Below are 56,651 nucleotides of genomic sequence, written 5' to 3'. Positions count from 1 at the left end.
ACGTCCGCCGTCACGGTGAAGGAGAATCCCGCGCCGACGCCGACGACCAGCAGCGCGGCGCCGAGCATCGGATAGCCGGTGTTCTCGGTCAGCAGGACGAGCGAGGCGGTCGCCAGACCGACACCGGCGAGGCCGCCGGCCACCACCAGCCGTACGGAGAACCGGCGGGCGGCCCGGCCGGCGAGCAGGCCCGCCGTCACGGCACCGATCGCGGCGGGCAGTTCGGCCACGCCCGCCTCCAACGGGCCGCGTCCCTGGACGAGTTGCAGATACTGCGACAGGAAGAAGACGAGCCCCGACAGACCGAGGATGGTCAGCAGATCGGCCAGTACGGCTCCGGAGAAGCCCCGGTTCCTGAACAGCCGCATGTCGAGCAGCGGGAAGCGGATCGTGAGCTGTCGGCGGACGAACCAGACCAGCGCCGCGACGCCGACCACCGCCGTGACGGCGATGTCCCACCGCATCCCGTGCGCGGCGGCTTCCTTGATGGCGTACACGACACCGACGATCCCGACGAGGGAGAGCAGCACGCTGGGCAGGTCCCAGGGGCCCGGCGCGGGGTTCTTCGACTCGGGCAGCAGCTTCACGCCGACGACGACGAGGACCGCCATGACGGGCAGGTTGATCAGGAAGACCGAGCCCCACCAGAAGTGTTCCAGCAGGAATCCGCCGACGACCGGGCCCACCGCCGCGCCCGCCGAGGCCGCGGCGCCCCAGATGCCGATGGCGACGCTGCGCTCCTTGGGGTCGTGGAAGATGTTGCGGATCAGGGCCAGCGTGGACGGCATCAGGGTCGCGCCCGCGACACCCAGCAGGGCGCGCGCGACGATCATCATCTCCGGGCTGGTCGCGTAGGCGTTGAGGACGGAGACGGCTCCGAAGGCGACGGCGCCGGTCAGCAGCAGCTTCTTGCGGCCGATGCGGTCGCCGAGGCTGCCCATGGACACGAGCAGACCGGCGATGACGAACGAGTAGATGTCGCCGATCCAGAGCAGTTGGGTGCCCGACGGATTCAGGTCCTCGCTGAGGAACGGCGTGGCGAGGCCGAGCACCGTGGCGTCGACCGCGACCAGCAGGACGGCCAGGACGAGTACGGCCAGGGCGAGCCAGCGCCCCGCGTGGTATCGGGGGTCCGTCTCTGTCGCCCGCCTGTCGGTGGTGATCATGGCTCCACGCTCCGTCGCGCTCCGCCGAGCAGCAACTCGGCGATCATGTACTGGAAGTCCTTCGTGGCGACCCGCCCCTCGCGTACGGCCCAGAAGGCGGAGCCGATGAGTCCGTAGAAGGCGTCGGTGAGCCAGGCGGGGCTCAGATCGATGCGGAACTCGCCCTGCTCCTGGCCGCGCCGGAAGAGCAGGGCGACGCGGGCGTCGAGCCGGTCCCAGCCTTCGTTCATCTCGCCCTCGAAGAGTTGGTTCTCGGTGACGAGGAAGGCGAGGAGCCCGGCGGAGGGCTCGATCTCGGTGATGAGCCTGCGCACGGCGTCGCTCGCGGACCCCTCGCCGGTCCTGGCCGCGTCGAGCGCCGCTTCGAACTCCCGGATACCGAACTCCTCCAGGGCCCTGACCAGCGCGTCGCGCCCCGAGAAGTGCCGGTGCAGGGTGGCGCGGCCGATGCCGGAGGCCCGCGCGACCTCGTCCATGGTGGCGGTGGCCTGGCGGGAGAGGAGGGCGGCGGCCGTACGCAGCACCTGGTCACGGTCGACTGTCATGAGACGACCATAGCCCAAATGAGACGTCAATGTCTCATTCGACACGAGCACTGCTCAGTTCGGGCCACTGTCGAGCAGGACCCGACCAAGGGATATCTTGATGTCGAGCAATGTTGCAGACGCTGAGCGGAGCACCCGGTGACAGACTCGACCATCATTTACACGCATACCGACGAGGCCCCGGCCTTGGCCACGTACTCATTCCTGCCTGTGGTCGAGGCCTATGCCTCGACGGCCGGGGTCACGGTGGAGCGCCGTGACATCTCCCTGGCCGGGCGGATCATCGCCGGTTTCGCCGACCGACTCGACGCGGGACAGCGGATCGACGACGCGCTCGCCGAGCTGGGCGCCCTGGCCAGGACGCCCGAGGCCAACATCATCAAGCTGCCGAACATCTCGGCGTCGATCCCGCAGCTCAAGGCGGCGATCGCGGAGCTCCAGCAGCAGGGTTACGCGCTGCCCGACTACCCGGACGACCCGAAGTCGGACGAGGACAAGGACGTACGGGCGCGCTACGACAAGGTCAAGGGCAGCGCCGTGAACCCGGTGCTGCGCGAGGGCAACTCGGACCGCCGCGCGCCCGCCTCGGTCAAGAACTACGCCAAGGCCCACCCACACCGGATGGGCGCCTGGACGGCCGAGTCGAAGACGAACGTCGCGCACATGGACGCCGACGACTTCCGCTCCACCGAGAAGTCCGCCGTGATCGCCGAGGACGGCGCGCTGCGGATCGAGCTGGTGGGCGACGACGGGAACACCACCGTCCTGCGCGAGTCGGTGCCCGTGCTGGCCGGCGAGGTCGTGGACGTGTCCGCGATGCGCGTGGCCGCGCTGCGTGAGTTCCTTACGGCGCAGATCGCCCGCGCCAAGGCCGAGGACGTGCTGTTCTCGGTGCACCTCAAGGCCACGATGATGAAGGTCTCCGACCCGATCATCTTCGGTCACACGGTGCGCGCCTTCTTCCCCAAGACGTTCGCGGAGCACGGCCACGCGCTGGCCGAGGCCGGTCTGAGCCCGAACGACGGTCTCGGCGGGATTCTCAAGGGCCTCGAGTCGCTGCCGGACGGATCGAAGATCGCGGAGTCCTTCACGGCCGAGCTGGCCGAGGGCCCGGCGCTGGCGATGGTCGACTCCGACAAGGGCATCACCAACCTGCACGTACCGAGCGATGTCATCGTCGACGCCTCGATGCCGGCCATGATCCGCACCTCCGGCCATATGTGGGGCCCGGACGGCGCCGAGGCCGACACGCTCGCCGTCATCCCCGACAGCAGCTACGCGGGCATCTACCAGGTCGTCATCGACGACTGCCGCGCCAACGGCGCCTACGACCCGTCGACCATGGGCTCGGTGTCCAACGTCGGTCTGATGGCGCAGGCGGCCGAGGAGTACGGCAGCCACGACAAGACCTTCGAGATCCCCGCCACCGGCACGGTGCGCGTCGTGGACACCTCGGGCGAGGTCGTCCTCGAGCAGACGGTCAGCGCCGGCGACGTCTTCCGGATGTGCCAGACCAAGGACGTGCCGATCCAGGACTGGGTCAAGCTCGCCGTCAGCCGTGCCCGCGCCACCGGAAACCCGGCCGTGTTCTGGCTGGACGAGGGCCGCGCGCACGACGCCAACCTGATCGCCAAGGTCAACGCGTACCTGCCGGAGCACGACACCGACGGGCTGCGGATCGAGATCATGACGCCGGTCGAGGCGATCGCTTTCTCGCTGGAGCGCATCCGGCGCGGCGAGGACACCATCTCGGTCACCGGCAACGTCCTGCGTGACTATCTGACCGACCTGTTCCCGATCCTGGAGCTCGGTACCAGCGCCAAGATGCTCTCGGTCGTGCCGCTCATCAACGGCGGCGGCCTCTTCGAGACCGGCGCCGGCGGCTCGGCGCCCAAGCATGTTCAGCAGCTCGTCAAGGAGAACTACCTGCGCTGGGACAGCCTGGGCGAGTTCCTGGCGCTGGCCGTCAGCTTCGAGCACCTGGCGACGACCACGGGCAACGCGCGGGCCCAGGTGCTCGCCGACACGCTCGACCGCGCCACCGGCTCGTTCCTGAGCGAGAACAAGTCGCCCAGCCGCAAGGTCGGCGGGATCGACAACCGCGGCAGCCACTTCTACCTGGCGCTCTACTGGGCGCAGGAGCTGGCGAAGCAGACCGAGGACACGCAGCTCGCCGGCGCGTTCGCGGCTCTCGCCGAGACGCTGGCCGAGCAGGAGGCGACGATCGTGGCCGAACTGCTCGCCGTGCAGGGGGCCCCGGCCGACATCGGCGGTTACTACCAGCCGGACCCGGCGAAGGCGGAGGCCGTGATGCGGCCGTCGAAGACGTTCAACCAGGCGATTTCCACGCTGGGTTGATCCAGCGCGGCATACGCGAAAGCGCCGGACGGGCTCAGAAAATGAGTCCGTCCGGCGTTCTGCTTCTTCCGGTTACTTCTTCGCCGTCGCCCACGCGTGCTGGAGCGCCAGGTCGGTCTTCACCTCGGCGAGCTGGACGGCGACCGCCGAAGGCGCCGTACCACCGCGCCCGTCACGGGACGCCAGCGCGCCGGAGACGTCGAGGACCGTACGGACCTCGGGTGTCAGATGCTCGGAGATCGCGGCGAACTGTTCGTCGGTCAGCTCGTCCAGCTCGATCCCCTGCTTCTCGCACACCTTCACGCACTCGCCCGCGACCTCGTGCGCAACGCGGAACGGCACACCCTGCCTGACCAGCCACTCGGCGATGTCCGTCGCGAGCGAGAACCCGGCGGGGGCCAGCTCAGCCATCCGCTCGCGGTTGACCGTGAGCGTCGCCATCATGCCGGTGAACGCGGGGAGCAGGACCTCCAGTTGGTCGCAGGAGTCGAAGACCGGCTCCTTGTCCTCCTGGAGATCGCGGTTGTACGCGAGCGGCAGCGCCTTCAGCGTGGCCAGCAGCCCCGTCAGATTGCCGATGAGCCGGCCCGACTTGCCGCGCGCCAGCTCGGCGATGTCCGGGTTCTTCTTCTGCGGCATGATCGACGAGCCGGTGGAGAACGCGTCGTGCAGGGTGACGAAGGAGAACTCCTTCGTGTTCCAGATGATGACCTCTTCGGCGATCCGCGAGAGATTCACACCGATCATCGCGGTGATGAAGGCGAACTCGGCGACGAAGTCCCGCGAGGCCGTGCCGTCGATCGAGTTGGCGGCCGAACCGTGCTCGAAGCCGAGGTCGGCGGCGACCGCCTCCGGGTCGAGACCGAGCGACGAGCCTGCCAGCGCACCGGAGCCGTACGGCGAGACCGCCGTCCGCTCGTCCCACTGCCGCAGCCGCTCCGCGTCGCGCGACAGGGCCTGCACATGCGCCAGCACATGGTGCGCGAAGAGGACCGGCTGGGCGTGCTGGAGATGCGTACGGCCCGGCATGGCCACGTCCGGGTGCGTCTCGGCGAGTGACACCAGCGCGTCCTGGAGCTCGGCGATCAGACCGCCGACGATCCGCGCGTGGTCGCGCAGATACATCTTGAAGAGGGTGGCGACCTGGTCGTTACGGGACCGGCCGGCGCGCAGCTTGCCGCCGAGGTCCGCGCCGAGCTGTTCGAGGAGGCCGCGTTCCAGGGCGGTGTGGACGTCCTCGTCGGCGATGGTCCCGGTGAACGAGCCGTCGGCGACGGACGTCTCAAGCCGGTCGAGCCCGGCGAGCATCCGGTCCAGCTCGTCCTCGGTAAGGAGGCCGGCTTTGTTGAGCACGCGCGCGTGCGCGCGGGAGCCCGCGATGTCGTACGGCGCGAGGCGCCAGTCGAAGTGCACGGAGGCCGACAGCTTGGCCAGGGCCTCGGCGGGGCCGTCGGCGAACCGGCCGCCCCAGAGCCTGACGTCACCGGTGTTGCTGCTCACTACGGGGTGCTCCTTGGACTGCGGACGGGACTGCGGACGGGCTCGCGATGAGCCCGTCCGGCGATTGATGACGTGAGCGACGTGGCTACACCAGGTCGCGCTTCGCGGCGATCTTGGCCGAGAGGCCGAACAGCTCGATGAAGCCCTGCGCCTTGGACTGGTCGAAGGTGTCGCCCGAGTCGTACGTCGCCAGGTTGAAGTCGTACAGCGACTCCTGCGACCGCCGGCCGGTGACGACGGCACGGCCGCCGTGCAGCGTCATCCGGATGTCGCCGGTGACATGCTGGTTGGCCTCGTTGATGAAGCCGTCCAGGGCCCGCTTGAGCGGGGAGAACCACAGGCCGTCGTAGACCATCTCGCCCCACCGCTGCTCGACCTGCCGCTTGTAGCGGGCCAGTTCGCGCTCGACGGTGACGTTCTCCAGCTCCTGGTGGGCGGTGATCAGCGCGATCGCGCCCGGGGCCTCGTACACCTCACGGGACTTGATGCCGACGAGCCGGTCCTCGACCATGTCGATCCGGCCGATGCCCTGGCCGCCGGCCCGCTCGTTGAGCTGCTGGATCGCCTGGAGGACGGAGACGGGCTTGCCGTCGATGGCGACCGGGACGCCCTCCTTGAAGGAGATGACGACCTCGTCGGCCTCGCGGGGCTCCGCCGGGTTGGAGGTGTACTCGTAGATGTCCTCGATCGGACCGTTCCAGATGTCCTCCAGGAAGCCCGTCTCGACGGCCCGTCCGAAGACGTTCTGGTCGATGGAGTACGGGGACTTCTTGGTGGTCGCGATCGGGAGGTTCTTCTCCTCGCAGAAGGCGATCGCCTTGTCACGGGTCATCGCGTAGTCGCGGACCGGGGCGATGCACTTCAGCTCGGGGGCGAGGGCGACGATGCCGGCCTCGAAACGGACCTGGTCGTTGCCCTTGCCGGTGCAGCCGTGGGCGACGGTGTCGGCGCCGTGCTTCTTGGCTGCGGCCACCAGGTGCTTGACGATCGTCGGCCGGGAGAGCGCCGAGACCAGCGGGTAGCGGTCCATGTAGAGCGCGTTGGCCTTGATCGCCGGGAGGCAGTACTCCTCGGCGAACTCGTCCTTGGCGTCGGCGACCTCGGCCTCGACGGCACCGCAGGCGAGCGCGCGCTTGCGGATGACGTCCAGGTCCTCGCCGCCCTGACCGACATCCACGGCGACGGCGATGACCTCGGCGCCCGTCTCCTCGGCGATCCAGCCGATGGCGACGGAGGTGTCCAGGCCCCCTGAGTAGGCGAGTACGACGCGCTCGGTCACGGGTTTCTCCTTACGGTGCATACGCTGATGGGTATAACTATGCAGTGCACCGTATGTTTTGTCAACGCGGCCCCTAGGCGGTTGGGCCGTCGCTCTCCGTGATCAACGCCGCCAGTACCCCGGGGTGGCCGTGCTCCAGGTCCTTGGTGGCCGTGAGCAGGGTGAGGGTGCCGCCGGCGGCCAGTTCGCGGAGCCGTTCGAGGGCCTTGGAGGCGGCCGATCCGGGGTCCGCCAGCTCCGCGCGGTAGCGGTCGGCGAACTCCGCGTACTTCTGCGGGTCGTGCCCGTACCACCTGCGCAGCTCGGGAGACGGGGCCGCCGTCTTCAGCCAGTCGTCGAACACGGCGTCGGTCTTGGCGAGTCCGCGCGGCCAGAGCCGGTCGACCAGCACGCGCGTCCCGTCGTCCGGCGCCACCGCCTCGTAGACCCGGCGGACCCGTACCTCGGGCACCTCGTGTGCCGGCTTCTTCTCACTCATACGTCGTCCCGTCCCATCCGGTCTCGTCCGGCCTCGTCCTGTCTCGTCCTGTCTCGTCCGGCCTCGTCCGGCCTCGTCCGTCCCATCTCAGGGATATGTCTCGACGCGCGGGATATGCGGCGCCGACAATAGATGCCATGGGAAAGCACTACGAACGGATCGACGGCCGCATTCGCACGTTCATCGAGGAACAGCCCCTCTTCTTCACCGCAACGGCCCCGCTCGCCGACGACGGTCACGTCAACCTCTCGCCCAAGGGCCGCTCGGGCAGTCTCGTCGTCCTGGACGAGTCGACGCTCGCGTATCTCGACTTCGGCGGCAGCGGCGCCGAGACCATCGCGCATCTGCGCGAGAACGGCCGCATCACGCTGATGTGGTGCGCGTTCGACGGCCCGCCGAAGATCCTGCGGGTGCACGGGCGCGGGGAGCCGGTGTTCCGGGACGATCCGCGCTGGGCGCAGTACATCACGCACTTCGCGGACGCGGACGGGCCGAGCGCGCGGGCGATCATCGTGGTCGGCGCGGTACGGATCAGCGACTCGTGCGGGTTCGCCGTCCCCTTCATGGAGTACCGGGAGGAGCGCACCCAGCACGCGCAGCACTTCGCCAGGAAGTCGGACGACGAGTTCGCGGCGTACTGCGAGAAGAAGGAGTACGTGGGCGTGAGCCTGGACGGGCTGCCCGCACTCCCGCTGCCGCTCCCCCCGCGTACCGACCTGCCCGCCGACGTCGCTCGTTCGGCGTAGCGGGGCGTCGACCTGAGAGGCCGTCACCCCGTGACCGGCATACGGTCCGAGCATGCGCGTCCTTCTCTCGCTCGGCTCCGTCCTGCTCGCCGTCGTCGCCACCGTCGCGGCGGGGCCGGTCGCGCCCGCCGACACCTCCGTGCCGCTGCCCGAGCGGATGGCCGACACCGGCGGCGGCCGCCAGTTGATCACCGCCGAGGCCGCCACCACGGGCGCGACCACGGGCCGCGTCACCTGGTGGGACCGGCGCGGGGGCCGCTGGGTGGCGGCGGGCTCGGCGGACGCGCGGTTCGGCTCGGGCGGACTGGTCCCAGGGACCGAACGCGTACAGGGCACCTCGACCACACCGACGGGGCTGTACGACCTGCCGTACGCGTTCGGCATCCGGCCCGCGCCGCGCGGGACCCGTTACGCGTACCGCCCGGTGACCGACCGGTCCTGGTGGTGCCAGGACAACGACTCGCGCGCGTACAACCGCTGGGTCGAGGGTCTGCCGGCCGACTGCCGCGCGGGTGAGGCCGAGAAGCTGACCGACTACGGCACCCAGTACGCCCACGCCCTGGTCATCGGCTTCAACTACCACCGGCCGGTGCGCGGCCGGGGCGCCGCGATCTTCCTGCACGTCAACGGCAAGGGCGCGACGGCCGGTTGTGTCTCCGTGCCGGCCGAGGCGATGCGCCGCATCCTGACGTGGGCCGACCCCGGCCGCTCACCGCATATCGCGGTGGGCACGGCGTCGGGGCGTACGGCGATCACGAACTACTGAGCCGCTGCCGATCCCGTGCCGGCGCCGCCCGGCGCTCAGCCGTCCTTCTGGGCCAGCCGCAGCAGATGGTCCGCGAGCGCCTGCCCGCCCGCCGGGTCGCGGCTGATCAGCAGCAGCGTGTCGTCGCCGGCGATGGTGCCGAGGATGGGCCGCAGCTCGGCCTGGTCGATGGCCGAGGCGAGGAACTGGGCGGCGCCCGGCGGCGTACGGAGCACCACGAGGTTGGCGGACGCCTCGGCGGAGATGAGCAGTTCGCCGGAGAGACGCCGCATGCGCTCCTCCTTCGCGGACTCGCCGAGCGGGGCGTGCGGGGTGCGGTAGCCGCCCTCGCTGGGGACCGCGTAGATCAGCTCGCCGCCGGTGTTGCGGATCTTCACGGCGCCCAGCTCGTCCAGGTCGCGCGACAGCGTCGCCTGGGTGACGTTCAGACCGTCGTCGGCGAGGAGCTTGGCGAGCTGGCTCTGGCTGCGGACCGGCTGGCGGTTGAGGATGTCCACGATCCGGCGGTGCCGCGCCGTGCGGGTCTGCGGGACGGACGGGCCGATGTGCTCGGCCGCGCCGCTGGTGCCGCCGTTCCCGCCGCCGGTGGCGCTCGTCCCGTTCCCGCCGTTCGTGTCGATCCCGTTGTGCTCGGGTGCCTGCGCCTCGGTCATCGTCGTCTCATTCCCCGGATCGTCCGTCCCCGTGTGTCCCCTGGGCGGTGTCGAGGATGCCCGGCAGGGCCCGGAGGAACGTGTCCACCTCGTCGTCGCCGATGATCAGCGGTGGCATGAGCCGTACGACATCGGGAGCTGGCGCGTTCACCAGGAGACCGGCATCCTGAGCCGCCCGCTGCGCCTGTGGCGCCAGCGGCTCGGTGAGCACGATACCCAGCAGCAGCCCCGCGCCACGGACATGGGAGACAAGCGGGTGTCCCAGCGCCTCGATCCCGTCGCGCAGCCTCTCCCCCAGCCGCTTCACCTGATCGAGCGCGCCGTCGGCGCCGAGGGTGTCGAGCACGGCGAGTCCGGCGGCGCAGGCGACGGGGTTGCCGCCGAAGGTCGTACCGTGCTGACCGGGCTTGAGCAGGTCAGCCGCCGGGCCGAACGCGAGCGTCGCGCCGAGCGGCAGTCCGCCGCCGAGACCCTTGGCGAGCGTGACGACATCGGGCTCGACGCTCTGGTGGGCCTGGTACTCGAACCAGTGCCCGGTCCGCCCGACCCCCGTCTGGACCTCGTCGAGCACCAGCAGGGTGCCGGTGGCGCGGGTGATCTCGCGGGCCGCCTCGAGGTATCCCCTGGGCGGGACGACGATGCCGTTCTCCCCCTGGATCGGCTCGATGATCACCAGCGCCGTCTCCTCGGTGACGGCGGCCCTGAGCGCGTCGGCGTCTCCGTACGGAACGTGCGTGACCTCGCCGGGCAGCGGCAGGAACGGCTCCCGCTTGCCCTGCTGCCCGGTGAGCGCGAGCGCGCCCATCGTGCGGCCGTGGAAGCCGCCGTCGGTGGCGACCATATGGCGGCGGCCGGTGAGCCGGCCGATCTTGAACGCGGCTTCGTTCGCCTCGGCGCCCGAGTTGCAGAAGAAGACCCGGCCGGGGCGGTCGGCGAGGTCGATGAGCCGTTCGGCGAGGGCGACGGGCGGGCCCGCGACGTACAGGTTCGACACATGCCCGAGGGACGCGATCTGCCGCGAGACGGCGTCGACCACGGCGGGGTGCGCGTGCCCGAGTGCGTTCACGGCGATACCGGCGACGAAGTCGATGTACGCGGTGCCGTCGGCGTCCCACACGGTGGCCCCGGCGCCGCGCACGAGGGAGAGCGGCGGGGTGCCGTAGTTGTCGGCCATGACGTGCTGCCAGCGCCGCGTCAGCTCCTGGTTGCTGTTGCTCTCGTCGGTCATGACGCTCCCCCTTCGGTGGTGTTCTCCTGGCCGTCGGGGACGACCATCGTGCCGATGCCCGAGTCGGTGAAGATCTCCAGCAGGATCGAGTGCTGTACGCGGCCGTCGAGCACGCGGGCGGTGTTGACCCCGTTGCGTACGGCGAACAGACAGCCCTCCATCTTCGGCACCATGCCGCTGGACAGCTCGGGCAGCAGCTTCTCCAGCTCGGTCGCCGTGAGCCTGCTGATCACGTCGTCGTTGTTCGGCCAGTCCTCGTACAGACCCTCGACGTCGGTGAGGACCATCAGTGTCTCGGCGCCGAGCGCGGCGGCGAGCGCGGCGGCGGCGGTGTCGGCGTTGACGTTGTAGACATGTCCGTCGTCGGCGCTGCGCGCGATGGAGGAGATGACCGGGATACGGCCGTCGGCCAGCAGCGCCTCGATGGCCCCCGGGTCGATGGCGGTGATCTCACCGACGCGGCCGATGTCGACCAACTCGCCGTCGATACGCGGCCGGTGCCGGGTCGCCGAGATGGTGTGCGCGTCCTCGCCCGTCATGCCGACGGCGAGCGGGCCGTGCTGGTTGAGCAGGCCGACGAGTTCGCGCTGGACCTGGCCGGCGAGCACCATCCGTACGACGTCCATCGCCTCGGGCGTGGTGACCCGCAGCCCGGCCTTGAACTCGCTGACCAGCCCGTGCCGGTCGAGCTGCGCGCTGATCTGGGGGCCGCCGCCGTGCACGACGACCGGCTTGAGTCCGGCCTGCCGCAGGAAGACGACGTCCTGGGCGAAGGCGGCCTTGAGGTCTTCGTCCACCATGGCGTTGCCGCCGAACTTGATGACGACGATCTTGCCGTTGTGGCGGGTGAGCCAGGGCAGCGCCTCGATGAGGATCTGTGCCTTGGGCAGCGCGGTGTGCTTGCGGGCCGTCATGAGCTGTACGCGCTGTTCTCGTGGACGTAGTCGGCGGTGAGGTCGTTGGTCCAGATGACCGCCGACTCGCTGCCTGCGGCGAGGTCGGCGGTGATCCGCACCTCCCGGAAGCGCATGTCGACCAGGTCGCGGTCCTCGCCCACGCAGCCCTTCTTGCAGACCCAGATGTCGTTGATGGCGACGTTCAGTTGGTCCGGGTCGAAAGCGGCGGAGGTCGTGCCGATGGCGGACAGCACCCGGCCCCAGTTGGGGTCCTCGCCGTGCAGCGCGCACTTGAGGAGGTTGTTACGGGCGATGGAGCGGCCCACTTCGACGGCGTCGTCCTCGGTCGCCGCGTTGATCACCTCGATACGGATGTCCTTGCTGGCGCCCTCGGCGTCGCCGATGAGCTGGCGGCCCAGGTCGTCGCAGACGGTGCGGACGGCTTCGGCGAACTCCTCGTATCCGGGAGTCACTTGGGAGGCGCCCGAGGCGAGCAGCAGCACCGTGTCGTTGGTGGACATGCAGCCGTCGGAGTCGACCCGGTCGAAGGTGGTCCGGGTGGCGGCGCGCAGGGCCGAGTCGAGCGCGGCGCTGTCGACGTCGGCGTCGGTGGTGAGCACGACGAGCATCGTGGCGAGGCCGGGGGCGAGCATGCCCGCGCCCTTGGCCATGCCGCCGACGGTCCAGTTGTCGCCGCCCGCGACGGCCGTCTTGTGGACGCTGTCGGTGGTCTTGATGGCGATGGCGGCCTTCTCGCCGCCGTGCGGGGAGAGTTCGGCGGCTGCCTTCTCGATGCCGGGCAGGAGCTTGTCCATCGGGAGGTTGATGCCGATGAGCCCGGTGGAGGCGACGGCGATCTCGCCGGAGCTGTGGGAGTCGGGGTCGGCCTCGTTCAGTACCTGGGCGACCTTCTCGGCGGTGGCGTGCGTGTCCTGGAAACCCTGCGGGCCCGTACAGGCGTTGGCGCCGCCGGAGTTGAGGACGACGGCGGAGATCTGACCGCCCTTGACGACCTGCTCCGACCACAGGACGGGGGCGGCCTTGACGCGGTTGGAGGTGAAGACGCCGGCGGCGGCGCGGCGCGGACCGGTGTTGACCACGAGGGCCAGGTCCGGGGTGCCGCTGTCCTTGATCCCGGCGGTGATGCCCGCCGCCGTGAATCCGCCTGCTGCCGTGACGCTCACTGCATCTCCTTGGTCGGGTGGGTGTCGTTGGTCGGTTGTCCGTGTTCGGGGGTCGGTTGTCTGTGCTCGGGCCCGTTCACGGTGCGACGCCGGTGGCCGGGAGGCCGGTCTCCTCGGGCAGCCCGAGCGCGATGTTCATGCTCTGGACCGCGCCGCCGGCCGTGCCCTTGGTGAGGTTGTCGATGGCGCTGATCGCGATGACGCGGCGGGCGTTGACGTCGAGGACGACCTGGACCTGTACGGAGTTGGAGCCGTACACGGACGCGGTCGCGGGCCACTGCCCCTCGGGCAGGAGCCGTACGAACGGCTCGTCGGCGAACGCCTTCTCGTACACGCTCCGTACGTCCGCCGCGGTGACGTCCGGCTTCGCCTTCGCGGAGCAGGTGGCGAGGATGCCGCGCGACATGGGCGCGAGGGTGGGCGTGAAGGAGACGCCGACGCGCTCCCCGGCCGCCGCGCTGAGGTTCTGGATCATCTCGGGGGTGTGCCGGTGTCCGCCGCCGACGCCGTACGGGCTCATCGAGCCCATGACCTCGGATCCGAGCAGATGCGGCTTGACCGCCTTGCCCGCGCCGGACGTACCGGTGGCGGCGGTGATCACGGCTTCGGGCTCGAGCAGCCCCGCCCCGTACGCGGGGTAGAGCGCGAGCGAGACGGCCGTCGGATAACAGCCGGGCACCGCGACGCGCCTGGACCCCTCCAACGCGGCGCGGGCGCCCGGCAGTTCGGGAAGGCCGTAGGGCCAGGTGCCGGCATGGGCGGAGCCGTAGAACGCCTCCCAGTCGGCGGCGTCCGCCAGCCGGAAGTCCGCGCCCATGTCGATGACGAGCACGTCGTCGCCCAACTGCTCGGCGACGGCGGCGGACTGCCCGTGCGGCAGCGCGAGAAAGACCACGTCATGCCCGGCGAGCACGTCGGGGGTGGTCGGCTCCAGGACGCGATCGGCCAGCGGCCCGAGATGCGGTTGGAGGGCACCGAGGGGCTGACCGGCGTTAGAGTTGCCGGTCAGGGCGCCGATCTCGACCCCGGGGTGCCCCAGGAGCAGCCGGAGCAATTCCCCGCCGGCGTATCCACTGGCTCCCGCCACCGCTGCACGTACTGCCATCGAAGCCCTCCTCGTCGATGGCATGACTATACGTAGCTTCGCAGCTTTATGCAATGACGCCCCCGACGGAGGACGCCCTAACGGAGGACCGAGGGCGCGAAACCGAAGCCGCCGTGGTCGCGCATCCGGTAGTTGTCCCCCTCGATGCTGATGATCTCGGAATGGTGGACGAGACGGTCGATCACGGCCGAGGCCACCGCGGAGTCGCTGAGGACCAGGTCCCAGCCGCTCAGGGGCTTGTCGCTGGTGACGATCAGCGAGCCGCGCTCGTAGCGGTGCGCGACGAGGCGGAAGACGAGCTGGGCCTCGTCGGCCTGTAGGGGGAAGTGGCCCAGTGCGTCGACGATCAGCAGGGGGTAGCGGTCCAGCAGGGCCAGTTCCTCGGTGAGGCGGCCTGCGGCTCTGGCGACGGCAAGGCGGGCGGCCCACTCGACAACGGTGGCGAACAGCACCTGGTGGCCGGCCTGGCAGGCGCGGGTGCCGATAGCGACGGCGAGATGGGTCTTGCCGGTGCCGGGTGGGCCGAGGAGGACCACATTCTCCTTGGCGGTGATGAAGTCCAGCTTGCCGAGCATCGCCACGGCCTCCCGGTCGAGCGACCGGGGGTAGTCGTGGTCGAAGTCCTCCAGCGCCTTGGGGGCGGGGAAGCCCGCGGCGCGGATACGGGACTCGGCGCCCGGACCTCCGGACGGCGAAGCGGAAGCCGACTTCACCGCCGAAGCCGAAGCCGAAACCGAGGACGATGCGGGGGCGGGAGGCGACGCCCGCCCCGCTGACGTGACGTCGTCGTGGCGCCCGGCGGACGGGTGCGGGATCAGTCGCAGCCTCCCTTCTGCGTGGCTGGCCTCATGGCCGCCGCCCTCATGTCCACCGGACCCGTGACCGCCCTTCCGCGACTCCAGCATGGGGCCCGACATATAGGCCAGAATCGCGGCGGACAGGATGAAGGCCATGTGGATCACGGTCCCCCACATCAGCGCGTGCCGTGAAGTGTGGTGCACGTCGACGAACATCTGCAGCAGATGGACGGACGAAATGCCCACGATGGCGGTGGCGAGCTTGACCTTGAGCACGTTCGAGTTGACGTGCGAGAGCCATTCCGGCTGATCGCGATGGCCCTGGAGGTTGATGCGCGAGACGAAGGTCTCGTAGCCGCCGACGATCGTCATGATCAGCAGATTGGCGATCATCACGACGTCGACCAGTTTGAGGACGGCGAGCATGACATAGGTCTCGTCGGCGTGACCGTTGATGACATGAACGATTAATTTCCACAGCTCGTTGAAGAACTTGTAGACGTAGACACCCTGCGCCGCGACCAGGCCGAAATAGAGCGGGGCCTGGAGCCAGCGAGTGGCGAAGAGGGCGTATCCGAGCGCCGCGGGCGCGAAACTCGCGACATCCCTCGGGTCGCGGAACGAGCCCGGGGCCGGAGCCGGGGATGAACAGAAGTGGTCGTGGGCGGACGTGTCATGACTGGGCAACGACATCTCCAACGACTGCGACGACGGGTGGCTCGATCATTCTGACGGGCCTCCGCCGACAATTTGAATTCGGTGCACTCGTTGGGATGAATAGAATTTCATTAGGACAAGATCCACTTCGTGCGGATGCACGTCACACGCACATCACGCGCTGATTTCAGCAGGGTGAACGGGAGCCCTTGGGCAATGGAAATGGGGGCCGCATTGCGAAATCGGTGAAGGGGAAGGGCACGGATAATTTGAGGGTGTCCGGCACGGGCGCAGGCCGATACGGACGACGACGGTCGCGTCGATCTCCTGGCGCGATGTCATCGTGTTGCTGCTCGGCAGACCCTGCACCCAGGACGCATGCGGGAGATCGCCGCGGCGGTGCTGCACCAATCCCCCCGCGGGAGGCAGCGGTGACGGGGGACGTACGAGTGCCCCTGATCCCTCGGGCGGTTGACACGCCGTTGCCGCCACTGGACGCAGTGGCGGCAACAGGTGGTGGGCTGGGCCCGTTCTGCGGAAATGAGTGAGGGCGGCGCGGTTATCCTCGCGCCGGGGATCTGGTGATGAGAAGCCGGGCGGACACAGCGGAGAGCGCGAGCAGTCCGAGCCCGGCTCCGACTGTGAAGCTCAGGACTGCCGAGGAGGAGCCCGCGAAGCCCGCGAACACCAGCACCGGCACGATGCGGCAGGCGATGGCCCAACCGCGTCGGCCTTCGGCCGCGAAGTGCCGGGCCACGATGAAGAACGCGGCGCACAGGGCGAGGTAGCCCACCATGCCCGCCACGAGGTGTACGGCGCCGTGCGGGCTGATCGAGCCGGCCGAGTCCTCCGGGGTGCCCGCCGGGAAGCCCTTGCCCGGGTCGGCGCTGAAGACCCCGGACACCAGGAACGAGACACCGAGCACGCCGATCAGCCGGGGAACCCAGACTCCGCCGGGGGTGTCGCGCATCGCCCGGTGCAGCCCGATCGCACCGGAGACGAGCAGGACTGCGGCCAGGAGGAAGGAGACCACCTGGATCCAGCCCGCCGAGCCCAGGCTGAGTTGGCTGATGGCGTTACGGGTGAAGTCGAAGCCGTCTCGCGTGAAGCCCTGGATCACGCCCGCGCCCAGGAACAGCGGGCCGGCCACGATCCCGGCGCCCAGCAGGGTCCGTGTCGACGGTCGGATCGAGGTCGCGGAGTTGATGGGGGCGTGCCTGTCGGTGCTCGTGACGCTCGTCGTGTGGGTCATGGAATTGGCCTCCGGGGTATTGGTCGTCAGCGCTGCGTTTCACATGGGTAGACCGGTCGCGACCCGTGTTCTCATCGGACGGAGCGGCCTCGGTATGCGCGGGGGCTCGTACGGTCCCCGGCCGGCCGGGGAGACTTTCCTAGCTACCGCCCACTTCGCCCATCCGCGCGAAGGTGTCGTGGACGATCGCGGCGCACGCGGCGGCGTCGGTGGCCAACCCCTGGTGGTCGCCCGGGAATTCGACCGTCTTGGTGCCGAGGCCGTCGGCCAGGGACCGGGCGCTGAGGAGGGGTACGCCCGCGGGTGAGGCGGTTCCGGCGCCGACGACGATGGGTACCGGGCCGGAGCGCAGAGCGGCGATGTCGGGTTCGTAGCGCAGTACCGGCAGCAGCACGTGTCCGAGGAAGAGATCCAGATTCCCCTGGATGCGGCCCATCATCTCCAGTGCCTCGGGAGGCAGCGAGGAGAAGTCGGGCATGCTCGGCGCGGCGGCGTCGTCGCCCTCGACGGTGGCCACGAACTTCTGCATGGCCGGCCCGGGGCCGTGCTCGCGGTAGGTGTCGTACACCTCTTGGAACTTCGCCCGCCAGTGCGCGCGCTCGGGCAGGATCTCGGGGATCGGCGGCTCGTGAACCAGCAGGCCACGGACCTGCCCGGGGTGGCGCGCCGCCAGCTCGAGGCCGGTGAGGGCGCCTCCGCTGTTGCCCAGGACGTACGCGGGTTCGTCGCCGAGGGCTCCCAGAAGCAGGTGTGCGTCGTCGGTGAACGTCGGGACGTCCTGGTCTCGCGGCGCTCCCGTCAGGGGGCTGCGGGAGAACCCGCGCTGGTCGTAGCTGACGACGGTGTACCGGTCGGCGAGCACTGCCGCGAGTGCGGCCAGAGCCCCGGCGTCCGCGGGCGCTCCGGGGATCATCAGCAGCAGCGGCCCCGAGCCCCGGACCTCGTAGTGCAGTTGTGCTCCGGGAACAGGCAGCGTGTTGATCTGGGTCTCGTGCATGGTGTGTCCGTTCTTGATGAGTGGTGAGATCAGGCGGTGCGGTACGTCAGGTCTACGACGCCCGTGGAGAAGGTGGCCGATCGGACGAGTTCGACGGGCATCGAGGTGGCGCCCTCGGGGAAGAGTCGTCGTCCCGAGCCCAGCACGATCGGATGGACCAGCAGCCGGAGTTCGTCCACGAGGCCCGCGTGCAGCAGTGCCCTGGTCAGCGTGAGGCTGCCCGAGAGATGGATGGCCTTTCCGGGCTGCCGCTTGAGCCCGGCCACCGCCTCGATGACGTCGCCGTCGATGAGGCTCGTATTGGTCCATTCGGTCTTGGCCAGGGTGGTCGAGGCGACCAGTTTGCGGATGTCGTTCAGCTTGTCGGCCAGCGCGCCGACCTGATCCGGCCAGACGGCGGCGAACGATTCGTACGTCGTACGCCCCAGCAGCAGGGTGTCCGCCGCGGCGTGCATCGACTCGACCGCCTCGCCCATCTCCTCGTCCACGTAGGGGAAGTGCCAGGTTTCGGGGGCCTCCACGACGCCGTCCAGCGACATGAACAGCCCGGCCACGATCTTGCGTGAAGCGGACAACGAAGCTCCTCGATGAAGGAAGGGGTCAGGGCTCCTCACCTGCGGCGGCGTTCCGTCCAGCAGGTGCGGTGCGATCAACGATGCCGTCCGGGACAGGGGGTATCAACGCCTGATCCCGCTACGATCGTTAAGTCGAACTAAAGGGGGAGCGTTGCTGGAACGGCATGAGGCAGAGGTGTTCCTGGCACTGGCCGAGGAACTGCATTTCGGGCGTACCGGTGAGCGGCTGGGAATCACCACCGGGCGGGTGAGCCAGACCGTCAAGAAGCTGGAGCGGATGGTCGGCGCGCCCTTGTTCGAGCGCACCAGCCGCCGGGTGCTCCTGACGCCGATCGGCCGGCAGCTCGCCGAGGACCTGGCACCTCACGTCGTCGGCATGGACGAGGCCGTACGCCGGGCCGTCGACGCCGGGCGCGGAATCACCGGCGACCTGCGCGTGGGATTCCTCAGCTCCGTCGCGGGCCAACTTCTGTTGAAGGCGGTCGCGTTGTTCGGTGAGCGTTACCCCGCCTGCGAGGTGCACATCCACGAGACCCAAGGGCATGACGCCGTCGTGCGTCTCAGGCGCGGCGACGTCGATGTGCTGATCACCGACGTTCTCATCGCCGCCCAGCCTGACGTGGTGGCCGGGCCGGTCCTGCTGGCGGAGCCCCGTCTGTTGGCCGTGGCGACGGGGAACCCGCTCGCCGGGCACGTGGCGGTGTCGCTGGAAGAACTGGCCGGCCACCCGATGATCCTGGTCCCGGCCGATATGCCCGACGCCTTCAGCGAGGACCGCAACCCCGCGCACACGCCGTCGGGCCTACCGATTCCGCGCGGCCCGCGGGCTGCCAGTTTCACCGAGACCCTCACCCTGGTCGCCGCCGGTCGCGGGGTGTTCCCGGTGGGCGAGAACGTCGCTCGGCTCTACCCCCGCCCCGACATCGCCTACGTTCCCTTCATCGACGCGCCACCGATCCGATGGGGCACGATGTGGCTGCGAAGCAACACCACGCATCGTGTCCGGGAGTTCGTCCGGGCGGCAGGTGACGCCGGCCGCGCCACGTAGCGGCGCACCGCCGCCCACCCACCGCTTACCCGCCGCTTCGGCCGGCCAGGGCGTCGCGCAGCCGTCGTGCCTCCTTCACCACGCGGGACTTCGGCGGCAGGGACGCCATCTCCGTCAGGGCGGGTATCTCCTCGCGGGCCCCGGCTCGGGCGGCGAGGTCCGTCGCGAGCACCAGCAGATCGCTCAGACCGTGGACGCGCGCGCCGGACGACCGCTGCCGGGGCAGCAGTTGGGGCAGCAGCCCCGACAGCACCGGCCACACCGCCCTCGCCCCTACGGCCGCCGAGGCGTCCCTCAGCCCGGACGTGAGGCGGGAGGCCACCGGCGCCGTCAGCTCGCCGAGGGCCGCGGCCAGTCGCGCCGGGTCCAGCTCCCCGCGCGAGACCAGGACGACCAGTGCGTCCACCGCCGCGGCCCGCTGCTCACGGCGGTCCTCGTTCAGCCCTTCGGCCAGTGCGCGGTGCATCGCCTCGCCCTTGACGCCGGGCATCGACGCGATCCGCACCAGGGTCAGGCAGTCCATACGCGCACCGGTGCGGCGCACGATGTACCAACCCCAGTCGGCGAGGATGTCCGGGTCGCACGGCAGGTCCTCCGGGCGGCAGGGGAACGCCGAGCTGACATGGACGGGGCTGCGCCCCTCGGTGGGGCCGGGTCCGGCCAGCAGGGTGGCGAACGGCTCGGGGTAGGCGGCCGGAGCCATGTCCCGTCCCCCCGTGCGCAGTTGGTCGGCGAGGCGGTGCCCGGCGGGCGAGGTCAGCACGGCGGCGGCGTCCCGTACGTCCGGATCGTCCTGCGGGGCGACCCGCAGCAGCGCCTGCGCCAGATCCACCGGGCCGGGCTCGACCCCCAGTCGCTCGTACTCGGCTATCCGTACGACGAGTTCGGCCGCCGCCACCGTACCGTCGTCGTGTGTCGCGGTGGCGAGAGGGAACGGCGTCGTGACGCCCTTCCGAAGCCTGCCGATCAGCTCCTGGCCCCGAAAGTCCACCATGGTGCCGTACATCGACCCGGTGCCCGGATACCGCACCTCGCACACGGCCGCCGCCACCGCCAGGGGGTTCCACGGTTGGTGTCCGGCGTGGGCGAACCAGTCGAGGTGGTCGGCGATCCCCGCCCGCAGCGCGGTCGCGAGCCCTTCGCGGTCCCGGTGGGCATGGCGAATCAGACGGTCCAGCAGGGCGTCCTCGAACGGGCCGTCGTGCTGGTGGCGGCGCCACCAGACGCGGAGGGTCGCGGCGACGTCCTGCGGGGTGTCGTCCTGCGGCACGTCCAGCCGCGCCGCCATCGGCGGTGGGGGCGGGGCGATGTCGGGCTCGGGCTCCGGGTCCGCGAACGGCGCGGGCGCCTCTGCGCCCTGCGGCAGATGACGGGCGATCAGCCGCTCGACGCGCTCCCGCAGCGCCGTGTCCTCCAGCGAGTCGCGTGCCTGTGCCAGGACGGCACCTGCGGCGCCCGCGGTCTCCGGCTCCTGCCGGAAAGCCCTTTCCAGCCAGGTGAGTTGGGCCCGGACCAGCTTCTTCTCCGGGCGCGCCAGCACATCGCCCGACACCTCCACGACCCGGGCCGGCGTCAGCACCGCGCCGAGCACCCGCCCCGCTCAGCCGGGGATCGTAGTACCGGGCAGCCGCCACGTCGGCCACGGCGAGCAGCGCCGCGGCGGACACCTCGGGTTCGGTGAGGACCCCGTCGAAGAAGCGGGGGACGCACCCCGGCCGGGGTGCGTCCCCCGCTGGTCTCCAGCGCGAGGGCGCCCCCGGCGGCGTCGAGGGCGGACGGGGCGCGATAGGTGTACGTCGTGGTGGTGGCTGTCGGCATGTGACGGAACATTAGACCGAGGGTCTGACACTCCCGTTCGCTCCCGGTCAGCGGGCGCGCTGGTCGATGAGTACGGCCAGACCGTCCAGGATGCATCGCAGGCCGAACTCCCATGCCTGGTCCTGCCCCCCGGACTGATCCGTCGACGCGAGGGCCGCTCCGAGGGCGGGGAAGCGCTCGCCGTGGGCCCGCATCAGGTCGCCGAGAACGGCGTTGAGCTGCGCCTCGGGACTGCCCTCGGGGCCCGCCGCCCGCGCCTGCTGGGTGATGCCGCGTACATGGCCGACCAACAGGACGACCGCGTCCATCCGCTCGGCACCGGTCAGCCCCGTACCGTCCAGCGCGGAGACGGCGCGCTCCGTCCAGGCCAGCTCCGCGGGCCCCATGATGCGCGGTCCGACGACGGCGTCCAGCGCCCAGGGGTGGCGGCGAAAGGCCGCGAGGAGACCGTGCGCCCAGTTCTCCAACTGCGCGCGCCAGTCGGCGGGCTGCTCGGCCACCGCCGGTGGTGGACCGATCGCGGCCTCGACCATCAGCGCGACCAGCTCGGCCTTTCCCGGCACGTACCGGTACAACGCCATTTTGGTGACGCCCAGTTGCGCGGCGACCCGCTGCATGGAGACGGCCGACAGCCCCTCGGGGTCGGCGATCTCGATTCCGGCCCGTGCGATGCGGTCCAGGTCGAGCGTCGGCCGGGGACCTCGCGTCGGCTTGGCGCGCGGGCCCCACAGCAGCCGCGCCGTCTCGGCGTGCCTGTCGCCCATCCCTGTCGTCCCTTCCGCCGTGGACTTGTCGAGCCGAGTAACTGTGTCTATCGTACTCAGTTATTAACCGTGTCCGTCGGACACAGTTATCGTTCCAAAAAATGTCCCATGACCGTTTCCACGAATGGAGAACCCATGAACAGGAACGTCCTCATCTCCGGCGCGAGCATCGCGGGCCCGGCGCTGGCCTACTGGCTGGGTCGCCACGGCTTCCACCCGACCGTGGTCGAGCTGGCCCCGGCCCTGCGCGGCGGCGGCCAGGCCGTCGACTTCCGCGGCGACACGCATCTGACCGTGCTGGAGCGCATGGACCTCCTGCCCGAGCTGCGCCGGATACAGACCGGCGGCTCCCCGATGCGCTTCGTCGACGAGAGCGGCCGGACGCTGTTGCGTCTGCCCGCCGAGTTCGCCGGCGGTGCCGTCGAGGTGCCGCGCGGCGACCTGGCACGGCTGCTGTACGAGCGCGGCCTCCCCCACACCGAGTACGTCTTCGGCGACTGTGTCACCGGCCTCACCGAGGGCCCCTCGGGCGTGCGGGTCGACTTCCGGCACGGCGCCTCCCGCGAGTTCGACCTGGTGATCGGCGCGGACGGGCTGCATTCCAACGTCCGTCGACTGGCCTTCGGCCCGGAGAAGGACTACGTGAGCCACCTCGGGTACTACGCCGCCACCTGGCAGTCGCCCAACGACCTTGAGGTGGAGACGGGTTCGGTCGGCTACAACACACCGGGGCGGCTCGCCTCCGTAGGAGCCGACCACCGGGACCCCTCCCGGGCGGGGGCTTTCTTCGTCTTCGCCGCACCCGAGCTGTCGTACGACCGCCACGACCCGGAGCAGCAGAAGCGGTTGATCGCCGACGCCTTCTCCGGTCTCGGCTGGGAGGTGCCCCGCCTGCTCGACTCACTGCGCCGAGCGCCCGACCTCTACTTCGACTCGATCAGCCGCGCGGACGTGCCCACCTGGTCCACCGGCCGGGTGGCCCTGGTGGGTGACGCCGCGTGCGGCGCCACGATCGGCGGGATGGGCACAGGCACCGCCGTCGTGGCCGCCTATGTGCTGGCCGGCGAACTCGCGCGGGCCGCGGACGACCACCGCGCGGCCTTCACCCGCTACGAGCACCGGCTGCGGCGGTACGCCGAGGGCTGCCAGACCGGCGGCGAACGCACGGGGAAGTTCCTCGCACCCGGCACCGCGACCGGCATACGCCTGCGCAACGGCGTGCTGTCCAAGCGCCTGTTCCTGAACTGGATGCTGAAGGTGGGCGAAAGGGTCAGCAGCGATGTGGCCCTGCCCGACTACGGCATAGCCTCGCTCTCCTGAAGAGGGAGCGGGGACATTGACGACGCACCACGCGGTGGCCGGACTGGCAAGCAATCCGGCGGCGCCCGCAGGAGTACTGCTGAGGCTGCTGGCGCTGAACGACGACTGGATCGCGTACCGGCTCTCGTGGCGCGAGCGACTGCCCGGCGAAGTGGCCGAGGCCATGCTCACCCATCCCGACCGCCGGGTGCGTCACAAGCTCGCCGAGAGCGCGAACGCCGACCCCGAACTTCGCGCACGGCTCCTCGACGGCCCGGCGTCGGACGCCGTCGTGGTCGCCCATGGCCCGATGCCGTACCGGACGACGGTGCCGCCACTGCCGGACTGGGCGTACGAGCGGCTGCTGAACCACGAACGCGGCATGGTCCGGTACGAAACCCTCCACTCCCCGAGTGTGCCGGTGCACATACTGCTCCCGTTCGCCCAGCACCCGCACCCGCCGTTCCGGGAGACCGCCTGCCGCCGTGTCTGGCACGCGCTCACCGACGACATACGCGCCGCGCTCCTCGCCGACACGGACCCGGCGGTGCGGCAGGCCGCGGCGTTGCATGCCATGCCGGACGACGAGGAGCGCACCACCGAACTGGTCGAGGCGTTCGCGGACGACTGGCGGTTCGGGCAGGTGGTCGAGCGCGGCCGGCTCGGACGGGCCGTGGCCGAGCGGCTGTTGGCCGAGGGGCGAGCGCTCGCGCCGCTCGCCCGCAATCCCACCTTCCCCGCCGATCTCGCGTCCGAGCTCGCCGGTCACGAGGACCCGGCGGTACGGCTCGCGGTCTCCGCCCGCCCCGAACTGTCGGAGGAGCAACGCGCCGCGATCGACTGGGAGGTCGGGCCCGAGGACCGTCTGGACACCCTGCGCTGGGTGTGGGACGCGCGTACGGACGCGGAGGTCCTGCGCGGGTGCGCGACGTCCGCGCACACCTGGCTGCGGCGCAGCGCCGCCGTCTGTCCCGAGCTGCCCGACGACTGCGTGGAACTGCTCGCGGGCGACGCGGACTTCGCCGTACGGCTGCTGCTCGCCGAGTTCCACCCGCAGGCGCCGCCGGAGCTGCTGCTCGATCTGTATCTGCACGGCACGCACCGGGCCGTCGCGATGCTGAGCGCCAAGCCGCGGTTCCCGGCGGCCGGCCTCGCGGCCCGTTTCGCGCGGGCGAAGGACCCGCGCGCCCGCGCGCTGGCCGTACGCGACCCGGACGCGACGCCCGAACTGGTGGAACAACTGAGCCGGGACCGGGACGGGGAGGTACGGGCGGCGGCGGCCTCGGACCCGCGACTGCCGGTGCCCAGAGTGGTGGAACTGCTGGAGGATCCCCAGGTGGGTTCGGCCGCCGCCGCCAATCCGGCCCTTCCGGCGGCGCAGATGGCGGCGCTGCTGGACCGGGCGGGCGTGGCGGGGTAGGGGCTCAGGCCGTACGGGGCTGCCTTCGGTCCGTCAGCGCCAGCAGCCCCAGCGCCAACTCCCGTGCCTCCACGTCACGATGGGGCGTTCCGTCGCACAGCGAGCCGGAGAGGACGCGGCGCGAGGAGAAGGCGATGTGCTCCACGGCGGGACGGGCGGTCACCGGGAGCAGTCGCATCGCCGTCAGCGCGCGCAGCGCACCGAGATGCGACTCGCGCGGATCGCTGTGGCGGGCGAGTTGGTCCGCGATCACCGGTGCCGTGTCGTGCGTGCGGCCGGTGACGCGCCAGATGGCGGCAGCCGCTTCCGTCCGGCCCGCCCGGCCCGGAGCCCTCAGCCGTTCCTCCACCAGGGGCAGCAACTCGGCCACGCGCGGCCCCAGTTCGCCCGCCACCTCGACCGCTGCCGTACGGCGGGCCAGGGCATCCGGCAGCGCCCGTACGACGTCCACGGCGGGCCCCACCTCCCCCGTGACGCGCGCCAGTGCCAGCGCCGCAGTCAGGTCGCCGGCCTCGGCCCGTACGCGCAGGGCCCGCGCCGCGGCGGGGCCCGCCGACCGGCCGAGCGCGGCCAGCACCCCGGCCGAGGCGGGCAGCAGACGTACGAGATCGTCCACGCACCCGGCCGCGAGGGCGGGGAAGTTCCGCAGCGCGTCCACCCATTCGGCACCCGGCCGGGCCGCGACCCGCCGCGCCACCGGCTCGGCCGCCGCGCCGAACACCTCCACCGCGGCCCGTACGACCGCGCCGGGCGCGGTGACCGGCGTGAGGCACAACGTGGCTGCCTCCTGCGGCAGTTCGTCCATCAGACGCGTGACGAGACCGATCGCGCCGGGCACGCGCAGCCGTACGGCGGCGAGCGTCGCCGCCATCCGTACGGCCACCTCCCTCGACCGAAGATGGGGCGCCAGCCACGGCGCGGGCTCACCGCCCTGAAGCGCGGCGCCCGCCCGCGCCACCCGGCACAGGTCCCAGGCATCCGTGGCCGCCCCCGCCGGCCACGGCACGACGTCCCGCTCGTGGTCGCGCCACCTCTCGGTCAGCTCCCAGGCCACCGGCAGCCCTCGCGCCACCGCGCGCCGCGCCGCGTCCGGGTCGTCCAACAGCCGCTCCATGAGCGGCCGGTAGGAATCCGGCCATGGATGGTGCGTCTCCTCGACAGGCGCCGCCTCGTGCGCGTCGAGCGCCGACTCCACGAGAGCCGCAGGCAGCGGCAGCGGAGCCGTACGCAGCAGATCCGTCGCCGCCGCTCCGCGCACCAGCGGCTCCGGCGCGGACAGCAGCGCGCGGTTGCGGGCGTCTCTGCTGTCCGGTGAGACGTCGAGGAGGCCGAGCGCCGTGACGAGATCCGCGCGTACCTTGGCGTCGCGCTCCTCCTCCAGTCGTGCGCGCAGCAGCGGGAGCAGTGGCAGTGAGGCGTCCTCACCGACGGCGACGGTCCACACCATCGTCCGCCGCACGGCCGGGTCCTCGTCCGCCGCCAGGCCCAGCAGCGAGGGCAGCGCCACGGCCACCGCCCGACGCACCTCCCGGTACTCACGGCCCGTCCCGACGGCCGCGCCGTGCAGGAGCCACAGCAGCCGCAGCCGCTCACCGGGCCGCTCCAGCGCGAGCCGCGCGACGAACGGCACGGCCTCGGCCGTCGCCGAGAAGATCGAACCCTGGTGACAGAGCGCCGAGAACAACTCGTCCAGCGCCACGTCCCGTTCGCCCGCGTCCTGCGAACAGACGGCCCGCAGCAGAGAGGGCACGTCGTCGGCCGCCCCGTACGCGTGCTCCAGCACGGCCCAGTCGATGTCCTCGATCCCCTCCGGCATGCGCGCAAGCATAAGGTCGGCGCCGAGCGCTCGGCCTGGGCGCTACGCGCTACCCCGGCATCTCCAGGTCGGCCGGGAGCAGTTGCTCGGTGAGCAGACGCCGTACGCGCTCCTCGCGGTCCGGAGCCGCGAGCCAGGTGTCGAGCAGCCGCCAGCCGTGGAAGTACGCCAGTACGTACAGCGCCATCCCGGTGGCCCGCAGCGACCCCACCGCCGCGCCGGCGTCCGTGGCGGACAGCAGCGCCCAGCGCGACAGGTAGCGGGCGAGCTCCGCGTCCGTACGTCCTTCGGCGGCCAGGAACGCGGCATTGGCCCACACCCCGAACAGTGTGTTCTGGACGCGGTGGATGGCGGCGAAGTCGCTGCCGTCCGGGGCCATTCCCCGTGCGCCGAGTACGTGGTCGGTCAGCCACGCCTGTGCCTCGTCGCCCGGGAAGACGATGTCCTGCGCGTGCAGACCGAGCCCTTCGCTGATCACGAACGACGGCGCGAGCATGAACCGGATCTGTTGATCCGTACGGCCCCGCTCGTCAACGAGCAGCCGCTCCTTGAGCAGTGACTCGGCGATATGGCCCGGGTGCCCCTCGTGCGCGACGACGTAGAGCAGATCGGCCAGATTGAACGGCAGATCCCGGTTGATGTGAATGGTCGACCGCAGACCGCCCTCGTGGTCCCCGGCCGCCCGGAAACGTACGCCGGACACCAGTCGGCACCGCACCTCCTCGTCGGGGGGCAGGGGCACGAAGGCGCTGGTCCGCCGCCGTGTCTCGGCGACCGCCCGGCCGACGAGCGCGGGCAGCACCTCCAGTTGGTCCGGCTGCAGCGTATGGGCCGACTGCCAGGCGTGCAGCCGGTCCGACAGCGACCCGGCGCCGCGCGGCAGGGCCGCGTCGAGCCGGGCGTGCGCGTCCTCGAACAGGTCCTCCGGGAGCCACCGCGCCGTCACGCCCAGGCACTCGCGGGCGTACGCGGGCAGCGGCAGTTCCTCACCGGCCAGTCGCCGGGCGACGGCTCGCAACGCCCGTACCTGGGCCGTGAGATAGCGGGCACGTTCCGGGGAGAACGGCAGCGACGCAAGCAACTCGTCGGCGTCGTCGGCCAGTTGACCGGCCGGACGCGGTTCCTCACGCTCGGTCTCGGTGCGCCACTCCTGCGGCCCCCGGTAGATGAGCACCGTGCCGGTGGCGCTGCCCTCCATCCGCCGGTTGACGCGCAGTGCCAGCAGCGCGAAGTCGCGAAGCCACTGCTGTTGGGATGGGTGCTGTGTCGGGGTCATCGGTTCCTCCGAGCCTGGGGGTGTGGTCCGGATGCGAAGCTAGCTGTACGGTTTTCCGTACACCGTACGGAAGCAGACGGAAGCAGACGGAAGCAGGAGGCGCGGGTGACCGAGTCACGACCCCCGGCGGTCTGGTTCACCGAGGAACAGCCCCGCAAGCCACGGCTGTCCAGGGACCGGATCGCCCGGGGCGCGGTGGCGCTGCTGGACGCCGAGGGGGTGGCGGGGCTGTCCATGCGCCGGCTGGCGGCCAGGCTGAACGCCGGAGCGATGTCGCTGTACGAGTACGTCGGCGGCAAGGAGGACGTACTCGACCTCGCACTCGACGCGGTCATGGGAGAGATCGAACTCGACGGCGCAGGCGCGGGCGGCGCAGGCGATCCGGACCGCCCCCGTCACCTCCCCTGGCGCGACGCACTCACCCGCCAACTCGTCCTCACCAGGGACGCCATGAAGCGCCATCCCTGGCTCCCCGCCCTGATGGCCACGCGCCCGCTGCTCGGCCCCAACTCCCTCGCGCGGTCGGAGTACTTCTACTCCGTACTCGACCGGGCCGGGCTCGAAGGCCCCCGCCTCACCGCCGCCGTCGGGTCCCTGACCTACTACGTGCAGGGCTACGCGGCCACCGAGAACGTGTGGCGCGGCCTGCGCCACGACCCCGCCCAGGAAGCCGAACTACGCGAGCGGGCACAGCGGTTCATCGACCACCGCGCGGCCGACCACCCCGCACTCGCCCGGCACGCCCAGCTCGCGAACAGCGACTTCGACGGCTCGTTCACGCTCGGCCTGGAGACGATTCTCGACGGGATCGAGGCCCAGCTCAGCCACTGACGTCTCGGACGGGTTGACGGGACGGGTTCATGGAACAGGTGTCGTCGTGCGGAATCGGGCGCGGTAGGCGGTCGGGGCGATGCCCAGGGTGTGCTGGAAGACGCGCCGCATCGTCTCGGACGAGCCGAAGCCCGACGCCTCGGCCACCGTGTCCACGGGATCGTCCCCCGATTCGAGGAGCGCCTGGGCGGCTTCCAGCCGTACGGACTCCAGATACTGGCCCGGCGTCGTACCGGTCTCGCCGCGGAACAGCCTGCTGAGATGGCGGGCGCTGACGCCGACCGTATGTGCCAGGGACTGAAGGCTGTGCGGGGCGGCGGGATCGGCGCCGACGGCGTCCAGCACCCGCCGTACCACCGGGTGACTCGCCTCGCGCGGGGCCAGGCGCGCGCTGAACTGCGACTGTCCGCCGGGGCGCGCCATGAAGACCACCAGCTCGCGGGCGACGTCACGCGCCACCCCGGCGCCGTGGTCGTCCTCGACCAGGGAGAGGGCGAGGTCGATCCCGGCGGTGACACCGGCGGACGTGACGACGCGGCCGTCCTTCACGAACACCGGATCGGTCTCGACCCGCACCCTGGGGTACGCGGTGGCGAGCTGCGCGGCCAGCCTCCAGTGCGTCGCGGCGCGCAGCCCGTCCAGCGCGCCTGTCTCCGCCAGGACGAACGCGCCGGCGCACACCGAGGTGATCCGCCGTGAGCGCGGCAGCAGCCCTTCGACGAGGGCGATGAGCGGCCGGTCGGTGACGGCCCGCCGCCAGTCGCCGCGGCCGGGCACCACGAGCGTGTGCAGCCGGGCGGGCAGGGCCTCCGCGCCACCGTCCACGCCGATGCGCACGCCCGACGACGTACGGATGTCCGCCCCGTCCGGGGAGACGATCCGCACGTCGTAGCGGGCGCCGAACGTGTTGGCCGTGGTGAAGACCTCGGCCGGGCCGGTGACATCGAGGAGCTGCACGCCGTCGAAGGCGACCACTGCCACGGTCCGAGGACCGGTCACTCGGGCCACGGGGAGTCCAGGATCGTACGCACGAAGTCGCCGCGCTCGAAGCCGGGCACGTAGTGGGCGAGGACGTCGGCCTTGACGTTGCCGAAGGTGGTTTCCGGCTTGTGCCGCACACCGTCCGTGAACGCGCCGAGAATGCGCTGCTTGAAGCCGGGGCGCGGGTGCAGCGCGACGATGGCGGTACGGTCGGCCTCGCCGATGTCGTGGTAGCCGATGCCGAGCACGTCGTACTCGACGCCCGCCGTCACCAGCGCGATCTCCGGCTCCATGAACTCGGGCACGCCCGGAGTCGTGTGCAGGGCGATCGCGGTCCACACACGCCGGATGCTGTCCTCCGGCACCTGGTGCGACCGGAGGAAGCGGCGGGCCTCGTCGGCGCTGTCCACCTCGAAGCGCCGCCCGCTGCCGTGGAAGGGCTCGCCGAGGCCCAGATCGTGGAACATGGCCCCGATGTAGAGGAGTTCGGGGTCGAAGCTGAGATCCCGGTTGTGCCCCTGGAGGCTGCCGAAGAAGTAGACGCGGCGCGAGTGGTCGTAGATCAGTTCGCTCACGGTGTCCCGTACGAGTTCGGTCGCCGCCCGTGCCAGTTTCGTGTCCGGTACGGGGACGCCCGCCGGTGCGGAGGGTCCGTCGGTCATCGTCATCACCTGGTCCTGTGTGGTCCTTCGGTCCGCCGGTCTCTCCGGCGACTCCTCCAGTCTCCGAAGTGGTGGACCGGTGTGCCATGTCCACAGGGCCGTACGACCCACAGATACGGACATGGGGCGGCCGGCACGCCGACCGGACGGCGGCGCGGCCCGGCGCGCCAGCGGTGAGCGTTTGACTTCGAGAACACTCCAATACGTACCGTCGCCTCATGACTACTCCTCAGCACAAGATCGGATCGGGTTTCGGAGCGGACACCACTGCCGAGGAGGTGCTGCGCGGTATCGACCTCAGTGGGAAGCTCGCGGTCGTCACCGGCGGCTACTCGGGCCTGGGGCTGGAGACGACGCGCGCGCTGGCCGGCGCGGGCGCCTGGGTCGTGGTGCCCGCGCGGCGGCGCGCCGTCGCCGAGGAAGCCGTCGCGGGAATCACCGGGGCGGCGGGACAGGTCGAGGTCGACGAGCTGGATCTCGGTGACCTCGACAGCGTCCGCGCCTTCGCCGAGAGGTTCCTCGCCTCCGGCCGCACCATCGACATGATGATCGGCAACGCCGGGATCATGGCCTGCCCGGAGACCCGCGTAGGACCGGGCTGGGAGGCGCAGTTCGCCACCAACCACCTCGGGCACTTCGCCCTCGTCAACCGCCTGTGGCCCGCGATCGAGCCGGGCGGTGCCCGCGTCGTCTCCGTGTCGTCCGCCGGTCACCGCTACTCCCCCATCCGGTGGGACGACGTGCGGTTCGAGCGGGGTTACGACAAGTGGGAGGCGTACGGCCAGGCGAAGACCGCCAACGTGCTGTTCGCCGTGTACCTCGACGCCCTCGCCAAGGGCTCCGGTGTCCGGGCCTTCTCCCTTCACCCCGGCGGCATCTTCACGCCCCTCCAGCGTCACCTTCCTAAGGAGGAGATGGTCGCGGCCGGCTGGATCGACGAGGAGGGCAACCCGATCAGCCCGTCGTTCAAGACGCCCGAGCAGGGTGCGGCCACGCAGGTGTGGGCGGCGACCTCGCCCCAGTTGGCGGGCATGGGAGGGGTGTACTGCGAGGACTGCGACATCGCCGAACCCGCCGACGAGGCGGACTTCAAGGGCGGCGTGCGCGCGTACGCGACGGACTCCGAGCAGGCGGCGCGGCTGTGGGCGCTGTCCGCCGAGCTCACGGGCGTCGACGCCTTCGCGACGAACGGCTGAGCGGTCCTACCACAGGTCGGGCAGGTTCTCCCGTACGTACCGCTCCGTCTGCTCCGCGTCGAGCCCGCCGACGTCCACGCTCAGCACGTGCCAGTCCGTCCTGGCCAGCAGACGTACCGTCAACTCCTCTTCACGGCGCAGGTGTTCGGCCGCCGACGCGAGGTCCTTGACGGACCGGGTACCGGGCGCGGCGCCGAGTTTGGTGACGTACCAGTCCACCCACTGAGGTCCTTCGCGCTCGACGGCGCGCCGCAGGGCGGTGTCCGGGTCGTCCCGCAGGTACACGACGGTCACGCGTGTCGGCCGGACCGCCGGCGCCAGCTCGTCCAGGACGGCGGCGATCGCGCTCTCGTCGTGGCCCCACGCGACCAGTGAGGGGATGAAGGGCAGCAGCGCGTCGGTGACCAGGACGTCCACGCCTTCGGCGCGCGCCTTCGCCACGTAGTCGCGGGTGGAGTCCACCAGTGTGGCGGGCCGCACGCTGCCGCTCCCGCCCGCGAACTCCTCGGCCACGGGGCGGAAGGACGGGCGGCTGAGGATGTCCGCCTCCTCGAAGTGGTCGACCGTGGCGCCCGATTCGGCGGCCCGGCGGGCGAGGGCGCGACAGAGTGTCGACTTGCCGACTCCGGGGCTGCTGCCGATGACTGCGATGAGATGTCCGGTGACCATGGTCATCCCGGCAGTCTCGCACGGGGGACCGCTACGGCTCACGGGAATTACGGCGGCGGCTCTGAGGCCGTCAGGTCACGACGCACGCGCGTCGAGGCGCAGGCTCCAGCGGCCGGGGCCGCCCATGAGAGTGACCGTGGAAAGCGGGCGGACGTCCACACTCCAGAAGGCCGGGGCGGGGGCGTGCAGGGCGTAGACGAGCGCCGCCCTGATGACCGCCGGTTCGGCGACGGCCACGATGGCGCCGATGTCGTCGGCCGGGCGGGTGTCCAGCCAGTTGCCTATACGGGAGATGAACGCCAGCAGCGGCTCGCCGCCGTGCGGGGCCGCGCGCGGGTCGGCGAGCCAGGCGTCCACGGCGGCCGGTTCGCGGGCGGCGACGTCCGCGAAGGTGCAGCCGCGCCAGCGGCCCATGTCGCAGTCCCGCAGGGCCGGTTGGACAAGGGGCGCGTAGCCGAGGGCTTCCCCGGTGGCGCGGCTGCGCGCGGTGGGCGAGCAGTAGCGCAGATCGGCCGCGGCCAGCGGCACGAGCGCGTGGGCGACACGCTGCACCTCGTGCCAGCCGACCTGGTCGAGGGGGCGGTCGTCGTCGAAACGTTCGGCAAGTGGGGCTGAGCTGCGCGCGGCGGCGACCAACGTGACCCGAACACTCATGCGGGGATCGTGGGGCCGAAAGCCGCGCAGGTCAAGGGCCCAAGGTCACGAGGGGGGCTGAAGGTCCAGAGTCATCCACATCAAGGGGTTTTCGAGCGACTTGAACCCCACCTTCTCGTAGACACCGTGGGCGTCCTCGGTGGCCAGCATCATGCGCCGCAGCCCGAGCGGGGCGAGGTGGTCGCGCGCGGCGGCGACCAGCGCGCCGCCGAGTCCCTTGCCACGGGCGCCGGGGTCGACGTACACGTCGCACAGCCAGGCGAAGGTGGCGTGGTCGGTGACGACGCGGGCGTACGCGACCTGTTCGCCCGAAGCGGGGTCGTAGGCGCCGAAGTTGAGTGATCCGGCGATCGCCGCGTCCTGGATGTCGCGGGCGCGGCCGAGGGCCCAGTACGCGTCCGTGGACAGCCAGCGGTGGATCCGGGCCGCGTCGAGGCGTGCGGGGTCGGTGGAGATGTCGTACGCGGCGGAGGCAGTCGTCTCGGTCATGGCGGAAGGTTGCCAGGCCGCGGGCCGATTGTCAGTGGCGGATGCCACGATCGACTCATGTGGTCACTTCGACGCCCTCGTCCCATGCGGTCGGTTCAGCACCTCGTCGCAGGCGGTGCGCAGCCGTCGTACGCCGTCGGCGATCTCCTGCGCTCCCGCGACGGCCGCGAAGCCCAACCGCAGGTGGGCGGCGGAGGGTTCGGCGCAGAAATAGGGCCGGCCGGGGGTGACGGCGACGCCCGCGCGCAGTGCGGCGGAGGCGAGGGCCTGTTCGTCGGTGCCGTCCGGCAGGCGCAGCCACAGGTGATGACCGCCGGGCGGGATGTGAGGGAGGGCGAGTTCGGGGAGGTCCTGGCGGACGGCGGCCGTCATGACGTCTCTGCGGTTCTTCAACTCCCTTGCGATGAAGCGGAGGTGGCGGTTCCAGGCGGCGGAGCCGACCAGTTCGAGCGCGGCTTCCTGGAGGGGGCGGGCGACGAAGAAGCAGTCGACGACATGGATGGCCCGGAGCCGTTCGAGTACCGGGCCCCGGGCGGCCAGCACGCCCACCCGGAGGCTGGGTGAGGTGGCCTTGGTGAGGGAGCAGACATGGACGACGACTCCGTCGGGGTCGTCGGCGGCGAGGGGGCCGGGCAGCGGGCCGGCGTCCTCGTGGATCAGACGGCGTACGAAATCGTCCTCCACGACGAAGGCCCCGGCCTCGCGGGCGATCCGCAGCACCTCGGGCCGCCGCGCGATGGACAGGATCGCTCCGGTGGGGTTCTGGATGAGGGGCTGACAGACGAACACCCGTGCGCCGGTGGCCCGGAAGGCGGAGGCGAGGAGTTCGGGGCGCACGCCGTCGGAGTCGACGGGGACGGGGACGGGCCGCAGTCCGGAGGCCCGTGCGATGGCGAGCATGCCGGGATAGGTGGGTGATTCGACGAGGACGGGCGCGCCGGGCGGGGCGAGCGCACGCAGTGCGGTGGTCAGGGCGCTCTGCCCGCCGGAGGTGACGAGCACGTCGGCGGCCGTCCAGGTGTCGCCGATGCCGCGGGCGAACCATTCACGCAGTTCGGGCAGCCCGTCGGTGGGCGGACGGCTCCAGGCGCCGGGGCGCCGGCCGGCGCGGGCCAGGGCGGCGGCCATGGCCTGCTCGGGCTGGAGGGAGGAGTGAAGGTAGCCGCCGTTGAACTCGATCACGCCGGGCGGGGGCGCGGCGAGGGTGGTCAGCACACCGGAGGAGTCGACGCTGCGCGGGACGAGTTCGGTGCTGGCGTCGGCGCTGAGCGCGACCTCCTGCCAGGAGGTGTCACCGGCTCGCGGGGCGCCGGGCCGGGCCGGTGCGCGGAAGGCTCCGGCGCCGGGGCGGGTGACGACCAGCCCTTCGGCGGACAACTGGGCCAGCGCCCGCGAGACGGTCACCGGGGAGACCCGGTGACGCTCGACCAACTCCCGGCTGGACGGCAGCTTTCCACCAGGTGAGTAGCGGTTCAGCTCCGCTCGTAGAGATCTGGCCAGCTCCGCCACACTGCTACGCTCTTGCATGACAGCACAGGATAGCGCTTCTCGCCCCGCATCGATAGCAGTCTCCGGTGGCACCCTCCTTGCCTCGGCGGGTGTCCTCGCCTTCTCCCTCACCTTCCCGGCGACGGTCTGGGGGCTGGAGAGTTTCGGCCCCTGGTCCCTGGTGGCGGTACGCAGCGTGCTCGCCGCACTCATCGCGGGCGGTTTCCTGCTGGCGGTGCGCGTACCGCTCCCGGAGCGCCGGCACTGGGGCGCCGTCGCGGTGGTGGCCGCCGGTGTGGTGCTCGGCTTCCCGATGCTCACGACGCTGGCTCTCCAGACGTCGACCACCGCGCACGCCGCCGTCGTGGTGGGGCTGTTGCCGCTGAGCACCGCCGCGTTCTCGGCGCTGCGCACCGGCAGGCGCCCCTCGCGTACCTTCTGGTGCGCGGCCGTCGCGGGCGCGGCCGTGGTGATCGCCTTCACGCTCCAGCAGAGCGGCGGAGCCGTGTCGACCGGTGATCTGTATCTGTTCGGCGCGCTGCTGGTCTGCGCGGCCGGCTATACGGAGGGCGGCAGGCTGGCGCGGCTGATGCCGGGCTGGCAGGTGATCGGCTGGGCGCTGGTCGCGTGCCTGCCGCTCAATGCGGTGGTCGCGGCGGTCGCCCTGTCCGTCGAGCCGGTACGGCTCACGGCCCAGGGCGTGACGGGCCTGGTGTGGGTGGCGGCGGGGTCGACGTTCTTCGGGCTCTACGTCTGGTATCGGGGCATGGCCGCGATCGGGGTCGAGAAGGCCAGCCAGCTTCAACTCGCCCAGCCGCTGCTGACGCTGGTGTGGTCGGTGCTGCTGCTCGGGGAGCATCTGGCGACGGCCGCGCCGCTGGCGGCCGTCGCCGTACTGCTGTGCATCGCGGTGACCCAGCGCGCCCGCGCGTAGGCCGAGGTCAGCCCTGGCGCGGCGGGCGTACCCGGGACGTGTAGTGGTCGGCCACCGCCTTCGCGAACGCGCCGTTCTTGTCCTTCACGCACTCCAGCGCGGAGAAGTAGCAGTGGCCGCGCACCTGCGGATACTTCTTCGCGAAGGCCAGATGCCGGGAGACCTCCGCCACGTCCTGCCACGGCGCGGGCTGGGCGGGATCGCCCGCCTTGTACAGCGCCTCGCCGATGTAGAGGTCGACGTCCGTCCCCTTCACCACCTCGCTCCACCAGGGCACGAGCTTCGCGTAGTCGGCGGCGGCGAAGCCGATGTTCCAGTAGACCTGCGGGGTGATGTAGTCGATCCAGCCCTCCTTGACCCACTTCCTGGTGTCGGCGTACAGGTCGTCGTAGGTCTGCACACCGGCCTTGGTGTCCGAGCCGGTGGGGTCGGTGGCGATGTTGCGCCACACCCCGAACGGGCTGATGCCGAAGGCGACATGCTTCTTGATCTTCTTGATCCGCTCCGCCGTCTCGCGCACCAGCCGGTCGGTGTTGTCGCGCCGCCAGGAAGCCTTGTCCGGGAAGCCGGCGCCGTACCGCTCGTACTGCGCGTCGTCGTCGAAGACCTGACCGGCGACCGGGTACGGATAGAAGTAGTCGTCCCAGTGCACGGCGTCGATGTCGTAGCGCCGTACGGCGTCGAGCATCGCGTCCTGGACGAACTTCCTGACCTCCGGGATGCCCGGGTTGTAATACAGCTTCCCGCCGTACGGAAGGATCCATTCCGGGTGTTTGCGGGCCGGGTGGCTCGGGATCAGCCTGGACGGGTCCGTGTGATTGGCCACCCGGTACGGGTTGAACCAGGCGTGCAGTTCGAGACCGCGCTTGTGGGCCTCCTGCACCGCCGTACCCAGCGGGTCCCAGCCCGGGTCCTTGCCCTGTACGCCGGTCAGACACTCGGCCCACGGCTCGAACGGTGAGGGCCACAGCGCGTCGGCGGTCGGCCGCACCTGGAAGACGACGGCGTTCAGCTTCCGGTCGACCGCGGTGTCCAGGAACTTCAGCAGTTCGGCGCGCTGCTCGGCCACCGGCAGTCCGGGCTTCGACGGCCAGTCGCGGTTGACGACGGTGGCGAGCCACATACCGCGCAACTCGGTGCGCGCGCTGTGCCGGCCGCCGGAACCCCCGGCGGCCCCCGCACCCGCCGCCGCTCCGGTCTCACCGGCCGTGCCGGCCGCCCGCGCGGCCCCCGCGCCCCCCGCCGTTCGCGTCGCGGCGACGGCGTCGCCCGCCATCGCCAGCGATGTGAGCGCGCCCGTCGTGACCGCCACGAACCCTCTTCTGCCGATCTGCCGCATTTACTGACCCCTCGTCGGTTGACTCGGACTGACGTTGCCGCACAGCATGCCCGCCCCGGCCCGCCGTGCACACACCTGCGCGGAGTAACGTCGGGGGCCGAAGCGGGCACCGGAATCACACGGAGCCCCGCAGGACAGGGACCAGCGAAAGGCACGATGTGACCGACATCGAACGCGTCGGAGTGGTGGGCTGCGGCCAGATGGGCGCAGGCATCGCGGAGGTGTGCGCCCGAAGCGGCCTCGAGGTGATGGTCGCCGAGACCACCGGCGAGGCCCTGGAGATAGGGCGTACCCGCCTCTACAACTCCCTCTCCAAGGCCGCCGAACGCGGCAAGATCACCGAGGAGGAGCGCGACGCGACCCTCGGCAGGCTCACTTTCACCACCGACCTCGGAGAGTTCGCCGACCGCGACCTGGTGATCGAGGCCGTTGTCGAGAACGAGCAGGTCAAGACGGAGATCTTCCAGGTCCTCGATCAGGTCGTGACGCGTACCGACGCGATCCTGTCGTCCAACACCTCCTCCATTCCGCTGGTGAAGCTGGCCGTCGCGACGTCCCGTCCCGATCAGGTCATCGGCATCCACTTCTTCAACCCGGCGCCGGTCCAGCAGCTCGTGGAGCTGATCCCGGCACTGACGACGTCCGACGAGACGGTCAAGCGCGCCGAGGCCGTCGTCCAGGACGTGCTGGGCAAGCACGCGATCCGCGCCCAGGACCGGTCCGGTTTCGTGGTGAACGCCCTCCTCATCCCGTATCTGCTCTCGGCGATCCGGATGTTCGAGTCCGGCATCGCGAGCCGTGAGGACATCGACAACGGTATGGAGATGGGCTGCGCCCACCCGATGGGCCCGCTCAAACTCGCCGATCTGATCGGCCTGGACACCGTGGCCTCGGTCGCCGATTCGATGTACGCGGAGTACAAGGAGCCCCTGTACGCCGCTCCCCCGCTGCTCCAGCGCATGGTGGACGCGGGGCGCCTCGGCCGTAAGACCAGCTCGGGCTTCTACCCGTACGGCTGAGCCTCCGGACAGGGCGCGCGAGACCCGCGACCACCCGCCGCCCAGGCGTAGGTGAGGGAGCGTCAGCGGTCCGGCCGCCCGTGGAGGCGGCCGGCACCTCGCCGCGCGTGTCGGCCTCATCCGCCGCTCCGGAGCCTCCCCGGCAACAGACCGGCGAACACCGCGGTGGCCAGGGTGACGACGCCGGCCGCCGTAAAGGCGCTGTTGAGGCCGCTCTCGAAGGAGCCGCCGCCGGATTCCCGGGCGCGGACGACGGCTCCGAGCAGCGCCACGCCGAGTACCGCGCCGATCTGCCGGGTGGTGCTGCTGATCCCCGAGGCGAGGCCGCCCTCCTGCGGGCTGACCGACTGGATGGCGGCGGCGGTCAGCGGCGACATGGTCAGCGCGAACCCGATGCCGACGACCGCCAGGCGCCACCACACATCGCCGTAGCCGGTGTCCGCGTGCACCGAGCCCAGGGCCAGCAGCCCCAGCCCGGCCAGGACCAGGCCGGTGGTGACCACGATCCGGAACCCGTACCGGACGGCGAGCCGGCCCGCGAACGGGCTGACGACGACCATGGCGAGCGTGGTGGGCAGGGTCTGTAGGCCGGCCCGCAGAATCGAGCTGCCCTGCACGTACACGAAGAACTGGGAGAAGAAGAACGACGAGCCCATCAGGGCGAATCCGACCACGACCATCGCCGTGTTGGACACCGTGAACAGCCGCTGCCGGAACAGCCGCAGCGGCAGCATCGGCGCCGCCCGACGCCTTTCGACGGCGACGAAGGCGGCGAGAATCACCAGAGCGCCGGTGAAACTCCCCAGGATCACCGGCGAGGTCCAGCCGCGCGCACCGCCCTCGATCAGCCCGTAGGTCAGCGCCCCCACACCCAGGACGGACAGGATCGTCCCCGGGATGTCGATGGCGGGGGCGCCCGGATTGCGGGACTCGCCCAGGACGCGCGCACCGACCAGCAGCAGGACGACGCCGATCGGCACATTGACGAGGAAGATGGCGGGCCAGCCGAAGGCATCGGCCAGCACTCCGCCGGCCACGGGCCCGGCGGCCAGACCGATGCCGCTGATTCCGGCCCACAGCCCGATCATCCTGACCCGCTCCCGCGGCGCGGGACAGGCGGCGGCGAGCAGGGCCAGGGAGGCCGGGCTGAGCGCCGCGGCACCGATGCCCTGCGACACCCGTCCGGCGATCAGCCAGCCGATGGAGGGTGCGAGCGCGCACAGCACGGACGCGGCGGTGAACACCGCGGCGCCGGCCAGGAACACCCGCTTGCGGCCGAAGCGGTCGGCGAAGACGCCACCGGACAGCAGCAGCATCGCGACCAGCAGCACATAGGCGTTGACGATCCACTGCAGGCCGGTCAGGTCGATGTGCAGGCGCTGCCGCATGTCGGGCAGCACGGCCCCGACGATCGTGTTGTCGAGCAGCACCATGAACTGGCCCAGACAGGTCACCGCGAGCAACGCCGCCCGGTTCGGTCGCCTGCTGACAGCCACCGGCGATTCGGCCGTCGACGTACTTTCGTACGCGGTCAAGACCGGTCCTTCCGTTCGCCGACCCGTTGGCCGGGGACACCAAAGGCAGGTACCTCCTGCGTTAAGGGACAGTAAGGCAGCCCAACACGCAAACGCAAGGCGGAACTGCGTTAAGGTGGGAGGCATGAACGATCCACAGCCGGCCCGGCGGCCCGGCGGGCGCAGCGCCCGTATCCGCACGGCGGTGCACCAGGCCGTCACCGACCTCGTCGGCGAACGCGGCTACGGGGGGTTCACCGTCGGCGACGTCGCCGCCCGCGCGGGGGTGGCCGACAGCAGCGTCTACCGCAGGTGGGGCAGCCTGGAGAACCTGCTCAGCGACGTGACGCTGGCACGCCTCGAGGAACGGTCGCCGATGCCCGACACCGGAAGCCTGGCCGGCGACCTGCGCGCGTTCGCGGCCAACGTGGCCCGCGAGATCACCGGACCCGACGGCCTGGCGGTGCTGCGTCTGACCGTCGCCCTGACCGGCAACGGCGAACAGGGACTACAGGCGCGTGACAACTTCCTCGCCGAACGCACCCGGCAGTTGCGGTCCATGCTCGATCGCGCCGCCGAACGCGGCGAGCACCCACCCGACGTACTCGACGTGCTCGACCACATCTCGTCCCCGATGTACATCCGCGTCCTGTTCGGCGCGGGCCCGCTCACCCCGGAGTACGTCGACGGACTGGTCGACCGACTGCTCTGAGCGCAATCCCCCCGGGCTGACGCGCGGCTCCCCCTCACAGAGCGTGGGGCGCATTGGGACTCAAGTCCCAAGGCGCCCCACGGTCGTTCTTCCGTACGTATACGGCTACGGGCCTCACGCCCCGCGCAGCACCGCCCCGGTGCGCTCGGCGGCCAGCGACACCGCGGCGTCGCGTGCGGCCGATGCCTCCTCGACGGTCAGCGTCCGGTCGGCGGCGCGGAAGCGCAGGGCGTACGCCAGGGACTTGCGTCCCTCGCCCAACTGCTCACCGGTGAACACGTCGAACAGCCGCACCGATTCGAGCAGTTCACCCGCGCCCTCGCGCAGCGCCCGCTCCACCTCGGCGGCCGGCACGTCCTCGGCCACCACCAGCGCCACATCCTGCGTGGCGACGGGGAAGGTCGAGATCCGCGGCGCCCGCAGCGCGCCCGTGCCCGCCCGCTCCACGAGATCCAGTTCGATCTCCATGGCGCAGGTGCGATCCGGCAGGCCGTACGCCTTGACGACACGCGGGTGCAGCTCACCCGCGTGACCGACGAGCGTCCGCGCACCGTCCACCGTCGCGTACAGCGCCGCGCAGCGGCCCGGGTGCCAGGGCGCGTGCTGGTCGGCCTCCACCGTCAGCTCGGCGCCCGCCTCGGCGGCGACCGTACGGGCCGCCTCCACCGCGTCCGCCCAGTTGGTGGGACGGCCAGCGCCCCACCAGCCGGCCTGCTCACGCGCACCGGCGAGGACGACGGCCACCCGGCGCGGCTGCCGGGGCAGCGCGGCGTCGAGCATGGCGAGCTGCTCGTCCGTGGGCCGCCGGTCGACGGCAACCCGGGGCGGTACCTTCTCCTCGCCCGTGGGCCGGAAGACCAGGCCGCTCTCGTACAGCGCCAGATCGTGCGAGCCCCGGCCGTCGTTACGGCGCAGGGCGCCGAAGAGACCCGGCAGCAGCGTCGTGCGCATCGCGGGCTCGGTGTCGGCGAGCGGGTTGACGAGCGTGACCGTACGGCGCCGGTCGTCGTCGGCGGGCAGTTGGAGCTGGTCGAGCTGCGCCTGCCCGATGAACGGGTAGTTCAGCGTCTCGACATAGCCCGCGCCCGCCAGCGCGCGGCCGACCCTGCGGTGCAGCCGCTGCCGCTCGGTGAGCCCGCGCCCGGCCGGGGGCCGGGGCAGCGTGGAGGGCAGATTCTCGTATCCCTCGAGCCGGATGACCTCTTCGGCGAGATCGTTGATCTCGCGCAGGTCGGGACGCCAGCTCGGGACGGTGACGATCAGCTCGTCCTGCCCGCGCACGTCGCAGCCGACCTGCTGGAGCCGGCGTACGACGGTCTCCCGGCCGTAGCCGAGACCGGCCACCTTGTCGGGGTGGTCGGCGTCCATCGCGATGGTGTGCGGCCCGGACGGGGCCACGACCTCGGTGACACCGGCCTCCGCCGAGCCGCCCGCGAGCAGCACCAGCAGATCGACGGTCCGCTGCGCCGCGGCGGACGCGGCGTGCGGGTCGACGCCGCGCTCGAAGCGCCGGGACGCCTCGGAGGGCAGCTTGTGCCTGCGCGCCGTACGGGCGATGGAGATCGGGTCGAAGTGCGCCGCCTCGATGACGACTTCGGTGGTGCCGCGCGCCGCGCGCTCGGCGGCGGACGAGGACAGCGGGCTCGCCACGATCTCGCCGTCGGCGATCTCGGTGTCGGCGCCGCCCATCACACCGGCGATGCCGATCGGGCCGCGGTCGTCGGTGATGACGAGGTCGGCCGCGTCCAGGACGCGCTTGACGCCGTCGAGCGTGGTCAGCTCCTCGCCCTGCTCGGCGCGCCGGACACCGATCGCGCCTTCCAGCCGCTTGCGGTCGTACGCGTGCAGCGGCTGGCCGATCTCCAGCATCACGTAGTTGGTGATGTCGACGGCCAGCGAGATCGGCCGCATACCGGCCTTCTGGAGCCGGCGCTTGAGCCAGATCGGGGAGCGCGCCTCGGGGTCGAGCCCGGTGACCGTACGCGCGGTGAACGCGTCGCAGCCGACCGGGTCGGTGATCTCCACACGGTGGCCGTACGAGTTGGGCGCGGGCACGTCGAGCAGCGCCGGGTCGCGCAGCGGCAGCCCGTAGGCGATGGCGGTCTCGCGGGCGACGCCGCGCATCGACAGGCAGTAGCCGCGGTCGGGTGTGACGGCGATGTCGAGGACTTCGTCGACGAGCTGGAGCAGCTCGATCGCGTCGGTACCCACCTCGTACTCCGGCGGCAGGACGATGATGCCGCCGCTGCCGTCGTCGCCCATGCCCAGCTCACCGCTGGAGCAGATCATGCCGTGCGAGGTCCGGCCGTACGTCTTGCGGGCGGAGATCTCGAATCCGCCGGCCAGCACGGCGCCGGGCAGGACCACGACGACCTTGTCCCCGACGGCGAAGTTCCGCGCGCCGCAGATGACTTCCTGCGGTTCGCCCGTGCCATTGGCGTCGCCGACATCGAGCGTGCAGAAGCGGATCGGCTTCTTGAACTCGGTCAGCTCCTCGACGGTGAGGACCTTGCCGACGACGAGGGGGCCCTTGAGCCCGGCGCCGAGCTGTTCGACCGTCTCGACCTCGAGACCGGCGGGGACGAGCTTGGCCTGTACGTCGCGGCCTGTCTCGGTGGCCGGCAGGTCGACGTACTCCCGCAACCAGGAAAGCGGGACGCGCATCAGATCTCCATCCCGAACGGCCGGGTGAACCGGACGTCGCCCTCGACCATGTCTCGCATGTCCTCGACGTTGTGACGGAACATCAGCATCCGTTCGATACCGAATCCGAAGGCGAATCCGCTGTACTTCTCGGGGTCGACCCCGCAGGCGACGAGCACCTTCGGGTTGACCATGCCGCAGCCGCCCAGCTCGATCCAGCCCTCGCTGCCGCAGGTGCGGCAGGGCCGGTCCGGGTTGCCGACGGACTCGCCGCGACAGACGTAGCAGACCATGTCCATCTCGGCGGACGGCTCGGTGAAGGGGAAGAAGTTCGGCCGCAGCCGGGTCTTCATGCCCTCGCCGCCGAACAGCTCCTGGACCATGTGGTCGAGGGTGCCCTTGAGGTCGGCCATGGTCAGACCCTCGTCCACGGCGAGCAGTTCGACCTGGTGGAAGACCGGGGTGTGGGTGGCATCCAGCTCGTCCGTGCGGTAGACGCGCCCCGGACAGATGACATAGACGGGCGGCTCACGGTCGAGCAGGGCGCGCGCCTGGACCGGCGAGGTGTGCGTACGCAGTACGACTCCGGACTCGTCGCCGGACGTGCCGTCCGGGCCCTGGACGAAGAACGTGTCCTGCATCTGGCGCGCCGGGTGGTCGGGCACGAAGTTCAGGGCGTCGAAGTTGAACCACTCCGCCTCGACCTCGGGGCCGTCCGCCACCGCGTAGCCCATGGCCGTGAAGATGTCGGCGATGCGCTCCATGAGGGTGGTGAGCGGGTGCCGGGCGCCGGGCGGGACACGGTCGTACGGCAGCGTGACGTCCACCGCCTCCTCGACCAGCACCCGCGTGTCACGCTCGGCCTCCAGCTCCGCCTGCCGGGCGGCGAGCGCCTTGTTCACGGCGCCGCGGGCCTGGCCCACGCGCTTGCCTGCCTCGGCCTTGGCCTGCGGCGGCAGCGCGCCGATCTCGCGGTTGGCGAGCGACAGGGGCGAGGTGCCGCCGGCGTGCGCGGTCTTCGCGTGAGCGAGCGCGTCGAGGTCGCCGGCGGCGGCGAAGGCGGCGAACGCCTCGTCCCGCATGCGCTCGATCTCTTCCGGTTTCAGCGCCTCGACCTCTACTGGGTCGTAGGACTTGTTGGGTGCCGACATCTCTTCCCGTACTTCCGGTTGGCTGGGCAAACGACCCCGCTCGATGGCCGGGCACGCAAAGGTGCCAAGGATCGAGTCTAAAGGCCGTACGGAGTGAAGAAGCCCGTGGGCTGCCGGGGCCTGGCCTAGGTCAGGTAGGCCGGGGCGCCGACGGGCAGGATAAATCGGAACTGGGCGCCGCCGCCGGGTCCGCGGCCGACGGTGATCGTCCCGCCGTGCGCCTCGACGATGCCCTTGACGATATAGAGCCCGAGGCCGGTCCCACCGCGTTTGCTCCCGCGCCAGAAGCGGGTGAAGACACGGCCCATCGACTCCTCGGGGATGCCCGCGCCTTCGTCGCTCACGGTGACCGCCGTTCCTTTCGCGCCGCCGTCGGCATGGGTGTGCTCCGCGCCGGCCCGCTCCGGGTGCCCGTGGTCGGCATGTTTGACCTGGGCGGGTGCCACCTCGATGGTGACGGTTCCCGCGCCGTGGCGCACGGCGTTTTCCAGCAGGTTGCCGAGTATCTGGTCGATCTTGTCGGGGTCGGCCCACAGCGCGGGCAGCGGCTGCTGGATCCGTACGAGGAAACGGTCCGGGGACTGTCCGGACGCGGTGATCGACTGGATGTGGCGTCCTACGGCGGTGCCGATGTCGACCGGCTGACGGCGTACTTCGAGGCGGCCCGAGTCGATTCGGGAGATGTCGAGCAGTTCGGCGATCAGCCTCGTGACGCGGTTGGCGTCGGCGTCGACGGTCTCCAGCATGAGCCGCTTCTGGTCGTCGGTGAAGCGTTCCCACTTGGCGAGCAGCGTCGCGGTGAAACCCTTCACCGAGGTGAGCGGGGAACGCAGTTCGTGCGCGACCGTCGCGATCAGCTCGGCATGGCTGCGTTCGGTACGGATACGGGCCTCGGTGCCGCGGATGGTGATGACGAGCCGGCGTACGGGCCCCTGGGGGTGGGCGCGCACATAACGGGCGGAGACCAGGACCTCACGGCCGCCGGGCAGCAGCAGATTGCGCTCGGGCTGGCCGACGCGGGTGAGGAGACCGCCGTACGGATCGGTGAGCGCCCACCAGCGGCGGCCTTCGAGGTCTTCCAGGGGCAGCGCGCGCTCCAGCGGGCTGCCGACGGCTTCGGCGGCGACGACGGCGGTGATCCGGGCGGCGGCGGCGTTGAAGCAGATCACGCGGCCCATCTCATCGGCGACGACAAGACCGTCGGGGAGGTCGTCGGGATCGATCCCGAGATCGTGCCCGAAGCCCTGCCCGGGGTTGTGCTCGAGCTCCTGCCCGAGGTCCTGCGTGGGACGGCCCGGTTCGGACGCGCCGGATCGGCCCGGTCCGGTTTCGCCCGGTTCGGGCCTGAGGGGTCCCCGTACGATGGCCGACCCGCTCGCCCCGACCGTCATGCCCGCATCCCGCCTCTTCCGAAGAGCACAGTGGGCCCCCGAGTTTCCGCCTCACCCTACTAGCTCTCATCGCTCAAGGTGACTGCGCGGACCCCCTCAGCTCGCGGTGCGCACACGCTGCGCCCGAGCCGAGGCGTAGAGACATACGGCCGCGGCGGTCGCCAGGTTCAGACTCTCTGCCCTGCCGTGGATCGGCACCCGTACGACGGCGTCCGCCAGCGCCCGCGTCTCCGCCGGCAGCCCCCATGCCTCGTTGCCGAAGATCCAGGCGGTCGGACCGCCCATGGTGCCCGCGTCGAGCTCGTCGTCCAGGTCGTCATCGCCCGCCCCGTCGGCGGCCAGGACCCGCACTCCCGCCCCCCGCAGCCCCGCCACGGCCTCCTCGACGGGGACGCCGACGGCGACCGGCAGATGGAACAGCGAACCGACCGACGCCCGGACCGACTTGGGGTTGTAGAGGTCGACGGACGCGTCGGTGAGGACGACGGCGTCGGCGCCCGCCGCGTCGGCGCAGCGCAGCACGGTCCCCGCGTTGCCGGGGTCGCGTACGTGCGCCAGGACGGCGACCAGCCGGGGGCGCGCCCGCAGGATGGACTCGAACGGCGAGTCCAGGAAGCGGCAGACGCCGAGAAGCCCCTGCGGGGTGACGGTCTGCGAGACGTCGGCGACGACATCGGCGTCGGCGTGGTGCACCCGTGCCCCGGCGGCGCGGGCGGCGTCCACGATGTCGGCGTACCGCTCGGCGGCCTCGACGGTGGTGAACAGCTCGACCAGCGTCGGGGCCCCGTCCTCGCCCCGGTGCCCGACCGCCTCGCGTACGGCCTGCGGTCCCTCGGCGATGAACCGGCGTTCCTTGGCGCGGAAGGCCCGTCTGGCGAGCCGCCGGGCGGCGACGAGGCGCGGGGAACGCGGAGAGATCAGCTCGGGGGTGCCCATGGGCGGCGGCTCGCTTCTCGTGCGGTCGTGGCAGACGTGGGGCGTGACGGGCGTACGCGTGGTGGAACGCGGTACGGGGTCGGAACGCGCCGGACCCGCAGGCGGTGTGCCTGCGGGTCCGGCGGGAAGTGCTGCGATCCGTGATCCGACTGGGGATCAGGTGGATCAGGCGGCGGCCTTCGGGGCGTTGACGTCGCTCGGGAGCGCCTTCTGGGCGACCTCGACCAGCGCGGCGAACGCGTTGGCGTCGTTGACCGCGAGCTCGGCCAGGATCTTGCGGTCCACCTCGATGTTGGCGGCGTTGAGACCCTGGATGAGGCGGTTGTACGTCATGCCGTTCTGGCGGGCGGCGGCGTTGATCCGCTGGATCCACAGCCGGCGGAAGTCGCCCTTGCGCTTCTTGCGGTCGTTGTAGTTGTAGACCAGGGAGTGAGTGACCTGCTCCTTGGCCTTGCGGTACAGGCGCGAGCGCTGGCCGCGGTAACCCTTGGCCTGCTCGAGGATCGCCCGGCGCTTCTTGTGGGCATTGACTGCCCGCTTGACGCGTGCCACTTGTTAACTCCTTGTAGCTGGGTCACGGGCGTTGACGTGACCCGAGAACGGCGTGGTCGGTACGGCGGCTGGGCCCCGCTCGGCGGGGCTCGCGCCTACAGGCCGAGAAGCTTCTTGGCCTTCGCGGCATCACCCGGGGCGAGCTGGACCGTGCCGGCGAGGCGGCGCGTCAGCGTCGAGGGCTTGTGCTCCAGGTAGTGGCGACGGCCCGCACGCTGGCGAAGGATCTTGCCGGAGCCGGTCACGCGAAAGCGCTTCTTCGCACCGCTGTGCGTCTTGTTCTTCGGCATAACGCCGTTCTCCTCATCAGTGGCACTCCCCGGCCGGCCTGAACCGGCGCACGGGAGCGTCAGATTGCTATGTATGGAATCCGGGCGGGACTCCGCGGGCGCCTGGCAGGCGACCCGTGGATCACGCCTCGGACGACGACTCGGCCGGAGCCTCGGCGTCGGCGTCCGCACGGGCCTTCGCGGCGTCCGGAGACTCGTCCACGTGGTCGTCGGGCGCGTAACCCTGGCGCTCCGCCTTGCGGGCCGCCTGGGCCTCGCGGGCCTCGGCCATGGCTTCGGTCTTCTTCTTGTGCGGGCCGAGCACCATGATCATGTTTCGGCCGTCCTGCTTCGGGTTCGACTCGATGAAGCCGAGCTCCTCGACGTCCGAAGCGAGCCGCTGGAGCAGCCTGAAGCCCAGTTCCGGGCGGGACTGCTCACGACCGCGGAACATGATCGTGATCTTGACCTTGTCGCCCTGCTTGAGGAACCGGACGACGTGACCCTTTTTGGTGTCGTAGTCGTGCGGGTCGATCTTCGGCCGGAGCTTCATCTCCTTGATGACCGTGTGCGCCTGGTTCTTGCGCGCCTCACGGGCCTTCATGGCCGACTCGTACTTGAACTTCCCGTAATCCATGAGCTTGCACACGGGCGGACGGGCGGTCGCCGCGACCTCGACCAGGTCCAGGTCGTACTCCTGCGCGAGCTCCAGGGCCTTCGCAAGCGGCACGATGCCGACCTGCTCGCCGCTGGGGCCGACAAGGCGGACCTCGGGAACACGAATCCGGTCGTTAATGCGGGGCTCAGCGCTGATGGATCCTCCTCGGTAGCACCACACGACTGTCTGGCAGACAGCCGCGTAACGTCTGTTTCGTCAGACCAACCGAGCGGAGAATGGAAAAATGCCCCGGCCGGGACACAGGCGGGAGCTCCATGAATACCGGAACACCGCCGCGTCGAACCGCGGGGCGCATCGGGCGGCTCCATCGTCCGTACGGAACGATGGGGACCACCTGACCGGTGACCCGCCACCCCGAGGGGCGGCCAGGTGGGAGAACGGAGCCTCCACTTGTGGGCCGGACACACACGTGTCCGACCGGTCGTTACACAAGGTTAGCAGCTCCCGCCCAGGTGAGCTAACCGGCTGTCTCCTCCCACGGCGGCGGGGCCTATCGTGTGCACAATGAGCGACACGACCTCCCCCCAAGAGCCGGCCGACTTCGACGCCATGACCCGCGACATCGCGGAGGTGCCGGCCGTCGAGGTGATCGTGACGATCGCCGTCAATCTGATGAGCGCCGCCGCGGTGAAGCTCGGTCTCACGGACGACGGTGACGCTCACAAGGACCTGGACGAGGCCCGCAAGCTGGTGCACGCGCTGGCCGGCCTGATGGACGCGAGCGCGACGGAGATCAGCTCCTTCCACGCGGCGCCGCTGCGCGACGGGCTCAAGTCGCTCCAGTTGGCCTTCCGCGAGGCGTCGATCGTCCCGGACGAGCCGGGCCAGGGCCCCGGCGAGAAGTACACGGGTCCGGTCTACGGCTGATCCCGGTCTCGGCCCGGGCCTACACCTGAGCGCGTACGAACAGGGGCTCGCCCGGAGGTGAGGCACCGGCCGGCAGCAGTGCCAGGTCGAGACCGCGCACCAGGCGGGCCCTCAGCACGTCGTGCGCCGCCAGCGCGCCCGCGATCCGCCGGACCGCGTCCGCCGGATCGGCGTCCGGCAGCAGGACGAGCGCCAGGGTGCCGTCCGCCTCCCCCGGGCCAAGATGCGCCCTCAGTACGGAGGGCTCGGCGGCGGCCACCTCTTTCACCGCCGCGACGACGGCCGGGTCGTGGAGCGGGTCGGTGCTGGTGCGGCCCTCGGCGAGCGCGAACAGGGCGGGTCCGGCGAGTTCGTACGGCACCGGCCCCGCCAGGTCGATGACGACCGTGTCGGCCTTCTCGTGCGCCGCCGCGCTCAGCGCCTGGTGCAGGGGTACGGCGACGGGGCGCGCGGCGGGGTCCCAGCGGGCCAGCGAGGCGGTCGAGGTGAAGGCGGGCAGGGCGCGCCGGCCGCCGGCCCGCAGCGTGGGGACGGCCATGTCGCTGTTCTTCTCGCGCCGCAGGCCCCGCTCGTCCTCCTCGGTCTCGCCGAGCACCGCGACGACGGGGACGAGCAGCCGGGCGCCCTTGAGGGCGGCGAGCACGCGCGGCTCGGCGGACCGATCGGCGGACCAGGCGGCGAGGGCGTCCGTGAGGGCGGGGTCGGCGGTGCCGTCGTCGTCGGAGAAACCGGAATCGGGAATGTTCTTGAGAGCCACGGGCCGAGCCTAGTGGGCGCGCTCCGCCCGCCGCCGGGCGGTCGCCTCCGGCCCGCCCGGCGGTCGGGGGCAGAATCAGAGGCCGGACCGAAGGGGGCGCCGTGCAGGCTCGCAGGGAACCGCTCGTCGACATCGCCGACGAGAACGTCACGTACAGCGTCGCCGTCCGCGACACGGCCACCGGCCGCACCACGGCCCATCAGCACGGCCCGGACCCGGCACACCCCTCGGCCAGCGTCGTCAAGCTCGGCATCCTCGCCGCGCTGCTCCTGCGCGCCCAGGACACGGGCCGTGAACTGACCGCCCAGGAGCGCGTATCGGCCGCCGAGATGATCGAGCGCAGCGACAACGACGCCGCCACCGCCCTGTGGCACGTGATCGGCGGCGCCCCGGGACAGGACGCGGCCCATCGGCGGCTCGGGCTGCGGGAGTCGGCGGCGACGCCGGACTGGGGGCTCTCGCGTACCACCGCGACGGATCAACTGATCCTGCTGGACGCCGTGTTCAACGACGGGGCGACCCTGTTGAGCGGGCCCTCGCGCGCGTTCGTGGCGGATCTGATGACGCGCGTGGTGGCGGACCAGGCGTGGGGCGTCTCGGCGGCCGGAAGCTCACCGGCGCTCAAGAACGGCTGGATGCCGTTGAGCGCGACGGGGCTGTGGGTCATCAACTCGGTCGGCCGCGTCACCGCGTCGGGGCGCGACATCCTCGTGGCCGTCCTGTCGGGCGGGCATCCTACGAAGAAGGCGGGCGTCGCCCTGGTCGAGGCGGCGGCGCGGGCGGCCGTCAGCGCGGCCGACGGCGTCCGGTGATCGGTCCGCCGCGCCACAGCACCACCGCGGCGGCCAGCAGCAGCGCGCCGACGCCGCCCACGAGCGGGGCGAGCCAGGCGGCGGGCTCCGACGCGTCGGAGGCGTCGTCGGGACCGCTGCCGAAGTACCGCTTCGTGTAGCCGGCCGCCTCACTCTTCGTGTCGGTCTTGGCGGTGTCCAGCTTTCCGCCCGCCTCGATCGCCGCGGCCGGGTCGACGATGCCGTAACCGGTCGCGTCGTCGCGGCCGTCGTCCGGGGCGTCGCGCGCGGTGTCGGTGAGCAGCCTCTTGATCTGGGCGGGGCTCAGGTCGGGGTGGGCCGCGCGGACGAGGGCGACGGCGCCGGAGACGAACGCGGAGGCGGCGCTGGTCCCCCAGCCTTCGTAGTAGCGGCGGTCGGGGTCCGCTATCACGACGTCGACGCCGGGGGCGCTGACGGTGGCGTACCAGCGGCGGGTGGAGAACGCGGCGTGCGTGCCGTAGCGGTCGACGGCCGTCACGGCGATCACGCCGGGGTACGCGGCGGGATACGAGATGCGGTCGCCCTTCTCGCCGCCGTTGCCCGCCGAGGCGACGACGACGGAGCCCTTGGACAGCGCGTACTGGACGGCGGCGTCCTCACCGGGCTCCGGGTGGGCGGACTCGCTGTCGTCGCCGAGGGAGAGGTTGATGACGTCGGCGCCGTTGTCGGCGGCCCAGCGGATGCCGTCCGCGAGTGAACCGCCGCGCGACTTACGGGCCTTGGCCCGGTCCGGGTCGGTGCCTTCGAGGATCACGCGGACCGGCAGGATCTTCGCCTCGGGGGCGATCCCGAGAACACCTTGCTCCCGGCCGGGGCCGTGCCCGCGGCCGGCGATGATGCCCGCCATGGCCGTGCCGTGGCGGGCCCAGGCGCGGTCGCCGCTCTTGGCGCCGAAGCCGATGAGGTCCTTGCCGGTCAGGACCTGTCCGGCGAGGTCGGGGTGCGTGGGGTCGACGCCCGTGTCGAGCACGGCGACGGTGATGCCGTCGCCCTTGGTGGTGCGCCAGGCGTCGTCGGTGTGCATCGCTTCCAGAGCCCACTGCTGGGCGCGGATGACGTCCGCGTGGGCGGGTGTCGCGGGGACGGCGAGCAGGAAGGTGGCGGCGGCGAGAGTGGCCGCGAAACGGTGGCGGCGGTGCCCGGACGGTCGCGCCGCGCGCGTCGCCACTGTCGGTGCCGTCGCCGGTGGCGTTCGCCTTGTCGGCGGTGGTTTCGTCATCCGGGCGACTCCGTTGCCTCGCCGACTGATCTACGCAGACCGCGCTCGACCCGGTCGGCGATGCCCTGGGCGTCGTGGCCGAGCCCGGACTGGGCGGCTGCCGTCTTCGCGCCCTCGGCGGTGGCCTTGTCGACCGGCTGCGGGTCGGCGACCCGGCGTCCGTCGGCGAAGCCGGAGACGGCGTACACGACGACGGGCGCCTCGGTGAGGACGTTCACCGTCCAGCTCGCGCGCTGTGCGTCGCCGAAGCCGGCGGCCAGGGTGCCCTTTACCGGATAGGTACGGGGCATCAGGTCGGTGCGCTCGGTGAGCTTCTCCTTGGTGAAGCGGGTGTCCAGCGCCTCCATGGCGGACGGTTCACCTTCGGTGAAGATCAGGCCGACGGTGGTGACGGCGCTGCTGGTGGCGTCGGCGTAGGTCGCCCGCAGGACCCGCTCGCAGCCCACCGGACGCAACGTCTTCAGAAGGAGCGGGTCGAGCGCTCCCGTACACCCGCTGTCGGGTGCCACGGCGACCCTGTTCCAGGTGCGGTCGGCGCCGCCGGGGCCCGCGCCGTCGCCCTTGAGGGTGCGCGGGAAGAAGGTGTCGACGGGGGTGCTGTGCCAGAGCGTGCGCAGCGGTGCGTAGCCGCCGCCCGACGCGGGGTCGGCGGACGAGTCGCCGGTGAGCCAACTCCCGGTGACAGCACCGCCGATGAGGCCGAGGCCCAGGACGACGCAGGCGATCGCGGTGGCCGTCCGGCCGGGGTGGCGGGCGGGTACGGGGCGCAGCCGGGTGGTCGTCTCGGCCGGGGTCTCGGGAGGCGCGACCGGCCAGCGGTAGGGCGGCGGGGGTGTGGGCCGGCCGGCCGCCGGGGTCCGCGTGAGGTCGACGGCGCCGACCGGACGGGAACGGGGCGGGGCCGGCGCCCCTTGGGGTCGGGGCGGAGTGTCCGGAACGGGCGGGGCGGCCGGCGAGATCTTGAACGCGGGCGGCGGCAGCGGCAGCCGCGTGGAGCTGCCCGTGGCCGTGAAGGTCGGTGCCGCCAGCGGTGGGAGAGGGGCCGCGGAGCTGCGGGTGGGCTGGGGCGGGACCGTACCGGCAGACGGGGCGGTACCGGCCGGCGGGGCGGTACCGGCCGGCGGGGCGGTACCGGCCGGCGGGGCGGTACCGGCCGGCGGGGCCGGGGGGACGGGGCGCAGACGGGCGGTGTCCTCGTCGGGGGGCACGGTGGAGCGCGGGGCCGTGCGTGGTGCGGCCGTACGTGGTGCGGCCGTTCGCTGGGCAGGAGGTCCGGCCGGGAGCGGGGGTATTGCGGGCTTTCCGCCCGAGGAGCGGCCCGCGGTCTCGCCGGGCGGGGTGGCGGGCGTCGCGCCCGGTGTGCCGGTGGGTGCCGCGCCCGCTGCCCCCGTCGCCCGCTCGGCGGGCCTCGCTTCCGGGGTCCGGGCCGGCTTCGGGACCGGGGCCCCGGCCCGCGTACCGTCCGCTGTTTTGTTTCCCTCTTTGCTTGCCTCGCCGTCGTCGGCGGGGGGCTGTGCGATCGGGGGTCCCGACGGTGGCGGTGGTCCGGTGGGGCGGGGTGGTGGCACGGGCGCGCGCCGCGCTTCGGTACTCATCCGCCCCCCTGTGATCACGGCTCTGTCCACGGCGGATCGCCGCCCGGGGCAGGCCCGTTCGTCACCGCGTGGGCGTCACTCTACGGGCTGGAGAGCACCCCGCGGGAACAGGTCCGCAGGTCGGGGCGGATCTGACCAGAACATCCCCCTACCGTCGGGTAAGCCCGTCTGGCAAGCTCGGACGATGACTCCCCGCGCCGCCGACCGGGCCCGGTACGACCGGGCCACCGCCCATCTCGACGCCCCGCTCGCCGTGGTCGATCTCGACGCCTTCGACGCCAACGCGGACTCTCTCGTGCGCCGTGCGGCGGGCAAACCGATCAGGGTGGCGAGCAAATCGGTGCGCTGCCGCGCGCTGCTGGAGCGGGTCCTGGCGCGCGAGGGTTTCGCGGGGATCATGTCGTTCACCCTGGCCGAGTCGCTGTGGCTGGCACGGGCCGGTTTCGAGGACGTGCTACTGGCCTATCCGTCCGTGGACCGGGGCGCCTTCGCCGAACTCGCCGCCGATCCGAAGCTGGCGGCGGCCGTGACGGTGATGGTCGACGATCCGGCGCAGCTCGATCTCGTCGACCTCGCGCGGGCGGGCGGCACGCAGGAGATCCGGGTCTGTCTGGAGCTGGACACCGCGTTCCACTTGTTCGGCGGCCGGGTACGGATCGGGGCCCGGCGCTCGCCGCTGCGTGAGCCGGCCCAACTGGCCGAGCTGGCCAGGTCGATCGCACGCCGGCCCGGTTTCAAGCTGGTGGGGCTGATGGCGTACGAGGGGCATGTGGCCGGTGTCGGCGACTCGGTCGCGGGCCGGCCGCTGCGCTCACGCGCGGTGCGGCTGATGCAGTCGGCCGCGCGCAGGGAGCTGGCGCAGCGGCGGAGGGCCGTCGTGCGCGCGGTGCGGATGGTGGCGCCGGAGCTGGAGTTCGTCAACGGCGGCGGCACGGGCAGTGTGCAGCACACGGCGGCCGAGCACGCGGTGACGGAGATCGCGGCCGGTTCGGGGCTGTACGTACCTCGGCTGTTCGACAACTACACGTCGTTCACGGGCCGTCCGGCCGCGCTGTTCGCGCAGCCGGTGGTACGCAGGCCGGGTGTCGGCGTGGTGACCGTGCTCGGCGGCGGCTATCCGGCGTCGGGCCCCGCGGGCCAAGACCGGCTGCCGGAGCCGTATCTGCCGGAGGGACTGCGGTACGACCCGCAGGAGGGCCCCGGGGAGGTGCAGACCCCGCTGCTCGGCTCCGCCGCCGACGATCTGCTGATCGGCGACCGGGTGTGGTTCCGGCACGCCAAGGCCGGGGAGCTGTGCGAGCGCTTCGACGAGCTGCTGCTGATCGAGGGCGACCGGGTGACGGCGACGGTGCCGACGTACCGGGGCGAGGGCCGTACGTACCTCTGAGAGGGCTCTCAGGAAGGGCCGATGGAGGCGCCGACGCCCCCCGTGGTGTCGCCGATCGGCCGGATGCCCTCGGTGATCGTGTCCATGCCGCTCAGCGGCGGGCCCTTGGGACCCGCGTCGAAGGCGAACCGGACGACGACCGGTGATCCGACGCCGATGGTCGAGGGGAAGGCCAGCGACTGGACGTAACCGCCGGGCCCGGAACCGGTCTTGACCTTCCAGCGCACGGCATACCCGGTGCGTCCGGCGACGGTGACGGCCCCGGACCTGACGACGGTGTGCGAGGTGACGCCTCCGTAGTAGGCGGTGCCGAGGGAGTCCTCGTCGTACAGGGTGTCGGACGCGTCCTGGATGTCCTCCTTGGCGAGGGCTTCGGGGGTGGCCGCGTCGGTCTGGGTGGCGGTGAAGGACGTGACCCGGCCGTGCCGGCAGTACCGGCCCTTCTGGCCGGGGCACTCGTAGTCCCCCACGGTCGTCATGGTGACCGCGCGGTCGGCGAAGCTGTCCGACTTCTCCCAGTCGGCCGGGATGGGCAGCGTGATGCCGTTGAGTTGGTCGACCAGCACGTCCGGGTCGGCGCTCGGCTCGTCGGTGGGGCTGGGCGTCGGGCCGGGAGCTGCCTCGCTGACGGTCGGGGCGGGCAGGGGCACGGTCTTCGCGCCGTCGTCGCGGAGCAGGGCGACGCCGGCGACGATGGCGACGACGAGGACGAGCCGGCGCCGGTCGCGGCGACGACCCGCCCACGCCCGCCGGTCGCCGACTGCGGCTGTTGGTACGGCGGCAGGGGAGCGCCGCCGGCACCGACCGGCCGGGTGTGCGCGGTCCAGACGTTCCCGTCCCACCAGCGCTCGGTGCCGGGCACGCCCGGATCCGCGTACCACCCGGGCGGGGTCGTCATGCTCATCCCGCCACCTTAGGCCGGTGCGCCGACCGGCTTCGGCGGCACCGGTGCCGGGGCGGGCCCTACAGCGGTGTCACGTAGGCCCCGCCGATGCCGCCGTCCACCATGAAGTCCGTCGCGTTGACGAACGACGCGTCGTCGCTCGCGAGGAAGGCCACCGCCGACGCGATCTCCCGCGCCTCCGCGAAGCGCCCGCCCGGGATGTGCACCAGCCGGCGCGCCGCCCGCTCGGGGTCGCTCGCGAACAGCTCGCGCAGCAGGGGTGTGTTGACCGGCCCCGGGCAGAGCGCGTTGACCCGGATGCCCTCGCGGGCGAACTGCACGCCCAGTTCACGTGACATGGCGAGTACGCCTCCTTTGGAGGCGGTGTACGAGATCTGGCTGGTGGCCGCGCCCATGGTCGCGACGAACGACGCGGTGTTGATGATCGAGCCGCGCCGCTGCTGTCGCATGTAGGGGATGACGGCCTTGCAGCACAGGTACACGGAGGTGAGGTTGACCTCCTGGACCCGGCGCCAGGCGTCGATGCCGGTGGTGAGGATCGAGTCGTCCTCGGGTGGTGAGATGCCCGCGTTGTTGAACGCGACATCGACGCTGCCGTAGGTGTCGAACGCCTTCTTGAAGAGGGCGTCTACCTGTTCCGCGTCGGTGACGTCGACCCGTACGAAGAGGCCGCCCACCTCGTCGGCCACCGCTTGGCCCGCCGTCTCGTCGATGTCGCCGCAGACGACGTGCGCGCCCTCGGAGGCGAGCCGGCGCGCGGTGGCGAGACCGATGCCGCTGCCCGCGCCGGTGATGACGGCGGTACGGCCGACCAGCCGGCGGCAGACGGGCGTCTCGGCGCTCTGGTTGATCTCGTCGGGCATGGGTCAGACCTCCGTGCTGATGAAGATGTTCTTGGTCTCGGTGAACGCGGTGAGCGCGTCGGGTCCCAGCTCACGCCCGACGCCGGACTGCTTGTACCCCCCGAAGGGGGTGGAGTAGCGCACGCTGCTGTGCGAGTTGACGGACAGGTTGCCGGCGGCGACGGCGCGCGAGACGCGCAGCGCGCGGCCGAGGTCGCGGGTCCACAGGGAGCCGGAGAGGCCGTACTCGGTGTCGTTGGCGAGGCGGATCGCGTCCTGTTCGTCGTCGAACGGGATCACCACGGCGACCGGCCCGAAGATCTCCTCGGTCACCGCCGGATCGTCGGCGGCGACGTCGGTGAGGACGGTCGGCGGGAACCAGAAGCCCGGTCCGTCGGGGGCGCTGCCCCGTACGGCCGCCCGGCCCTCGGGGACGTACCCGCGCACGCGCTCCAGTTGGGCGCGCGAGATCAGCGGACCCATCTGGGTCTTCTCGTCCGACGGGTCGCCGACGA

The 56,651-nt window shown here is 71.4% G+C and carries 52 protein-coding genes and 1 pseudogene (2 of these 53 only partly in view); 14 read left to right on the top strand and 39 right to left on the bottom strand.

Features of this window, described 5'->3' with window-relative positions; genetic code table 11:
- Both OG329_RS35205 and OG329_RS35200 read right to left on the bottom strand, forming a co-directional pair.
- Positions 1 to 1,166: the 5' portion of a DHA2 family efflux MFS transporter permease subunit gene (locus OG329_RS35205; protein ID WP_405800650.1), read on the bottom strand. The gene continues 388 nt to the left of window position 1, outside the view; the window shows 1,166 of its 1,554 coding nt (coding positions 1-1,166); its start codon is at positions 1,164 to 1,166; the stop codon falls past the left edge of the window.
- Complete coding sequence (locus OG329_RS35200; protein WP_405800649.1) at positions 1,163 to 1,711, bottom strand: TetR/AcrR family transcriptional regulator; 549 nt, start codon at positions 1,709 to 1,711, stop codon at positions 1,163 to 1,165. Before OG329_RS35200 ends, OG329_RS35205 begins: the two co-directional genes overlap by 4 nt.
- A gap of 138 nt (positions 1,712 to 1,849) precedes the next feature.
- On the opposite strand from OG329_RS35200, the gene OG329_RS35195 reads away from it, so the two are divergent.
- On the top strand, positions 1,850 to 4,069 hold the full coding sequence (locus tag OG329_RS35195) for an NADP-dependent isocitrate dehydrogenase (RefSeq protein ID WP_405800648.1): 2,220 nt from the start codon (positions 1,850 to 1,852) through the stop codon (positions 4,067 to 4,069).
- A 72-nt stretch (positions 4,070 to 4,141) separates the two neighbouring features.
- Here the strand turns inward: OG329_RS35195 and argH are convergent, their stop codons facing one another.
- The 3 genes from argH to OG329_RS35180 all read right to left on the bottom strand — a co-directional run bounded on the left by argH (position 4,142) and on the right by OG329_RS35180 (position 7,326).
- A complete protein-coding gene (gene argH / locus OG329_RS35190; protein WP_405800647.1) occupies positions 4,142 to 5,569 on the bottom strand; it encodes an argininosuccinate lyase in 1,428 nt (475 codons plus the stop codon).
- An 85-nt stretch (positions 5,570 to 5,654) separates the two neighbouring features.
- Positions 5,655 to 6,848: an argininosuccinate synthase gene (locus OG329_RS35185; protein WP_405800645.1), complete on the bottom strand. Its 1,194-nt coding sequence runs from the start codon at positions 6,846 to 6,848 to the stop codon at positions 5,655 to 5,657.
- Positions 6,849 to 6,921: 73 nt separating this feature from the next.
- Positions 6,922 to 7,326: a DUF488 domain-containing protein gene (locus OG329_RS35180; RefSeq protein ID WP_405800643.1), complete on the bottom strand. Its 405-nt coding sequence runs from the start codon at positions 7,324 to 7,326 to the stop codon at positions 6,922 to 6,924.
- 137 nt (positions 7,327 to 7,463) lie between these two features.
- On the opposite strand from OG329_RS35180, the gene OG329_RS35175 reads away from it, so the two are divergent.
- Together OG329_RS35175 and OG329_RS35170 are read left to right on the top strand one after the other, a co-directional pair.
- The gene (locus tag OG329_RS35175) at positions 7,464 to 8,072 is read left to right on the top strand and encodes a pyridoxamine 5'-phosphate oxidase family protein (RefSeq protein WP_405800642.1); all 609 of its coding nucleotides are present in this window, start codon (positions 7,464 to 7,466) and stop codon (positions 8,070 to 8,072) included.
- Positions 8,073 to 8,124: 52 nt separating this feature from the next.
- Complete coding sequence (locus OG329_RS35170) at positions 8,125 to 8,838, top strand: L,D-transpeptidase (protein WP_405800641.1); 714 nt, start codon at positions 8,125 to 8,127, stop codon at positions 8,836 to 8,838.
- A 35-nt stretch (positions 8,839 to 8,873) separates the two neighbouring features.
- Here OG329_RS35170 and OG329_RS35165 read toward each other — a convergent pair whose 3' ends face one another.
- The 9 genes from OG329_RS35165 to OG329_RS35125 all read right to left on the bottom strand — a co-directional run bounded on the left by OG329_RS35165 (position 8,874) and on the right by OG329_RS35125 (position 18,182).
- Positions 8,874 to 9,491 carry an arginine repressor gene (locus OG329_RS35165; RefSeq protein WP_405800640.1) on the bottom strand — a complete coding sequence of 206 codons (618 nt, stop codon included), beginning with the start codon at positions 9,489 to 9,491 and terminating at the stop codon, positions 8,874 to 8,876.
- 7 nt (positions 9,492 to 9,498) lie between these two features.
- Positions 9,499 to 10,719: an acetylornithine transaminase gene (locus tag OG329_RS35160; RefSeq protein WP_405800639.1), complete on the bottom strand. Its 1,221-nt coding sequence runs from the start codon at positions 10,717 to 10,719 to the stop codon at positions 9,499 to 9,501.
- On the bottom strand, positions 10,716 to 11,633 hold the full coding sequence (gene argB / locus OG329_RS35155; RefSeq protein WP_405800637.1) for an acetylglutamate kinase: 918 nt from the start codon (positions 11,631 to 11,633) through the stop codon (positions 10,716 to 10,718). Before argB ends, OG329_RS35160 begins: the two co-directional genes overlap by 4 nt.
- Positions 11,630 to 12,799 carry a bifunctional glutamate N-acetyltransferase/amino-acid acetyltransferase ArgJ gene (gene argJ / locus OG329_RS35150; RefSeq protein ID WP_405800635.1) on the bottom strand — a complete coding sequence of 390 codons (1,170 nt, stop codon included), beginning with the start codon at positions 12,797 to 12,799 and terminating at the stop codon, positions 11,630 to 11,632. Before argJ ends, argB begins: the two co-directional genes overlap by 4 nt.
- A 76-nt stretch (positions 12,800 to 12,875) precedes the next feature.
- The gene (argC, locus tag OG329_RS35145; RefSeq protein ID WP_405800633.1) at positions 12,876 to 13,904 is read right to left on the bottom strand and encodes an N-acetyl-gamma-glutamyl-phosphate reductase; all 1,029 of its coding nucleotides are present in this window, start codon (positions 13,902 to 13,904) and stop codon (positions 12,876 to 12,878) included.
- A gap of 77 nt (positions 13,905 to 13,981) precedes the next feature.
- A complete protein-coding gene (gene istB / locus OG329_RS35140) occupies positions 13,982 to 15,388 on the bottom strand; it encodes an IS21-like element helper ATPase IstB (RefSeq protein WP_405800631.1) in 1,407 nt (468 codons plus the stop codon).
- Positions 15,389 to 15,917: 529 nt separating this feature from the next.
- Positions 15,918 to 16,610, bottom strand: coding sequence for a DUF998 domain-containing protein (locus tag OG329_RS35135; protein ID WP_405800629.1), 693 nt, complete (start codon positions 16,608 to 16,610; stop codon positions 15,918 to 15,920).
- 139 nt (positions 16,611 to 16,749) lie between these two features.
- Positions 16,750 to 17,607, bottom strand: a complete 858-nt coding sequence (locus OG329_RS35130; RefSeq protein WP_405800627.1) for an alpha/beta hydrolase — start codon at positions 17,605 to 17,607, stop codon at positions 16,750 to 16,752.
- Between the two features lie 29 nt (positions 17,608 to 17,636).
- On the bottom strand, positions 17,637 to 18,182 hold the full coding sequence (locus OG329_RS35125; RefSeq protein ID WP_405800626.1) for a dihydrofolate reductase family protein: 546 nt from the start codon (positions 18,180 to 18,182) through the stop codon (positions 17,637 to 17,639).
- A gap of 151 nt (positions 18,183 to 18,333) precedes the next feature.
- On the opposite strand from OG329_RS35125, the gene OG329_RS35120 reads away from it, so the two are divergent.
- On the top strand, positions 18,334 to 19,230 hold the full coding sequence (locus tag OG329_RS35120) for a LysR family transcriptional regulator (protein WP_405800625.1): 897 nt from the start codon (positions 18,334 to 18,336) through the stop codon (positions 19,228 to 19,230).
- 25 nt (positions 19,231 to 19,255) lie between these two features.
- On the opposite strand, the gene OG329_RS35115 is transcribed toward OG329_RS35120, so the two are convergent.
- Both OG329_RS35115 and OG329_RS35110 read right to left on the bottom strand, forming a co-directional pair.
- Entirely contained in the window at positions 19,256 to 20,809 is a 1,554-nt protein-coding gene (locus OG329_RS35115) for a hypothetical protein (RefSeq protein WP_405800623.1), read from the bottom strand.
- Positions 20,810 to 21,095: 286 nt separating this feature from the next.
- A complete protein-coding gene (locus OG329_RS35110) occupies positions 21,096 to 21,812 on the bottom strand; it encodes a TetR/AcrR family transcriptional regulator (protein ID WP_405800622.1) in 717 nt (238 codons plus the stop codon).
- Between the two features lie 135 nt (positions 21,813 to 21,947).
- Here OG329_RS35110 and OG329_RS35105 point away from each other — a divergent pair, with 135 nt between their 5' ends.
- Positions 21,948 to 23,132, top strand: a complete 1,185-nt coding sequence (locus tag OG329_RS35105; protein WP_405800621.1) for an FAD-dependent monooxygenase — start codon at positions 21,948 to 21,950, stop codon at positions 23,130 to 23,132.
- 16 nt (positions 23,133 to 23,148) lie between these two features.
- Entirely contained in the window at positions 23,149 to 24,531 is a 1,383-nt protein-coding gene (locus OG329_RS35100; RefSeq protein WP_405800619.1) for a hypothetical protein, read from the top strand.
- Positions 24,532 to 24,535: 4 nt separating this feature from the next.
- Here the strand turns inward: OG329_RS35100 and OG329_RS35095 are convergent, their stop codons facing one another.
- Together OG329_RS35095 and OG329_RS35090 are read right to left on the bottom strand one after the other, a co-directional pair.
- A complete protein-coding gene (locus OG329_RS35095; RefSeq protein WP_405800617.1) occupies positions 24,536 to 26,347 on the bottom strand; it encodes a hypothetical protein in 1,812 nt (603 codons plus the stop codon).
- A gap of 49 nt (positions 26,348 to 26,396) precedes the next feature.
- Positions 26,397 to 27,623, bottom strand: coding sequence for a hypothetical protein (locus OG329_RS35090; protein WP_405800615.1), 1,227 nt, complete (start codon positions 27,621 to 27,623; stop codon positions 26,397 to 26,399).
- Between the two features lie 105 nt (positions 27,624 to 27,728).
- On the opposite strand from OG329_RS35090, the gene OG329_RS35085 reads away from it, so the two are divergent.
- Entirely contained in the window at positions 27,729 to 28,454 is a 726-nt protein-coding gene (locus OG329_RS35085; protein WP_405800614.1) for a TetR/AcrR family transcriptional regulator, read from the top strand.
- Between the two features lie 27 nt (positions 28,455 to 28,481).
- Here OG329_RS35085 and OG329_RS35080 read toward each other — a convergent pair whose 3' ends face one another.
- Positions 28,482 to 29,435 carry a GlxA family transcriptional regulator gene (locus tag OG329_RS35080; RefSeq protein WP_405800612.1) on the bottom strand — a complete coding sequence of 318 codons (954 nt, stop codon included), beginning with the start codon at positions 29,433 to 29,435 and terminating at the stop codon, positions 28,482 to 28,484.
- A 14-nt stretch (positions 29,436 to 29,449) separates the two neighbouring features.
- Positions 29,450 to 30,097, bottom strand: coding sequence for an HD domain-containing protein (locus OG329_RS35075; RefSeq protein ID WP_405800610.1), 648 nt, complete (start codon positions 30,095 to 30,097; stop codon positions 29,450 to 29,452).
- 218 nt (positions 30,098 to 30,315) lie between these two features.
- Between OG329_RS35075 and OG329_RS35070 the strand changes: the two genes are divergently transcribed.
- Complete coding sequence (locus tag OG329_RS35070; protein WP_405800609.1) at positions 30,316 to 31,293, top strand: SDR family NAD(P)-dependent oxidoreductase; 978 nt, start codon at positions 30,316 to 30,318, stop codon at positions 31,291 to 31,293.
- A gap of 6 nt (positions 31,294 to 31,299) precedes the next feature.
- Here the strand turns inward: OG329_RS35070 and OG329_RS35065 are convergent, their stop codons facing one another.
- The 4 genes from OG329_RS35065 to OG329_RS35050 form a co-directional block, all read right to left on the bottom strand.
- Positions 31,300 to 31,968 (bottom strand): ATP-binding protein, encoded by a 669-nt coding sequence (locus OG329_RS35065; RefSeq protein ID WP_405800608.1) that lies wholly within the window; start codon positions 31,966 to 31,968, stop codon positions 31,300 to 31,302.
- A 69-nt stretch (positions 31,969 to 32,037) separates the two neighbouring features.
- The gene (locus OG329_RS35060; protein WP_405800606.1) at positions 32,038 to 32,616 is read right to left on the bottom strand and encodes a histidine phosphatase family protein; all 579 of its coding nucleotides are present in this window, start codon (positions 32,614 to 32,616) and stop codon (positions 32,038 to 32,040) included.
- Positions 32,617 to 32,661: 45 nt separating this feature from the next.
- Positions 32,662 to 33,105: a GNAT family N-acetyltransferase gene (locus tag OG329_RS35055; RefSeq protein ID WP_405800605.1), complete on the bottom strand. Its 444-nt coding sequence runs from the start codon at positions 33,103 to 33,105 to the stop codon at positions 32,662 to 32,664.
- A 63-nt stretch (positions 33,106 to 33,168) separates the two neighbouring features.
- Entirely contained in the window at positions 33,169 to 34,632 is a 1,464-nt protein-coding gene (locus OG329_RS35050) for a PLP-dependent aminotransferase family protein (protein WP_405800604.1), read from the bottom strand.
- On the opposite strand from OG329_RS35050, the gene OG329_RS35045 reads away from it, so the two are divergent.
- Positions 34,631 to 35,527: a DMT family transporter gene (locus OG329_RS35045; RefSeq protein ID WP_405800602.1), complete on the top strand. Its 897-nt coding sequence runs from the start codon at positions 34,631 to 34,633 to the stop codon at positions 35,525 to 35,527. The two genes, OG329_RS35050 and OG329_RS35045, sit on opposite strands and share 2 nt — an antisense overlap.
- Before the next feature lie 7 nt (positions 35,528 to 35,534).
- On the opposite strand, the gene OG329_RS35040 is transcribed toward OG329_RS35045, so the two are convergent.
- On the bottom strand, positions 35,535 to 36,866 hold the full coding sequence (locus OG329_RS35040) for a glycoside hydrolase family 10 protein (RefSeq protein ID WP_405800600.1): 1,332 nt from the start codon (positions 36,864 to 36,866) through the stop codon (positions 35,535 to 35,537).
- Between the two features lie 158 nt (positions 36,867 to 37,024).
- Between OG329_RS35040 and OG329_RS35035 the strand changes: the two genes are divergently transcribed.
- Positions 37,025 to 37,885, top strand: coding sequence for a 3-hydroxybutyryl-CoA dehydrogenase (locus OG329_RS35035; RefSeq protein WP_405800599.1), 861 nt, complete (start codon positions 37,025 to 37,027; stop codon positions 37,883 to 37,885).
- 116 nt (positions 37,886 to 38,001) lie between these two features.
- On the opposite strand, the gene OG329_RS35030 is transcribed toward OG329_RS35035, so the two are convergent.
- A complete protein-coding gene (locus OG329_RS35030) occupies positions 38,002 to 39,348 on the bottom strand; it encodes a DHA2 family efflux MFS transporter permease subunit (RefSeq protein WP_405802188.1) in 1,347 nt (448 codons plus the stop codon).
- Between the two features lie 196 nt (positions 39,349 to 39,544).
- Between OG329_RS35030 and OG329_RS35025 the strand changes: the two genes are divergently transcribed.
- Positions 39,545 to 40,111 (top strand): TetR/AcrR family transcriptional regulator, encoded by a 567-nt coding sequence (locus tag OG329_RS35025; RefSeq protein WP_405800597.1) that lies wholly within the window; start codon positions 39,545 to 39,547, stop codon positions 40,109 to 40,111.
- A gap of 114 nt (positions 40,112 to 40,225) precedes the next feature.
- On the opposite strand, the gene pheT is transcribed toward OG329_RS35025, so the two are convergent.
- From pheT to infC, 7 genes are all read right to left on the bottom strand, one after another.
- A complete protein-coding gene (pheT, locus tag OG329_RS35020; protein WP_405800596.1) occupies positions 40,226 to 42,775 on the bottom strand; it encodes a phenylalanine--tRNA ligase subunit beta in 2,550 nt (849 codons plus the stop codon).
- Entirely contained in the window at positions 42,775 to 43,905 is a 1,131-nt protein-coding gene (gene pheS / locus OG329_RS35015; RefSeq protein ID WP_405800595.1) for a phenylalanine--tRNA ligase subunit alpha, read from the bottom strand. The genes pheT and pheS overlap by 1 nt, the downstream gene beginning before the upstream one ends.
- Before the next feature lie 125 nt (positions 43,906 to 44,030).
- The gene (locus OG329_RS35010; protein WP_405800594.1) at positions 44,031 to 45,296 is read right to left on the bottom strand and encodes an ATP-binding protein; all 1,266 of its coding nucleotides are present in this window, start codon (positions 45,294 to 45,296) and stop codon (positions 44,031 to 44,033) included.
- 96 nt (positions 45,297 to 45,392) lie between these two features.
- The gene (locus OG329_RS35005; protein WP_405800593.1) at positions 45,393 to 46,232 is read right to left on the bottom strand and encodes a TrmH family RNA methyltransferase; all 840 of its coding nucleotides are present in this window, start codon (positions 46,230 to 46,232) and stop codon (positions 45,393 to 45,395) included.
- A 165-nt stretch (positions 46,233 to 46,397) separates the two neighbouring features.
- Positions 46,398 to 46,784, bottom strand: coding sequence for a 50S ribosomal protein L20 (gene rplT / locus OG329_RS35000; RefSeq protein WP_023542860.1), 387 nt, complete (start codon positions 46,782 to 46,784; stop codon positions 46,398 to 46,400).
- A 95-nt stretch (positions 46,785 to 46,879) separates the two neighbouring features.
- Positions 46,880 to 47,074, bottom strand: a complete 195-nt coding sequence (gene rpmI, locus OG329_RS34995; protein WP_385796117.1) for a 50S ribosomal protein L35 — start codon at positions 47,072 to 47,074, stop codon at positions 46,880 to 46,882.
- A gap of 121 nt (positions 47,075 to 47,195) precedes the next feature.
- A complete protein-coding gene (infC, locus tag OG329_RS34990; RefSeq protein WP_405800592.1) occupies positions 47,196 to 47,891 on the bottom strand; it encodes a translation initiation factor IF-3 in 696 nt (231 codons plus the stop codon).
- Positions 47,892 to 48,236: 345 nt separating this feature from the next.
- Between infC and OG329_RS34985 the strand changes: the two genes are divergently transcribed.
- On the top strand, positions 48,237 to 48,599 hold the full coding sequence (locus OG329_RS34985) for a DUF1844 domain-containing protein (protein WP_405800591.1): 363 nt from the start codon (positions 48,237 to 48,239) through the stop codon (positions 48,597 to 48,599).
- A gap of 19 nt (positions 48,600 to 48,618) precedes the next feature.
- Here OG329_RS34985 and OG329_RS34980 read toward each other — a convergent pair whose 3' ends face one another.
- Positions 48,619 to 49,356, bottom strand: a complete 738-nt coding sequence (locus tag OG329_RS34980) for an SseB family protein (RefSeq protein WP_405800590.1) — start codon at positions 49,354 to 49,356, stop codon at positions 48,619 to 48,621.
- A gap of 101 nt (positions 49,357 to 49,457) precedes the next feature.
- Here OG329_RS34980 and OG329_RS34975 point away from each other — a divergent pair, with 101 nt between their 5' ends.
- Positions 49,458 to 50,168, top strand: coding sequence for a serine hydrolase (locus OG329_RS34975; protein WP_405800589.1), 711 nt, complete (start codon positions 49,458 to 49,460; stop codon positions 50,166 to 50,168).
- On the opposite strand, the gene mycP is transcribed toward OG329_RS34975, so the two are convergent.
- Positions 50,143 to 51,408, bottom strand: coding sequence for a type VII secretion-associated serine protease mycosin (mycP, locus tag OG329_RS34970; RefSeq protein WP_405800582.1), 1,266 nt, complete (start codon positions 51,406 to 51,408; stop codon positions 50,143 to 50,145). The genes OG329_RS34975 and mycP overlap by 26 nt on opposite strands.
- Positions 51,405 to 52,178 carry a hypothetical protein gene (locus OG329_RS34965; protein WP_405802186.1) on the bottom strand — a complete coding sequence of 258 codons (774 nt, stop codon included), beginning with the start codon at positions 52,176 to 52,178 and terminating at the stop codon, positions 51,405 to 51,407. The genes mycP and OG329_RS34965 overlap by 4 nt, the downstream gene beginning before the upstream one ends.
- A 1,009-nt stretch (positions 52,179 to 53,187) precedes the next feature.
- Here OG329_RS34965 and OG329_RS34960 point away from each other — a divergent pair.
- Positions 53,188 to 54,390: an amino acid deaminase/aldolase gene (locus tag OG329_RS34960; protein ID WP_405800567.1), complete on the top strand. Its 1,203-nt coding sequence runs from the start codon at positions 53,188 to 53,190 to the stop codon at positions 54,388 to 54,390.
- Positions 54,391 to 54,398: 8 nt separating this feature from the next.
- Here the strand turns inward: OG329_RS34960 and OG329_RS34955 are convergent.
- The 3 genes and pseudogenes from OG329_RS34955 to OG329_RS34945 all read right to left on the bottom strand — a co-directional run.
- Positions 54,399 to 55,294, bottom strand: a pseudogene (locus OG329_RS34955) (DUF2510 domain-containing protein).
- A 59-nt stretch (positions 55,295 to 55,353) separates the two neighbouring features.
- On the bottom strand, positions 55,354 to 56,157 hold the full coding sequence (locus OG329_RS34950) for a 3-oxoacyl-ACP reductase (RefSeq protein WP_405800565.1): 804 nt from the start codon (positions 56,155 to 56,157) through the stop codon (positions 55,354 to 55,356).
- Between the two features lie 3 nt (positions 56,158 to 56,160).
- A protein-coding gene (locus OG329_RS34945; RefSeq protein ID WP_405800563.1) for an aldehyde dehydrogenase family protein crosses the window boundary here: on the bottom strand, positions 56,161 to 56,651 show its end. The gene runs 883 nt beyond the window's last position; only the last 491 of its 1,374 coding nucleotides appear in the window; its start codon lies off the right edge, out of view; the stop codon is at positions 56,161 to 56,163.

Origin of the sequence: Streptomyces sp. NBC_01506 (assembly GCF_045040295.1) — a bacterium.
In the GTDB taxonomy this organism is placed as follows: Bacteria; Actinomycetota; Actinomycetes; order Streptomycetales; family Streptomycetaceae; genus Streptomyces.
This window is presented reverse-complemented; position numbering and strand designations above follow the sequence as displayed.

Coding starts and splice junctions, on each gene's coding strand:
- OG329_RS35200 (WP_405800649.1), bottom strand. CDS start 1,711: ATGACAGTCGACCGTGACCAGGTGCTGCGTACGGCCGCCGCCCTCCTC.
- OG329_RS35180 (WP_405800643.1), bottom strand. CDS start 7,326: ATGAGTGAGAAGAAGCCGGCACACGAGGTGCCCGAGGTACGGGTCCGC.
- OG329_RS35175 (WP_405800642.1), top strand. CDS start 7,464: ATGGGAAAGCACTACGAACGGATCGACGGCCGCATTCGCACGTTCATC.
- OG329_RS35170 (WP_405800641.1), top strand. CDS start 8,125: ATGCGCGTCCTTCTCTCGCTCGGCTCCGTCCTGCTCGCCGTCGTCGCC.
- OG329_RS35165 (WP_405800640.1), bottom strand. CDS start 9,491: ATGACCGAGGCGCAGGCACCCGAGCACAACGGGATCGACACGAACGGC.
- OG329_RS35160 (WP_405800639.1), bottom strand. CDS start 10,719: ATGACCGACGAGAGCAACAGCAACCAGGAGCTGACGCGGCGCTGGCAG.
- argB (WP_405800637.1), bottom strand. CDS start 11,633: ATGACGGCCCGCAAGCACACCGCGCTGCCCAAGGCACAGATCCTCATC.
- argC (WP_405800633.1), bottom strand. CDS start 13,904: ATGGCAGTACGTGCAGCGGTGGCGGGAGCCAGTGGATACGCCGGCGGG.
- OG329_RS35135 (WP_405800629.1), bottom strand. CDS start 16,610: ATGACCCACACGACGAGCGTCACGAGCACCGACAGGCACGCCCCCATC.
- OG329_RS35130 (WP_405800627.1), bottom strand. CDS start 17,607: ATGCACGAGACCCAGATCAACACGCTGCCTGTTCCCGGAGCACAACTG.
- OG329_RS35110 (WP_405800622.1), bottom strand. CDS start 21,812: ATGGGCGACAGGCACGCCGAGACGGCGCGGCTGCTGTGGGGCCCGCGC.
- OG329_RS35105 (WP_405800621.1), top strand. CDS start 21,948: ATGAACAGGAACGTCCTCATCTCCGGCGCGAGCATCGCGGGCCCGGCG.
- OG329_RS35095 (WP_405800617.1), bottom strand. CDS start 26,347: ATGCCGGAGGGGATCGAGGACATCGACTGGGCCGTGCTGGAGCACGCG.
- OG329_RS35090 (WP_405800615.1), bottom strand. CDS start 27,623: ATGACCCCGACACAGCACCCATCCCAACAGCAGTGGCTTCGCGACTTC.
- OG329_RS35075 (WP_405800610.1), bottom strand. CDS start 30,097: ATGACCGACGGACCCTCCGCACCGGCGGGCGTCCCCGTACCGGACACG.
- OG329_RS35070 (WP_405800609.1), top strand. CDS start 30,316: ATGACTACTCCTCAGCACAAGATCGGATCGGGTTTCGGAGCGGACACC.
- OG329_RS35065 (WP_405800608.1), bottom strand. CDS start 31,968: ATGACCATGGTCACCGGACATCTCATCGCAGTCATCGGCAGCAGCCCC.
- OG329_RS35060 (WP_405800606.1), bottom strand. CDS start 32,616: ATGAGTGTTCGGGTCACGTTGGTCGCCGCCGCGCGCAGCTCAGCCCCA.
- OG329_RS35055 (WP_405800605.1), bottom strand. CDS start 33,105: ATGACCGAGACGACTGCCTCCGCCGCGTACGACATCTCCACCGACCCC.
- OG329_RS35045 (WP_405800602.1), top strand. CDS start 34,631: ATGACAGCACAGGATAGCGCTTCTCGCCCCGCATCGATAGCAGTCTCC.
- OG329_RS35050 (WP_405800604.1), bottom strand. CDS start 34,632: ATGCAAGAGCGTAGCAGTGTGGCGGAGCTGGCCAGATCTCTACGAGCG.
- OG329_RS35040 (WP_405800600.1), bottom strand. CDS start 36,866: ATGCGGCAGATCGGCAGAAGAGGGTTCGTGGCGGTCACGACGGGCGCG.
- OG329_RS35025 (WP_405800597.1), top strand. CDS start 39,545: ATGAACGATCCACAGCCGGCCCGGCGGCCCGGCGGGCGCAGCGCCCGT.
- pheT (WP_405800596.1), bottom strand. CDS start 42,775: ATGCGCGTCCCGCTTTCCTGGTTGCGGGAGTACGTCGACCTGCCGGCC.
- pheS (WP_405800595.1), bottom strand. CDS start 43,905: ATGTCGGCACCCAACAAGTCCTACGACCCAGTAGAGGTCGAGGCGCTG.
- OG329_RS35010 (WP_405800594.1), bottom strand. CDS start 45,296: ATGACGGTCGGGGCGAGCGGGTCGGCCATCGTACGGGGACCCCTCAGG.
- OG329_RS35005 (WP_405800593.1), bottom strand. CDS start 46,232: ATGGGCACCCCCGAGCTGATCTCTCCGCGTTCCCCGCGCCTCGTCGCC.
- rpmI (WP_385796117.1), bottom strand. CDS start 47,074: ATGCCGAAGAACAAGACGCACAGCGGTGCGAAGAAGCGCTTTCGCGTG.
- OG329_RS34985 (WP_405800591.1), top strand. CDS start 48,237: ATGAGCGACACGACCTCCCCCCAAGAGCCGGCCGACTTCGACGCCATG.
- mycP (WP_405800582.1), bottom strand. CDS start 51,408: ATGACGAAACCACCGCCGACAAGGCGAACGCCACCGGCGACGGCACCG.
- OG329_RS34960 (WP_405800567.1), top strand. CDS start 53,188: ATGACTCCCCGCGCCGCCGACCGGGCCCGGTACGACCGGGCCACCGCC.
- OG329_RS34950 (WP_405800565.1), bottom strand. CDS start 56,157: ATGCCCGACGAGATCAACCAGAGCGCCGAGACGCCCGTCTGCCGCCGG.